The sequence below is a fragment of the Streptomyces sp. Ru71 genome (assembly GCF_002920535.1).
Lineage (GTDB): Bacteria > Actinomycetota > Actinomycetes > Streptomycetales > Streptomycetaceae > Streptomyces.
The window spans coordinates 1-57,671 of record NZ_PQSS01000042.1 but is presented as its reverse complement, the minus strand read 5'-3'; the positions used below and the strand labels follow the sequence as shown (position 1 = coordinate 57,671).

At 72.1% G+C, this 57,671-nt stretch carries 40 protein-coding genes, 9 tRNA genes, 2 pseudogenes and 1 riboswitch (1 of these 52 running past the window's edge); of the genes and pseudogenes, 24 read left to right on the top strand and 27 right to left on the bottom strand.

Going from position 1 to position 57,671, the window contains the following annotated elements; genetic code table 11:
• Positions 1–1,787, top strand: the 3' portion of a protein-coding gene (locus C3489_RS23540) for a sigma-70 family RNA polymerase sigma factor (RefSeq protein ID WP_103784024.1). Its footprint begins 118 nt before the window's first position; 1,787 of the gene's 1,905 nt are visible here — the last part of the coding sequence; the start codon falls outside the window, past its left edge; its stop codon occupies positions 1,785–1,787.
• On the opposite strand, the gene C3489_RS23535 is transcribed toward C3489_RS23540, so the two are convergent.
• Positions 1,774–5,076, bottom strand: a complete 3,303-nt coding sequence (locus tag C3489_RS23535; RefSeq protein ID WP_103784023.1) for a BTAD domain-containing putative transcriptional regulator — start codon at positions 5,074–5,076, stop codon at positions 1,774–1,776. The genes C3489_RS23540 and C3489_RS23535 overlap by 14 nt on opposite strands.
• A gap of 536 nt (positions 5,077–5,612) precedes the next feature.
• Positions 5,613–7,718 carry an asparagine synthase-related protein gene (locus C3489_RS23530; protein ID WP_103784022.1) on the bottom strand — a complete coding sequence of 702 codons (2,106 nt, stop codon included), beginning with the start codon at positions 7,716–7,718 and terminating at the stop codon, positions 5,613–5,615.
• Between the two features lie 703 nt (positions 7,719–8,421).
• Here C3489_RS23530 and C3489_RS23525 point away from each other — a divergent pair.
• The 4 genes from C3489_RS23525 to C3489_RS23510 all read left to right on the top strand — a co-directional run bounded on the left by C3489_RS23525 (position 8,422) and on the right by C3489_RS23510 (position 13,601).
• Positions 8,422–9,843 carry an MFS transporter gene (locus C3489_RS23525; protein ID WP_103784021.1) on the top strand — a complete coding sequence of 474 codons (1,422 nt, stop codon included), beginning with the start codon at positions 8,422–8,424 and terminating at the stop codon, positions 9,841–9,843.
• A gap of 76 nt (positions 9,844–9,919) precedes the next feature.
• Positions 9,920–11,140: an L-2-hydroxyglutarate oxidase gene (lhgO, locus tag C3489_RS23520; RefSeq protein WP_103784034.1), complete on the top strand. Its 1,221-nt coding sequence runs from the start codon at positions 9,920–9,922 to the stop codon at positions 11,138–11,140.
• 194 nt (positions 11,141–11,334) lie between these two features.
• Positions 11,335–12,219, top strand: a complete 885-nt coding sequence (gene trmB / locus C3489_RS23515) for a tRNA (guanosine(46)-N7)-methyltransferase TrmB (protein WP_103784020.1) — start codon at positions 11,335–11,337, stop codon at positions 12,217–12,219.
• Between the two features lie 50 nt (positions 12,220–12,269).
• Complete coding sequence (locus tag C3489_RS23510) at positions 12,270–13,601, top strand: PrsW family intramembrane metalloprotease (RefSeq protein WP_103784019.1); 1,332 nt, start codon at positions 12,270–12,272, stop codon at positions 13,599–13,601.
• A gap of 63 nt (positions 13,602–13,664) precedes the next feature.
• Here the strand turns inward: C3489_RS23510 and C3489_RS23505 are convergent, their stop codons facing one another.
• The 6 genes from C3489_RS23505 to C3489_RS23480 all read right to left on the bottom strand — a co-directional run bounded on the left by C3489_RS23505 (position 13,665) and on the right by C3489_RS23480 (position 19,080).
• On the bottom strand, positions 13,665–14,609 hold the full coding sequence (locus tag C3489_RS23505) for an aldo/keto reductase (RefSeq protein ID WP_103784018.1): 945 nt from the start codon (positions 14,607–14,609) through the stop codon (positions 13,665–13,667).
• Between the two features lie 127 nt (positions 14,610–14,736).
• Complete coding sequence (locus tag C3489_RS23500) at positions 14,737–15,771, bottom strand: M23 family metallopeptidase (RefSeq protein ID WP_103784017.1); 1,035 nt, start codon at positions 15,769–15,771, stop codon at positions 14,737–14,739.
• 11 nt (positions 15,772–15,782) lie between these two features.
• Positions 15,783–15,938, bottom strand: a riboswitch (cyclic di-AMP (ydaO/yuaA leader).
• A 225-nt stretch (positions 15,939–16,163) separates the two neighbouring features.
• Positions 16,164–17,294 (bottom strand): PP2C family protein-serine/threonine phosphatase, encoded by a 1,131-nt coding sequence (locus C3489_RS23495; protein ID WP_374936769.1) that lies wholly within the window; start codon positions 17,292–17,294, stop codon positions 16,164–16,166.
• A 337-nt stretch (positions 17,295–17,631) separates the two neighbouring features.
• A tRNA-Met gene (locus tag C3489_RS23490) sits at positions 17,632–17,705 on the bottom strand.
• 82 nt (positions 17,706–17,787) lie between these two features.
• The gene (gene ribA / locus C3489_RS23485; RefSeq protein ID WP_103784015.1) at positions 17,788–18,432 is read right to left on the bottom strand and encodes a GTP cyclohydrolase II; all 645 of its coding nucleotides are present in this window, start codon (positions 18,430–18,432) and stop codon (positions 17,788–17,790) included.
• Positions 18,433–18,576: 144 nt separating this feature from the next.
• Positions 18,577–19,080: a MarR family winged helix-turn-helix transcriptional regulator gene (locus C3489_RS23480; RefSeq protein ID WP_103784014.1), complete on the bottom strand. Its 504-nt coding sequence runs from the start codon at positions 19,078–19,080 to the stop codon at positions 18,577–18,579.
• Between the two features lie 122 nt (positions 19,081–19,202).
• Here C3489_RS23480 and C3489_RS23475 point away from each other — a divergent pair, with 122 nt between their 5' ends.
• Positions 19,203–20,333, top strand: coding sequence for a dihydrofolate reductase family protein (locus tag C3489_RS23475; protein WP_103784013.1), 1,131 nt, complete (start codon positions 19,203–19,205; stop codon positions 20,331–20,333).
• A 61-nt stretch (positions 20,334–20,394) separates the two neighbouring features.
• Here the strand turns inward: C3489_RS23475 and C3489_RS23470 are convergent.
• The 4 genes from C3489_RS23470 to C3489_RS23450 all read right to left on the bottom strand — a co-directional run bounded on the left by C3489_RS23470 (position 20,395) and on the right by C3489_RS23450 (position 25,525).
• Positions 20,395–20,467 (bottom strand) — tRNA-Lys (locus C3489_RS23470).
• A 99-nt stretch (positions 20,468–20,566) separates the two neighbouring features.
• The gene (locus C3489_RS23465; protein WP_103784012.1) at positions 20,567–22,102 is read right to left on the bottom strand and encodes an amino acid permease; all 1,536 of its coding nucleotides are present in this window, start codon (positions 22,100–22,102) and stop codon (positions 20,567–20,569) included.
• Positions 22,103–22,225: 123 nt separating this feature from the next.
• On the bottom strand, positions 22,226–24,343 hold the full coding sequence (locus C3489_RS23460; protein ID WP_103784011.1) for a DEAD/DEAH box helicase: 2,118 nt from the start codon (positions 24,341–24,343) through the stop codon (positions 22,226–22,228).
• An 831-nt stretch (positions 24,344–25,174) separates the two neighbouring features.
• Positions 25,175–25,525: a metallopeptidase family protein gene (locus tag C3489_RS23450; RefSeq protein WP_103784010.1), complete on the bottom strand. Its 351-nt coding sequence runs from the start codon at positions 25,523–25,525 to the stop codon at positions 25,175–25,177.
• A gap of 83 nt (positions 25,526–25,608) precedes the next feature.
• On the opposite strand from C3489_RS23450, the gene C3489_RS23445 reads away from it, so the two are divergent.
• The 7 genes from C3489_RS23445 to C3489_RS23415 all read left to right on the top strand — a co-directional run bounded on the left by C3489_RS23445 (position 25,609) and on the right by C3489_RS23415 (position 32,259).
• Positions 25,609–27,195: a metallophosphoesterase gene (locus C3489_RS23445; protein WP_103784009.1), complete on the top strand. Its 1,587-nt coding sequence runs from the start codon at positions 25,609–25,611 to the stop codon at positions 27,193–27,195.
• Between the two features lie 81 nt (positions 27,196–27,276).
• Positions 27,277–27,349: transfer RNA gene (locus C3489_RS23440), tRNA-Glu, on the top strand.
• A 60-nt stretch (positions 27,350–27,409) separates the two neighbouring features.
• Positions 27,410–27,487, top strand: a tRNA-Asp gene (locus C3489_RS23435).
• A gap of 22 nt (positions 27,488–27,509) precedes the next feature.
• Positions 27,510–27,583, top strand: a tRNA-Phe gene (locus C3489_RS23430).
• Positions 27,584–27,680: 97 nt separating this feature from the next.
• Positions 27,681–31,625 (top strand): ATP-dependent RNA helicase HrpA, encoded by a 3,945-nt coding sequence (gene hrpA, locus C3489_RS23425; protein ID WP_103784008.1) that lies wholly within the window; start codon positions 27,681–27,683, stop codon positions 31,623–31,625.
• A gap of 92 nt (positions 31,626–31,717) precedes the next feature.
• A tRNA-Asp gene (locus C3489_RS23420) sits at positions 31,718–31,792 on the top strand.
• A 278-nt stretch (positions 31,793–32,070) separates the two neighbouring features.
• Positions 32,071–32,259 carry a DUF6274 family protein gene (locus C3489_RS23415; protein WP_103784007.1) on the top strand — a complete coding sequence of 63 codons (189 nt, stop codon included), beginning with the start codon at positions 32,071–32,073 and terminating at the stop codon, positions 32,257–32,259.
• Positions 32,260–32,695: 436 nt separating this feature from the next.
• On the opposite strand, the gene bldC is transcribed toward C3489_RS23415, so the two are convergent.
• The gene (bldC, locus tag C3489_RS23410) at positions 32,696–32,902 is read right to left on the bottom strand and encodes a developmental transcriptional regulator BldC (RefSeq protein WP_003949541.1); all 207 of its coding nucleotides are present in this window, start codon (positions 32,900–32,902) and stop codon (positions 32,696–32,698) included.
• Between the two features lie 555 nt (positions 32,903–33,457).
• Entirely contained in the window at positions 33,458–34,300 is an 843-nt protein-coding gene (locus tag C3489_RS23405; RefSeq protein WP_103784006.1) for a hypothetical protein, read from the bottom strand.
• A 245-nt stretch (positions 34,301–34,545) separates the two neighbouring features.
• Here C3489_RS23405 and C3489_RS23400 point away from each other — a divergent pair, with 245 nt between their 5' ends.
• Together C3489_RS23400 and C3489_RS23395 are read left to right on the top strand one after the other, a co-directional pair.
• Positions 34,546–35,652 (top strand): Glu/Leu/Phe/Val dehydrogenase dimerization domain-containing protein, encoded by a 1,107-nt coding sequence (locus C3489_RS23400; protein ID WP_103784005.1) that lies wholly within the window; start codon positions 34,546–34,548, stop codon positions 35,650–35,652.
• Positions 35,653–35,966: 314 nt separating this feature from the next.
• The gene (locus C3489_RS23395; protein WP_103784004.1) at positions 35,967–36,224 is read left to right on the top strand and encodes a DUF3073 domain-containing protein; all 258 of its coding nucleotides are present in this window, start codon (positions 35,967–35,969) and stop codon (positions 36,222–36,224) included.
• A gap of 135 nt (positions 36,225–36,359) precedes the next feature.
• Here the strand turns inward: C3489_RS23395 and purM are convergent, their stop codons facing one another.
• The 5 genes from purM to C3489_RS23370 form a co-directional block, all read right to left on the bottom strand.
• Positions 36,360–37,424: a phosphoribosylformylglycinamidine cyclo-ligase gene (purM, locus tag C3489_RS23390; RefSeq protein WP_103784003.1), complete on the bottom strand. Its 1,065-nt coding sequence runs from the start codon at positions 37,422–37,424 to the stop codon at positions 36,360–36,362.
• A 44-nt stretch (positions 37,425–37,468) separates the two neighbouring features.
• Positions 37,469–38,998, bottom strand: a complete 1,530-nt coding sequence (gene purF, locus C3489_RS23385) for an amidophosphoribosyltransferase (RefSeq protein ID WP_103784002.1) — start codon at positions 38,996–38,998, stop codon at positions 37,469–37,471.
• Between the two features lie 61 nt (positions 38,999–39,059).
• Positions 39,060–39,500: an META domain-containing protein gene (locus C3489_RS23380; protein ID WP_258054918.1), complete on the bottom strand. Its 441-nt coding sequence runs from the start codon at positions 39,498–39,500 to the stop codon at positions 39,060–39,062.
• 92 nt (positions 39,501–39,592) lie between these two features.
• Positions 39,593–40,390 (bottom strand): maleylpyruvate isomerase family mycothiol-dependent enzyme, encoded by a 798-nt coding sequence (locus C3489_RS23375; protein ID WP_103784000.1) that lies wholly within the window; start codon positions 40,388–40,390, stop codon positions 39,593–39,595.
• 10 nt (positions 40,391–40,400) lie between these two features.
• Complete coding sequence (locus C3489_RS23370) at positions 40,401–41,042, bottom strand: TetR/AcrR family transcriptional regulator (protein ID WP_181139809.1); 642 nt, start codon at positions 41,040–41,042, stop codon at positions 40,401–40,403.
• Positions 41,043–41,137: 95 nt separating this feature from the next.
• Here C3489_RS23370 and C3489_RS23365 point away from each other — a divergent pair, with 95 nt between their 5' ends.
• Complete coding sequence (locus tag C3489_RS23365) at positions 41,138–42,607, top strand: MFS transporter (protein ID WP_103783999.1); 1,470 nt, start codon at positions 41,138–41,140, stop codon at positions 42,605–42,607.
• A gap of 63 nt (positions 42,608–42,670) precedes the next feature.
• On the opposite strand, the gene purL is transcribed toward C3489_RS23365, so the two are convergent.
• From purL to purS, 3 genes are read right to left on the bottom strand one after another with little or no spacing between them, the layout of a single operon-like run.
• Positions 42,671–44,929, bottom strand: coding sequence for a phosphoribosylformylglycinamidine synthase subunit PurL (gene purL / locus C3489_RS23360; protein WP_103783998.1), 2,259 nt, complete (start codon positions 44,927–44,929; stop codon positions 42,671–42,673).
• Positions 44,926–45,606 (bottom strand): phosphoribosylformylglycinamidine synthase subunit PurQ, encoded by a 681-nt coding sequence (gene purQ / locus C3489_RS23355; protein WP_103783997.1) that lies wholly within the window; start codon positions 45,604–45,606, stop codon positions 44,926–44,928. Before purQ ends, purL begins: the two co-directional genes overlap by 4 nt.
• Entirely contained in the window at positions 45,603–45,866 is a 264-nt protein-coding gene (gene purS / locus C3489_RS23350; protein WP_103783996.1) for a phosphoribosylformylglycinamidine synthase subunit PurS, read from the bottom strand. The genes purQ and purS overlap by 4 nt, the downstream gene beginning before the upstream one ends.
• Positions 45,867–46,176: 310 nt before the next feature.
• Here purS and C3489_RS23345 point away from each other — a divergent pair, with 310 nt between their 5' ends.
• The 8 genes from C3489_RS23345 to C3489_RS23310 all read left to right on the top strand — a co-directional run bounded on the left by C3489_RS23345 (position 46,177) and on the right by C3489_RS23310 (position 50,737).
• Positions 46,177–46,494 carry an Lsr2 family protein gene (locus tag C3489_RS23345; RefSeq protein ID WP_103784031.1) on the top strand — a complete coding sequence of 106 codons (318 nt, stop codon included), beginning with the start codon at positions 46,177–46,179 and terminating at the stop codon, positions 46,492–46,494.
• 166 nt (positions 46,495–46,660) lie between these two features.
• Positions 46,661–46,732: transfer RNA gene (locus C3489_RS23340), tRNA-Gly, on the top strand.
• 80 nt (positions 46,733–46,812) lie between these two features.
• Positions 46,813–46,885, top strand: a tRNA-Gly gene (locus tag C3489_RS23335).
• Positions 46,886–47,020: 135 nt separating this feature from the next.
• Positions 47,021–47,971: an ABC transporter ATP-binding protein gene (locus tag C3489_RS23330; protein ID WP_103783995.1), complete on the top strand. Its 951-nt coding sequence runs from the start codon at positions 47,021–47,023 to the stop codon at positions 47,969–47,971.
• Positions 47,968–48,744, top strand: a complete 777-nt coding sequence (locus tag C3489_RS23325; protein WP_103783994.1) for an ABC transporter permease — start codon at positions 47,968–47,970, stop codon at positions 48,742–48,744. The genes C3489_RS23330 and C3489_RS23325 overlap by 4 nt, the downstream gene beginning before the upstream one ends.
• Before the next feature lie 32 nt (positions 48,745–48,776).
• A complete protein-coding gene (locus C3489_RS23320; protein WP_103784030.1) occupies positions 48,777–50,036 on the top strand; it encodes a sensor histidine kinase in 1,260 nt (419 codons plus the stop codon).
• Positions 50,033–50,641, top strand: a complete 609-nt coding sequence (locus C3489_RS23315) for a response regulator transcription factor (RefSeq protein ID WP_103783993.1) — start codon at positions 50,033–50,035, stop codon at positions 50,639–50,641. Before C3489_RS23320 ends, C3489_RS23315 begins: the two co-directional genes overlap by 4 nt.
• A 23-nt stretch (positions 50,642–50,664) precedes the next feature.
• Positions 50,665–50,737, top strand: a tRNA-Gly gene (locus tag C3489_RS23310).
• A gap of 130 nt (positions 50,738–50,867) precedes the next feature.
• Here C3489_RS23310 and C3489_RS23305 read toward each other — a convergent pair.
• The 5 genes and pseudogenes from C3489_RS23305 to C3489_RS23285 all read right to left on the bottom strand — a co-directional run.
• Positions 50,868–51,767: a phosphoribosylaminoimidazolesuccinocarboxamide synthase gene (locus tag C3489_RS23305; RefSeq protein ID WP_103783992.1), complete on the bottom strand. Its 900-nt coding sequence runs from the start codon at positions 51,765–51,767 to the stop codon at positions 50,868–50,870.
• 68 nt (positions 51,768–51,835) lie between these two features.
• Complete coding sequence (locus C3489_RS23300) at positions 51,836–53,335, bottom strand: N,N-dimethylformamidase beta subunit family domain-containing protein (protein WP_103783991.1); 1,500 nt, start codon at positions 53,333–53,335, stop codon at positions 51,836–51,838.
• Between the two features lie 190 nt (positions 53,336–53,525).
• Positions 53,526–55,350 (bottom strand): annotated as a pseudogene (locus C3489_RS23295) (hypothetical protein).
• 316 nt (positions 55,351–55,666) lie between these two features.
• Positions 55,667–56,920: a phosphoribosylamine--glycine ligase gene (gene purD, locus C3489_RS23290; RefSeq protein WP_103783990.1), complete on the bottom strand. Its 1,254-nt coding sequence runs from the start codon at positions 56,918–56,920 to the stop codon at positions 55,667–55,669.
• A 115-nt stretch (positions 56,921–57,035) separates the two neighbouring features.
• A pseudogene (locus tag C3489_RS23285) lies at positions 57,036–57,671 on the bottom strand (DNA polymerase III subunit gamma and tau); the annotation flags it as partial.

The following is a 57,671-nucleotide window of genomic DNA, read 5'->3' as shown; positions in this document are numbered from 1 at the left end:
CCACTCCCGCCGGGGGCGGTGTCCCCGCACAGCGGGAGTGGCGCGAGGGCAGTGTGCTGCCGCCGCCGCGCCCGCGGCCGCCGGCCGACGCCGACCTCATCGCCCGGATGCGCTCGGGCGACGACTCCGCCTACGAGGAGCTGTACCGCCGGCACGCCGACGCCGTGCGCCGCTACGCCCGCACCTGCTGCCGCGACGCCCACACCGCCGACGACCTCACCGCGGAGGTCTTCGCCCGCATGCTGCAGGCGGTACGCGGCGGCTCCGGGCCCGAGTACGCCGTGCGCGCCTATCTGCTCACCTCCGTGCGCCGGGTTGCCGCGCACTGGATCCAGTCGGCCAAGCGGGAACAGCTCGTCGACGACTTCGCCGTCTTCGCCCAGCAGGCCGCCCGCTCCTCGGAGGTCGCCGACGACGACACACTGGACCTCGGCGCCGACGTGCGGGCCATGCACGTGGCCGAGCAGTCCATGGCCATGCAGGCGTTCCGCTCGCTGCCCGAACGCTGGCAGGCCGTGCTGTGGCACACCGAGGTCGAGGACGAGTCGCCGAGCGAGGTCGCCGTCCTGTTCGGCCTGGACGCCAACGGCACCCGCGTCCTGGCCAGCCGGGCCCGGGAGGGACTCAAACAGGCCTACCTCCAGGCCCACGTCTCCACCGCCCTGGCCGACGACGAGGAGTGCTCCCGCTACGCCGACCAGCTCGGCGGCTACGCCCGCCGCAAACTGCGCACGCGGGCCGAACGGGGCCTGCGCAAGCACCTGGAGGAGTGCGCCAAGTGCCGGCTGGCGGCCAGCCAGATCGAGGAAGTCGCCAGCAGCATCCCCGCCGTGGTGCCGGTCGCCGTCATCGGCTGGTTCGGCGCCGCCGGGTACGCCAAGGCGCTCGGACTGATCGCCGGGGGCGCGGGAGCCGGTGCGGCGGGCGCCGCCGGCGCGGCAGCCGCGGCGGGCGGCGGCTCCTCCGGCTCGGCCGGCGCCGCGGCGGCCTCGGAGGGGCTGGGAGCGCCGGTGAAGGCCGGCATCGCAGCCGGGGTAGTGGCGGTCGCCGCCGCGGCGGTGGCGCTCGCGCTCGTCGGCGACGACAGCCCCGCCAGGAAGCCCGAGGCGGCCCCGCCCGTCTCCACGCCGGTCGTACGGCCGCAGCCGCCCACCCCGACCCCCACCCCGCCTCCGCCGCCCGAGCCCGCCGCGCCGCCGGCCGAGCCGGTGATCGCCGAACCGACCCGCACCCAGCCCCCCGCCCCGACTCCGACGCCCACCCCGAGCCCCACCGTCAAGCCCAAGCCCACGCCGAAACCCGTCCCGACGCCCACTCCCACCCCGACGCCGACCCCTCCGCCGCCGCCTCCCCCGGCCGTCTACCAGTGGAACGAGCTGTCGTACGACATCGCCGACGACGGCACCGAACCCGAGATGCGGATCGCCGAGAGCGGCTGGGTGTGGCAGCGCTACGGCCTGTCGATCGGCGGCAAGCAGTACGAGCGCGGGGTGAGCGTGCACGGCGACTCCTCCGTCACCATCGACCTCAACCGCCCCTGCACCGCCTACGACGCCCTCGTCGGCGTCGACGACATGACCCTCAAGCTCGGCAAGGTGTACTTCTCCGTCTACGCCGACGGGGAGCGGCTGTGGCGCTCCGGGCGGATCAAGGGCGGCGACAGTGCCGTACCCGTCCATGTCGACCTCACAGGCCACAAGGTCGTGCGGCTGGTGGTCGAACCGCACAGCCACTTCGACGACCTGGCCGTCGCCGACTGGGCCGAGTCCAGGTTCACCTGCGGCTAGAGCGCTCCCGCGCCGGGTGCTCCCGCACGGCGGCGTCCAGTTCCTCCACGGCGTCGACGGCGGTGAAGGCCGCGCCGCGCTCCCGCTCGGCGGCCACCTCACCGGCGGGCAGGGCGGCACAGGCGGCGGCCTCGATCCGCTCCGCCGTCGAGCTCTCCGGCTGCGGGCGCGGCCGGCCGCCGCGCCACTGGTCGGAGGCGGCCAGCAGCCGCAGCGCACGCGGCAGGTCGCCCAGCCGCTCCAGCAGATCGGCGGCCATGTCGGCCAGCGAGGAGGTCACCACCTCCGAGCAGCGCATCGCCACGGCCTCCCGCAGCGCCTCCACCATCAACGGCAGCCCGTGCTCGGGACCGGACTCACCGGCCTCGACCAGGGCGCCCACCGCCTGCAGCACCGCCATGAACTGCGGCGGCGGAGTGCCGTTGCCGATCTCCGCGCGGGCCGCCTCCCACAGCTCCCGCGCGCGGGACACCTCCGCGTCGTCCAGGGCGAGCTGCGCCCGCAGCAGCAGCACGAACGCCCGCGAGTCGACGACCGCGTACCGCTCGGCCTCCGCGCTCGCCTCGTCCAGCGCGCGCAGCGTCGCCGCCCGGTCGCCGGAGCGGTAGGCGATCTCGGCGAGCCGCGCCAGCAGGAACGGCGACTCGGCCAGCGCCCCGACCTCACGGGCCAGGCCCAGCGCCTCCTCGTACACCGCCCTCGCCTGCGCGAACCGTCCCCGCGCCATGGCCGCCTCGCCGACCGCGCTGCACACCTGGGCCCGCATCCAGCGGTCACCGCAGCGCCGGCTGAGCACCCGCAGCTCGGCGAGGTCGTCGTCCACGCCGAGCAGGCCGCCGGAGGAGTCGACGACCATGTGCGTGCGGAACATGAGGGCGACCGCGACCTCCCAGTCACCGCCGTACCTCCGGCTGTTGGCGACCGCCAGGTCCATGGCGAGGCGGACATCGCCCCGGCTGCCGAGGTGGAACAGGGTGATCGGCCAGACCAGCCCCGGCAGCCGAGCCGCGTGCGGGCCGCCGCCCTCGAAGCCGGCCCGTACGCGGGCGAGATAGCGCTCGAACCGCTCGTCGCCCAGCAGCAGCTGTCCCGCGTCGGACTCCACGGTGAGGAACAGATGCCACATCCGCAGGTCCATCCGCAGCGAGTGCAGCGGATGGGAGGCCTGACCCCCCGGCTCGGCGAGAAAGGCACCGACCGGATCCGCCTGCGCCGCCGCCTCCCGCAGCGCGGTGGCGTCCGGCGGGCCGTCCCCGGACAGGGCGTCCAGCGCCACCCCCACGCACAGCACACGGCGGACCCATCCGGTGGCCTCCTGGCGGTAGTTGCGCAACCACCAGAACCAGCCCATGGCCAGTACGAGCGCCCCCGCCTCCGCCTCGTCGCCCTCGGCGAGGGCACGGTCCAGGGCCGCGCGGATGTTGTCCAGCTCGCCCTCCAGGCGGGCGATCCAGGGCAGTTGGTCGGCCGACCGGAGCCGGGGATCGGCCTCCCGCACCAGCGCGCGCACCCAGTCGCGGTGCCGCCGCTCGGCCTCGGCACGCAGCCCGGGGACCTCGGCGGCGCGCTCGACGGCGTACTCGTGGATGGTCTCCAGCATGCGGTAGCGCATGCCGGCCGCGCCCTCCCGCTCGTCCGGGGTGGCGACGACGAGGGACTTGTCGACGAGCGCCCCGATCAGCTCGGTGACCGGCCCGGAGCACACGGCCTCGGCCGCCGGAAGATCCCAGCCGCCCGCGAACACGGACAATTCGCGCAGCACCGTGCGCTCCTGCTCGTCGAGCAGGTCCCAGGACCAGTCGACGACCGCGCGCAGGGTCTGCTGGCGGGGCAGGACCGTGCGGCTGCCGGAGGTGAGCAGGCGGAAGCGGTCGTCGAGCCGGTCGGCGATCTGCCGGGGGGTCAGCATGCGCAGCCGTGCGGCCGCCAGCTCGATGGCCAGCGGCAGCCCGTCCAGGCGCCGGCAGATCTCCGCGACCGCGTCCGTGTCCCGCAGCACGTCACCGGCGTCGGGACGGACGGCGGTGGCGCGCTCGGTGAACAGCCGGTGCGCCTGGTCGGGGAGCAGCGGCTCGACCGGGCGCACCGACTCGCCTGGGACGCCCAGGGGTTCACGGCTGGTGGCGAGGATCGTGAGTCCCGGGCAGCGGGTCAGCAGCGTCTCGGCGAGGGCGGCGGCCGCGCCGATGACGTGTTCGCAGTTGTCAAGGATCAGCAGCTCGCTGCGCGGTGCGCAGTGCTCGACGAGCAGGGCGACGGGGTCGTCCTGCCAGGTCGCCGACTCGTTGGTCATCAGCACCGTCTCGCGCAGACCGAGGGCGCTGACCACCGCGTCCGGCACCGCCTCCGGCCGGTCGAGCGGGGCCAGCTCGACCAGCCACGCCTGTGGAACGCCTGCGGCGGCCTCCTCGGCGAGACGGGTCTTCCCAGAGCCGCCCGGTCCGGTGAGCGTGACCAGTCGGGCCCTGTGCAATTCCGAACGGATGGCGGCGAGTTCGGGTTCCCGCCCGACGAAACTCGTCAGCCGGGGTCGCAGGTTGCCTGTCCGGATCCGCGGAGCCGCCGGCGCGGGCGTGGGCGGATTCAACAACTCCGCATGCAGCGCGCTCAGTTCCGGTCCCGGGTCGGTGCCCAGCCCCTCCGCGAGGGTCCGTCGGGCGTCCTCGTACGCGGCGAGGGCGTCGGCCGCTCGGCCCGTGTCGCGCAGGGCGCGGATGAGGAGGGCGTGCAGTGGTTCGTCGTACGGGTGCGCCGCGGTCAGCTCTCTCAGCTCCGGTACGGCCTCGGCGGCCCGGCCGAGCGCCAGGCGGGCCTCGGCCCGGGCGCGGGTCGCCTCGCGGCGCAGTGCCTCGGGGCGGCCGGCGGCGGTGCGGTCGGGAAGGTCGGCGAGAGCGGGGCCGCGCCACAGGTCGAGGGCGTCGTCGAGGAGGCCGGCGGCGGTGCCGGCGTCGCCTCGTTCGAGGGCGCGGGTGCCGTCGGCGACGAGGCGCTCGAAGACGTGGAGGTCGATGTCGTCCTCACTCGCCGCGAGGAGGTAGCCGCCGGGGGCGGACACGACCGCGTCCTTCCCCAGGGCCCGGCGCAGGCGGCCGACCAGGGCCTGCAGGGCGGCGGGGGCGTCCTGCGGCGGGGTGTCCGCCCAGACCTCGTCGATGAGCGTGCGGGGGTCTGCGACGCGGGCGGGGTGCAGGACCAGGGCGGCGACGAGGGCACGCAGCCGGGGTCCGAGGGTGACCGGCTTGCCGTGTTCGTCTTCCACCTGGGTGACGCCAAGAATTCTGTACCGCACCGAGTCATTGTGTCGGCCCCCACCTGCGCCCGCCCGGGGGTTACGCACCCAACGTTTCCAGGCACGCGGTGCTGCAGCGGGCCGGGCGTGGGTTGCGCAGCTCGGCGCGACGAGGTGCCTCCCCCAAGCTCTTCGAGCAGGGGGGACCCCCAGCGCCCACCCGTGCCGCCCTGGGGGCACCTCCCAGGCCCTTAAGGCACTGGGGGAGGCACGACTGCCCGCAGCTACGTGGGGATGGTGGACGCACGCCACGACGGCGCGGCAGTCGCCCACGGCGAGAAGGGGACGGGGTGGGGGGTGTCCGCCCGCAGCGGCCGGCACCGCCGACGGTGACCGTGTCGGGGACAGTGGGCCGGACCGAGGACGGAGACCCCCCACCCCGGCCCCGACCCACCCACCGGACACAAGGCGCTACACCAGCCACGACGCGACAGCGACGGGCCGCCGCAGGCATGAAAGGGGCGCGGGGAACTGCGCGACCAGCCACCACGCACCCGCAGACGAAAACCGGCCCGGCGCCGCAGGCACCCGCGCCGTCACCCCCGTCCGCTCCCGATCCCCCGTACCGGCGCCACCTCCACCCGAGGCCGCACAATCCCCCCCGGCACCGCGCGCGCACGCGCCGGCGTGCCCGTCCAGCACGTCCCCCGCCGCGCCAGCAGCCGCCCCAGCCACAGTTCGAGGGAGATCAGTTCGGCCAGCCCGTCCAACGGCAACGGCTCACCCGCGGCCGCCCCCCGCAGGGCCTCGCGCACGACCCGCGCCTCCACCAGCCCCGCCTCCGCCAGCAGCGGCGTCTCGAAGAGCGCCTGCAGCGGATCGGCGGCCACCCGCAGCCCCGTACGCGCCGCGGCCGCGGTCGAGGCATGTGACGGCGCACCCCAGCCCGCCGGAAGGTCGGTGACACCGGCGCCCCTGAGGACCGTACGCAGAATCTCCGCCCGCGCCCCCGGCCGCACCCGCAGCGTCTCCGGCAGCGCCCGGCACGCCCGCACGACCTGGTTGTCGAGGAACGGAGCGTGCAGCCGCTGGCTGCGGATCTCCGCCGCCTGCTCCAGCACCCGCAGATCCGCCGCGTGCCGGGCCAGCGCCGCACGCGCGCGATAGTCACCCGGACGCTGCCCCGGCCCCACCCCGGACCGATGCGTCGCCCCCTGCAGGCGAACCGATACTTCAGCGAGCGCCTCCCCGGTCAGCCACCGCGCCGCAGGCCCGGGTCTGGCCCAGGTGAGCGCCGCCAGGGACGCCCCCACGGCCCCCTGCGGCTCGTCGACGCGCCGCTCCAGCAGACGCGCGGCGAGCACCTCCAGCCCGGTCCGGTACGGCGTACGCGCCAGACGCCGGGCCGCGGCGTACACGCGCGCGGGGACCAGCACGGACCCGTCGGCCTTGGCAAGCGCGGCCACCGGCCGCACCAGATGCCGCCGCTTGCGGTCCATCAGCAGGTCGGCCAGGCGCGCGGGATGGGCGTCGAGCACCTGCCGGGCGCCGTACCCGATGAAGTGGTCGGCGCTGCCCGAGGCGAGCCGGGCCCGGTGCCGCGCGGCGGTCACCAGGGACGGCCCCGGCTCATCGGTGAGCGGCCCGTCCAGAACGGCGTACGGCAGGACCTCCTCCCCGCCGGCCACGACGACGTGGTGCAGACGGGGATTGGCGGCGAGCACACCGGCCCGCTCCAGCTCGGCCTCGCGCCCGGCGACGGCCAGGTCGTTGAAGGTGACCGCCAGCAGCCGCTCCCCCGCGCCCGTGCCGTGTCCGAGGAGCGTGCCCGGCCTCCCGGGCAGCCCGGCGGCCAGCAGCGCGAGCGTGCCGGAGGCGGGGCCGCCGGAGAGGTCGGCGCCGATGCCGGGCACCGGCATGCCGCGGGCGGCGCGGCGTTCGGCGGGCCCCATGCCGGGCACCGGGCCGGGATCGAGGTCGGGCACGTGCCGGGGCGCGGCCATACGCGCGCGTACCGCCTCGATCAGCGCGTCCCGTACGCCGTCGACCGCGCTGTCCGGGTCGGCCGGCGGCGCGGCGACCGCGAGGGAGGCGACGGGCTCGTACCCGGCGATCTCCCGGGCCCCGGCGCGCAGGATCAGCGCGTGCCCCGGCGGAATGCGGTGCACGCCCGCGTACGGCGTGGAGTCGTGCAGCGCGGCCGGTACGTCGGGGGCGGCCAGCAGGGCGGCGAGGTGGCCGAAGTCGAGGTTGGCCTCGATGAGGTCGGCGAGCGGCAGCGCGGCGGTGGCGTAGGCGGTGCCGCCTGCCCAGGGGGTGTAGAAGACGGGGCGCGCGCCGGCGAGGTCGCCGCAGACGGTGACGCGGCGGCCGACCTTGACGACGGCGGTGTAGCTGCCCGGCCACGCGGTGAGATGGCGCAGGGCGCCGCCGCGTGCGGCCAGCAGCCCGACCCGCAGTTGTTCGTCGCTCGCCCCGCACAGGCCGAGGACGGCGATGCGGGTCTGCTCGTCGGCCTTGACGACGCGCACCTCGTCGGGCCGCCAGTCGCCGACGGCCCACAGCGGGTCGGGGTCGCCCCACAGCAGCTGGGAGCCCACCGGGTGCACGGTCTCGCCGTCGAACCCGGTCGCACCGGCCGTGCCCGCGTCGGTCACGGCGGCCCCCGCGGCGGTGCTGCTCCATCCCACCAACCACCGCATCGACGCCTCCACAGGCTGTGGACAACCAGTGCACCGTACGAACGGTTCACCATGCTGCCACGAAGGACACGCCGTGGAGGGCCGACAGAGCCACGCGCACTCCCCGAAGTGCGCCCCCCACGTGCCCCCTGCGACGGGTCCGCGCCACCGTCGACTCCCGCGCGCGGTACGGCAACCGCGGCGCGAATGCGCCCCCTGCGCGCTCCCACGCAATACCGCGCGCGCCCCCAACTGCCGTGGTGAGAGGGGGAATCAAACAAGAAGAGCGGGGTCGAGTTTCGGCCAAATCGCCGCTGCGGCACGGCCGTTGGATCATCCCCGTGCACGCTCCGTGCAGGCTCTGCGCACGACCGGCGTGCGCGCAGTCCGGGAGGCCTGTGACGCCTCCCGGACCGTTCCGCCGCCCGCGGGGATGTAGACGGCGGTGTCCCCCAGCCCACTGGATCCAGTACAGCGGGCCGACCCACGCACCACCCATGGAATCGCTCCCGCGGTGGCCGGAGTAGAGCGCACGGACGGGCGCACGGCCACACGTCGGGAGCGCGCCGCGACACAGCGTGCACGGCCCCGTACTCCCGTGCGGGCCACAATCCCGCCAACCGGAACAAAGCCCCTTAACGCTTGGAATCCGAGGAACTACGCTGGGTTTACGAATGCCGCGTGGTTATGCCAGCGCGACAGCCGTCTGTGTCGAGGGGTGGCCATGTCCAGGGAGCAACGCGGGCCGAACGAAAAGCTCGGCGCCGTTCTCGCCCTCGCGGGAATCAGCAACGCGGGACTCGCCCGCCGGGTCAACGACCTCGGCGCCCAGCGCGGGTTGACCCTTCGCTACGACAAGACCTCGGTGGCGCGCTGGGTGTCGAAGGGCATGGTGCCGCAGGGTGCCGCGCCCCACCTCATCGCGGCCGCCATCGGCCAGAAGCTCGGCCGGCCGGTGCCGCTGCACGAGATCGGCCTGGCCGACGCCGACCCCGCCCCGGAAGTCGGCCTCGCCTTCCCCCGGGACGTCGGACAGGCGGTGCGCTCGGCCACCGAGCTGTACCGGCTCGACCTCGCCGGGCGCCGCGCCGGCACCGGCGGCATCTGGCAGTCGCTGGCCGGATCGTTCGCCGTGAGCGCCTACGCGACCCCCGCCTCACGCTGGCTGATAACCCCGGCCGACAGCTCGGTGGCGCGCGAGGCGAACCCCGCGGAGAGCGCCGGAGCACCGATCAAAGTCGGCCACAGCGATGTGCAGAAGCTGCGGGAGGCCGCCGAGGACGCCCGGCGGTGGGACTCCAAGTACGGGGGCGGGGACTGGCGTTCGTCGATGGTGCCGGAGTGCTTAAGGGTGGAGGCGGCACCGCTGCTGCTCGGCTCCTACTCCGACGAGGTCGGCCGCGCCCTGTTCGGCGCGACCGCCGAACTCACGCGGCTCGCCGGATGGATGGCCTTCGACACCGGCCAGCAGGAGGCCGCCCAGCGCTACTACATCCAGGCGCTGCGCCTGGCCCGCGCCGCCGCGGACGTCCCTCTCGGCGGCTACGTACTGGCCTCCATGTCGCTGCAGGCGACCTACCGCGGCTTCGGCGACGAGGGCGTCGACCTCGCGCAGGCCGCACTCGAACGCAACCGTGGGCTGGCCACGGCCCGCACCATGAGCTTCTTCCGCCTCGTCGAGGCACGCGCGCACGCGCGTGCCGGTGACGCGCAGGCCGCCGGAGCCGCACTGAAGGCGGCCGAGAGCTGGCTGGAGCGCGCCCGGCCCGGCGACAACGACCCGTCCTGGCTCGGCTTCTACTCCTACGACCGGTTCGCCGCCGACGCCGCCGAGTGCTACCGCGATCTGAAGGCGCCCCGGCAGGTGCGCCGCTTCACCGAGCAGGCGCTGTCGCAGCCGACGGAGGAGTTCGTCCGCTCGCACGGCCTGCGGCTGGTGGTCGCCGCCGTCGCCGAGCTGGAGTCCGGGAACCTCGACGCGGCCTGCGAGCAGGGCGTGCGCGCGGTGGAGGTCGCCGGGCGGATCTCCTCGGCGCGCACCACGGAGTACGTCAAAGACCTGCTGCACCGGCTGGAGCCGTACGGGGACGAGCCGCGGGTGGTCGAGCTGCGCGAGCGGGCCCGGCCGCTGCTGACGACGGCCTGAGCGGGCCGGGCACAGCGCCGCGGGTTCGCGCGTTTGAAGGCGTTGTCAGTGGCGCAGTGCACTATCGATGCGGGAGGTGGTGCAGGTGCGGCAGGGGGTCGCGTACGACTGTGACGTGCTGGTGGTGGGCGGTGGGATCGTCGGCCTGTCCACGGCGTATGCGATCACGCGCGCCGCGCCGGGCACGCGGGTGACCGTACTGGAGAAGGAGCCGGGCCCGGCCCGGCACCAGACCGGGCGCAACAGCGGCGTCATCCACAGCGGGATCTACTACAAGCCGGGCTCGCTCAAGGCGCGGTTCGCGGTGCGGGGCGCGGCGGAGATGGTGAAGTTCTGCGCCGAGTACGGCATCGCGCACGCCGTGACCGGCAAGCTGATCGTCGCCACCGGCCGCGACGAGCTGCCGCGGCTGCACGCGCTGGTGCAGCGCGGCCGGGAGAACGGCATCCCGGTGCGGGAGCTGGGCGCCGCGCAGATCGCGGAGTACGAGCCGGAGGTGCGCGGCCTCGCCGCGATCCACGTCGGCACGACGGGGATATGCGACTTCGTCGGCGTCGCCCGGCAGCTCGCACGGGCCTCCGGGGCGGAGATCCGCTACGGCGCGGAGGTCGTCCAGGTCGACCGGCGGCCCTCGCTCGGGGTCGCGGTGCGCACGGCGAGCGGCGACGTCGTACGGGCCCGGGTGCTGGTGAACTGCGCCGGGCTGTACTGCGACGAGGTGGCCCGGCTGACCGGGGACGACCCCGAGGTGCGGATCGTGCCGTTCCGGGGGGAGTACTACGAGCTGGCGCGGCCGGAGCTGGTGCGGGGCCTGGTGTATCCGGTGCCGGACCCGGCGTTCCCCTTCCTCGGGGTGCATCTCACCCGGGGCATCGACGGCGGCGTCCACGTCGGCCCCAACGCGGTGCCCGCCCTGGCCCGGGAGGGCTACGGCTGGGGGGTCGTGCGGCCCCGGGAGCTGGCGGGCACGCTCGCCTGGCCCGGGTCATGGCGGATAGCCCGCCGGCACTGGCGCTACGGGGCCGGGGAGCTGCGGCGGTCGGTGTCCAAGGGGGCGTTCGTGGACGCGGTGCGGCGGCTGCTGCCGGCGGTGCAGGAGCGGGATCTGGTGCGGGCGGAGCCGGGGGTGCGGGCGCAGGCGGTCCTGCGGGACGGGACGCTGGTGGACGACTTCCTGATCCGGGAGGGGGCGCGGGCGGTGCACGTCCTGAACGCCCCCTCGCCGGCGGCGACCGCGTCGCTCCCGATCGGCCGGGAGGTGGCCCGCAGGGCACTGTCAGCACTCGGCTCGGCCTGAGCGGTCCGGTGCCCGGTGCTGCAGGAGGCCGGGGGTGGGTCACGCAGCTAGGCGCGACGAGGTGCCTCCCAAAAGGGGCGCGGGGAACTGCGCGACCAGCCACGACGCGACCCGCAGACGCAAGACGCCCCGCACCCACCCCCACCGACAGCGCACCCCCACCCCGCAGCGCGCCTCCGTACAATCGATGCACTGTGTCTGACTCCCTCAACGCCCCCGAAGCCCCCCAGCCCGCCCCCTCCTCCGGTGAGCCGGTCCCGCATGTGCCCGGTGTGTCCGTGCGGCACAGCCGGGCCAAGGGGGAGCCGCGGTTTCCGGACGGGCCGAAGGCCGACCCCGCCGGTTCGCACTTCGAGCGCCGCATCCGCAGCTTCCAGCCGCGCCGCAGCCGGGTGACGGCCGGCCAGGCGGACGCCCTGCAGCGGCTGTGGCCCAAGTGGGGACTCGACATCGACGGGCAGCGCGTCATCGACCTCACGGAGCTGTTCGGCAACGACAACCCCGTCGTGCTGGAGATCGGGTTCGGCATGGGCGAGGCCACCGCGCAGATGGCCGCCGCCGACCCCGGCACCAACATCCTCGCCGTCGACGTGCACACCCCCGGCCAGGGCAACCTGCTCAACCTCGCCGACCACAACGGCCTGTCCAACGTCCGCGTCGGCAACGGCGACGCGATCATCCTGCTGCGCGAGATGCTCGCCCCGGACTCCCTCGACGGCCTGCGCGTCTACTTCCCCGACCCGTGGCCCAAGAAGCGGCACCACAAGCGCCGGCTGATCCAGCCGGAGTTCCTCACGCTCGCCGCGACCCGGCTGAAGCCCGGCGCGATCGTGCACTGCGCCACCGACTGGGAGCCGTACGCCGAAGTGATGCTGGAGGTGCTCAGCGCGCACCCCGACTTCGAGAACACCCAGCCGGACGGCGGTTTCGCGCCGCGCCCCGATTTCCGGCCGCTGACCCGTTTCGAGGGGCAGGGCCTGGACAAGGGGCACCTCGTGAACGATCTGCTCTTCCGCCGCGTACCGCACCGAGACCGAGCACAGCAGCGCACCCTCGAAGAACACCAAGATCCGCACTGACGCCGCCGTCGACATCGCGGGCGGCGCCCTCCCTCGTTAGGGTCAATGCCGTGGCCACGAGTCCCCCGTACCCGACGTACCCCAGCGGCCCCACCAGCGGTGCGATCCGCCATCCGCACTGGTGGCAGCGCAGGTGGGTGCGGTACGGCGCGCTCATCACGCTGCTCGCCCTGTCCGGCATGGTCATCCTCGCCCTGGTGCGCGAGCAGACCGGCACCGAGGGCTTCCTGGTCGGCCTGGGGCTCGCCGTGTTCCCCGTGCCGCTGCTCATAGCCGCCTTCCGCTGGCTGGACCGGGTCGAGCCCGGCCCCTGGCGGAACCTGGTGTTCGCCTTCTCCTGGGGCGCCTGTGCGGCGGCGCTGATAGCGATCGTCGCCAACAGCTTCGCGACGAAGTGGATAGCGACGACGACCGCCGACCCGTCCGGCGCGGACACCCTCGGGGCGACCGTGATAGCGCCGATCGTCGAGGAGTCGGCGAAGGCGGCCGCCGTCCTGCTGGTGTTCCTCTTCCGCAGACGTGACTTCACCGGGATCGTCGACGGGGTGGTGATAGCCGGGATCACCGCCACCGGCTTCGCGTTCACCGAGAACATCCTCTACCTCGGCACCGCCTTCGGCACCGACCAGCTCACCGGCGACCGCGGCATCGCCTCCGTCACCGCGGCGACCTTCTTCGTCCGCGTGATCATGTCGCCGTTCGCGCACCCGCTGTTCACCGTCCTGACCGGCATCGGCTTCGGCATCGCCGCGCTCGCCGGGGACCGCCAGCGCCTGCGCAGGGTCTTCCTGCCGCTGTGCGGGCTGCTGCTCGCGATGGGCATGCACGCCTTCTGGAACGGCTCCGCGTCCTTCGGCCCGTTCGGTTTCTTCGCGGTCTACGGCGCCTTCATGGTGCCCGCGTTCGGGCTGCTGACCTGGCTGGTGGTCTGGACCCGACAGCGTGAGCTGCGCACGGTGCGGGAGGAGCTGCCCGCGTACGTGGCCGCGGGCTGGCTGGCGCCCGCCGAGCCGTTCGCGCTGGGCTCGATGCGGGCACGGCGGCTGGCCCGCGAGTACGCCGGCCACCACCTGGGCAAGGCGGCCGCGAAGGAGGTCGCCCGGTACGAGGCGTACGCGACGTCCCTGGCGTTCCTGCGGCACCGGGGCCGCAGTGGCCGCGCCGGCGCCGACTTCGTCGTACGGGAGAGGGAGCTTCTCAACGAGCTGTGGCGGCGCCGGGAGCTGGCCCGCCCGGCCCTGGAGTACGGGGCGCGTGCGGCGGCGCCCCCGGTCCCGGTGATGCTTCCGTGGCCCGCGCACCCGTGGCACGCCCCGGCGACGGCGATGCCCCACCACACCCCTCATCCGGCCTATCCGGCGTACAACCCCTACCGGACGTAGCCGTCCCGCGAAAACCGGCGGGACGGCCGCCACCGGCAGCCGGCCGGACCGCTGCCGGACCGGTCAGGCAGACGCCTGCGTCAGCCGGTCCAGTTCCCGCTCCGTCAGGGTCAGGTCCGCCACGGCCAGCAGGTCCGGCAGCTGGTCCGGAGTACGCGCCGAGGCGATGGGGGCGATCACGGTGGGCTGGGCGGCGAGCCAGGCCAGGGCGACGGCGGCGACGGGCGCGTCGTGGGCCTGGGCGATCTCGTCCAGCGCGGTGAGGACCGCCCGGCCGCGCTCGGAGCGAAGGTGCTGGGCGGCGCCGCCGGCCCGCGGGCTGTCCACCGTCGTACCGGGGCGGTACTTGCCGGTGAGGAAGCCGGAGGCCAGCGCGTAGTACGGGACCGCGGCGAGGCCGGCCCGGGCGGCGAGGTCCTGGAGCTCGCCCTCGTAGGTGTCGCGGGAGACCAGGTTGTAGTGCGGCTGGAGCGCCACGTACCGGGCGAGGCCCTCGCGGTCGGAGAACTCCAGGGACGCGCGCAGGCGCTCGGCGGAGATGTTGGAGGCGGCGATGTGGCGGACCTTGCCGGCCTTCACCAGCTCGTCGAGCGCGCCGATGATCTCCTCGACCGGCACCTCGGGCTTGTCGAAGTGGGTGTAGTAGAGGTCGATGTGGTCGGTGCCCAGACGGCGCAGGGAGGCGTCGGCGGCGGCCTTGATGTTCTCGGCGCTCAGGCCCTGGTACTCGGGGTGCTGGCTGACCTTGGTGGCGATGACGACGTCGTCGCGGTTGCCCCGGGCCCTGAGCCAGTTGCCGATGATCGTCTCGGACTCCCCGCCCTGGTTGCCCTCCACCCAGGCGGAGTAGGAGTCGGCGGTGTCGACGAAGTTGCCGCCGGCGGCGGTGTAGGCGTCGAGGACGGCGAAGGAGGTCGTCTCGTCGGCGGTCCAGCCGAAGACGTTGCCGCCGAGGGCGAGCGGGAAGACCTCGATGCCGGACGTGCCGAGCTTGCGCAGTGCAGTCATGCTCCGTGTCAACGACCGGAGGGGATCGACCCATTCCGCACGCAAACCAACACCGTGCAAACACCGACCGGCAGCCCTGACGTCGGGGGGTTGCCGTCAGGACCGCCGGGGATCTGGGAGCGCGGTGTCAGGGGGTGAGGCCCTTGTCGCGCAGCCACGCCATCGGGTCGATGCCGGAGGCCTGGCCGTCGGGGTGGACCTCCAGGTGCAGGTGCGGCCCGGTGACGTTGCCCGTGGCGCCGACGCGGCCGATGACGTCACCGGTGGCGACCTTCTGCCCGACGCTGACGCTGATCGACGACTGGTGGCAGAACCACAGCTCGGTGCCGTCGTCGAGGGTGAGGATCGTGCGGTAGCCGTAGGAGCCGGCCCAGCCCGCCTCGGTGATCGTGCCGCTGTGCACGGCCTTGATCAGTGTGCCGGTGGGGGCGGCGAAGTCGAGGCCGGTGTGGTAGCCGGAGGACCACATGGAGCCGGCCTGCATGAAGGTGGAGGTGATCGTGTACGAGGAGGTCGGCAGCGTGTACTGCTTGGCGAGGGCGGCCAGGCGCTCGGCCTCGGCCTTCTGCTTCGCCTCCTCCTCCGCCTTCTCCTTGGCGGCGGCGGCCTTGGCGGCGGCCTCCTTCTCGGCCTGCGCTGCGGCGTCGGCGGCCTGCTTGGCGAGGGCGGCCTCGGTGGCGGCCTGCGCCTTGGCGTCGACCTGGACCTGCTGCGACTCGGCCTGGGCCATGATGCGGTTGCGCAGTGCCTCCCCGGCGTCGCCGGTGCCCTGCTCGGTGTCGGCGGAGCCGACGGCGATGTCGCTGAGCGGGGTGGCGGAGCCCTGGGGCTCGGTCTCCTCGTGGTCGGGGAGCAGGGAGCCGACCGAGGGCAGGTCCGGCATGGAGATGGACACCGGCGGCTTGCCGGTCTGCGCGCTGGCCATGCCGCCCGCGCCGACGGCGGCGATGACGCCGACGCCGAGGACGGTGGAGCTGCGGGCGAGTCCGCCGCGCTGCTTGGCGACGCGGTGCCGGCCGCGGACGGGGCGGACGGAGTCCTCGGTGGGGTTCCACTCCTCCCACGGGCCCTCGTCGGTGCGGTGGCCGCCGTAGACGAAGGTCTCGGGGCCCTGCTGACTCGGCACGAACGGGGCTGTCGGGGCAGGCCGGTTGGACGCCACGCGGGCGTACTCCTTTCCTTCCGTTCGCCTACCGGGTTAGCTGACGGGTTCGGAGCAGGAAGGTCTCCTACGCGCGTATACCGCTCGTCACTCGACGGCGGCTTCCGCGTGATTCACCCCAAGGTGGTGGTTCCCCGGTTCCCTACGGGATTCGGCGCGTGAGCACGGAGCCGCCTCTTGTGACGGCTGGGACGACCGCGCTGCGTTATCGAACGTTAATAGACTTGGCGGCCGGATTCCAAGCCGTTCCACTTGATCATTAACATTTCCGGCCCGGACTTACATGGCACGACCGGTGCAAAGCGGGCGAGTTGACCGCCCCTCAGCCGTCACGTCCAAAACCCGGTTTTGGTGATGGTGTGTCAATTGTTATGCACAGGGCGGTCGTCCCCTCACACACGGTGACCTTCACGGCGTACGGCGAGCAGCGCCATGTCGTCCGCCATGCCGCCCCCGGAGTGCCTGCGGACGTCCTCGGCGACCTCGGCGAGCAGGGCGGCGGGGGTGTCGACAACCCGGCCGGCCAGCCGCGCCTCGACGTCGTAGAAACGCCCGTGGCGGTCGCGGCTCTCGGACAGGCCGTCGGTGTACAGCAGCAGCGTGGCCCCGGCGGGGAAGGCGGCCTCGTCGGCGCGGCCGGGCCACGGGCCCAGCTCGCCCATGCCGAGCGGCAGCGCGTGCTCGGCGGGCAGCAGCATGCGCAGGGTGCCGTCGGCGTGCAGCAGGACGGGCGGCGGGTGACCGCGGTTGAGGACGCGGGCGACGCCGTCGCCGTGCGGGAGTTCGGCGAGGACGGCGGTGGTGAACCCCTCGAACGCGTCGAGCCCGTCGCGCCGGGCGCCCTCCCGGGCCAGCGCGCGCTCCAGCCGCTGGGCGAGGGCCTCCAGGTCGGCCTCCTGCTCGGCGGCCTCCCGGAACGCCCCGATCACCACGGCGACGGCGGCCACCGCGCCCATGCCCTTGCCGCGCACGTCGCCGACGATCAGCCGCACGCCGTACGGGCTGTCCTGGACGGCGTACAGGTCGCCGCCGATGAAGGCGTCGGCGCGGGCGGCCTCGTAGCAGGCGGCGATCCGGAAGGCGCCGATCCGCTCGGCGGGTTCGGGCAGGACGGCGCGCTGGGCGGCCTCGGCGATCTCCCGCGCGGAGGCGAGCTGCTCGCTGTGACGGCGCACGAGGGCGTTGATGAGGACGGCGAGGACGGCGACCGTGGCGACGGTGGCCAGCTCGGTCACGGCGTCGGTGTCCCCGACGATGCCTAGGGCGACGTGCAGCGCGAGGACGACGGCGACGGTCGCGAGCCCGGTGAGCACGGTGCCGCGGCGGCTGTAGAGCGGGGCGGCGACCAGGGGCGCGGCGGTGAAGAAGGGCGCCGCGGTGAAGTCGGACGGGGTGCCGTAGTCGTACAGGGCACCGGCGGTGATCAGCAGCACCGGCAGGATCCGTACGAAGGCCCGCGCGAGGGAGATCCGCCGCCCCTCCTCGGGCCGCGGCACGGTCTCGCCCCCGAAGCCGAGTCCCAGACCGGGACTGGGCAGGGAGCGCGGCACCGGCTCCGGCACCGGGCCGGGGCGCGGCACGGGGGCATCGGCGACGCGCTCGCCGGCGCCCGAGCACGCCCCCGCGGCATGGCCGGGGACGGAGACGCCGGGTCCGGGGTACGGTCCGTCGTCCGTCCCGTCTGAAGGCCGCACCGCTCGTCTCCCACCGTCCCTGTGTGCCGTCGTCCCGCCCGTCCAGGTTTTCCGGTGCGGGGGTGGGCGGCGAGCGGTGAGGGCCGACCGGATGAACCCGGGCCGGCAACGGAGGACAACAAACCGAGGGCCGGGAACCTCATGGTTCCCGGCCCTCGGCCTTCAGTAGCGGGGACAGGATTTGAACCTGCGACCTCTGGGTTATGAGCCCAGCGAGCTACCGAGCTGCTCCACCCCGCGTCGTTGTGACTCCAGTGTACGGCATCCGCGGGGCGGCCCACGACCACGTTTCCGCACGGGGCCGTCGCACCCCCTCGCGCGCTCAGCCCACGCCGCGTTCCGCGAGGTCGGCGAGCGGCAGCGTGTGCTGGGTCTGCAGGACCTTGGCGCGCAGGTAGCGGACGTTGTGCGGGGTGGGGAAGACGCCGGTCGGGACCCGGTCGCGGACGTCGATCCCGAGGGCGCGCAGCTGGCCGGCCTTGTCGGGGTTGTTGGACAGCAGATCCAGCGCGCCGATCCCGAGGGCGGTGAGCATCTGCGCGGCGGCCGTGTAGTCGCGGGCGTCCTCGGGCAGGCCGAGGGCGGCGTTGGCCGCGTAGGTGTCCAGGCCCCGGTCCTGGAGGGCGTAGGCGTCGAGCTTGTTGTACAGCCCGATGCCGCGCCCCTCCTGGCGCAGATACAGCAGGACGCCGCCCCGGTCGGCGATGCGTTCGACGGCTTCGCGCAGCTGGGGGCCGCAGTCGCAGCGGGCGGAGCCGAAGACGTCGCCGGTCAGGCACTCGGAGTGGAGGCGGACGAGCGGCACCTCGCCCGGGTCGCCGAGGACGACGGCCACGTGCTCCTGGCCGTCGGCGAGGCCGTGGAAGGTGACCAGTTCGGCGTCGGCGCGGTAGCCGTCGGCGAAGTGCAGCGGAACCCGGACGCGGGCGCGCGGCGTGGCGGCGGGGACAACGGGGGTGTCGGCCATGCGGTTTTCTCCGGGTTCCGTTCCTCACGTCTGCTTCAGATTTGAAGCAGTAACCCCGGACCCTACTCCTGCTTGAAATTTGAAGCAATGCGGCACACGGACCCCCGCCGGAGATGAGCAGGCCCGGAAGCGATGTGACGCGCCTCACGAACAGGGCGGCGTGGAGCGCCTGCGCCAGGGAACGTCCTCGGCGGCCGCCCCCTGCAGCGCCCGCGCGATGGCGGCGCTGATCTCCTCCAGCTGCCCCACCTGCTCGGGGCCGAGGTGGTCGAACAGCGCGGTCCGTACGGTCTCGACATGGCCGGGAGCCGCGCGCTCCACGTGGGCCAGTCCGTCGTCCGTCAGCACGGCGATGCTGCCGCGCCTGTCCGAGGGACAGCTCTCGCGGACCACGAGCCCGTCCTTCTCCAGCCGGGTCACCGCATACGTCAGCCGGCTGCGGGTGATCTTCAGCGCCTCGGCGAGATCGGTCATCCGCAGCCGCCGCCGCGGCGCCTCGGACAGGGTGGCCAGGACGGAGTAGTACAGATGCGGCATGCCGGCGTCCTGCTGGAGCTGCCGGTCCAGCGCGTCCTCCAGGAGATGCGTGGCGGCGAGATAGGCACGCCACGCACGCTGCTCCTCGGGGGTGAGCCAGCGGGTCGTCATGCCTCCAGTGTAGGTTTGTTTCAAACTTGAACCAAGCTGGGCCGCGGACCCGCGCCCGCACGAGCCGTGCCCGCACAATGGGCCCAGCCAGCCCGCCCACTCACCCGCCGGGGAGCGCGTCGATGCCCCACCCGTACGTCCTGCTGTCCGCGGCCGTCTCCCTCGACGGCTACCTGGACGACACCGGCCCCGAGCGCCTGCTGCTGTCCAGCCCCACCGACTTCGACCGGGTCGATGAAGTACGGGCGTCCGCCGACGCGATCCTCATCGGCGCCGGCACCCTGCGCGCCGACAACCCGCGGCTGCTGGTGAACTCACCGCGCCGGCGGGCGGCACGGGTGGCGGCCGGGAAGCCGGAATACCCCCTGAAGGTCATGGTCTCCGCCTCCGGTGACCTCGACCCGGCGGCGAACTTCTGGCACACGGGCGGCGAGAAGATCCTCTACACGACCCTCCAGGGCGCCGAGCGGGCAAGCCGGGCCGGCCTCACCGCGGACATCGTCCCCCTCGGCCACCGGCTCGACTGGCCCGCCCTCCTCGACCACCTGCACGACAGCCGGGGCGTACGGAGCCTGATGGTCGAAGGCGGCGGCACGATCCACACCCAGCTGCTCCAGCGGCAACTGGCCGACGAACTCCAGCTGGTCCTGTCCCCCCTCCTCGTCGGCGACCCGAAGGCCCCCCGCCTCTTCGGCCCCGGCCCCTACCAGCGAGGCCGGCTGCGCCTGCTGGAGACACGGCAGCTGGGCGACGTCGTCCTGATGCGCTACGTGCCCACCGCCCCCGGCGCCGGCCCGCACACCGCCCCGGCCGACCGCCACTGGCTGGACCTCGCCTGCGAACTGGCCACCCGGTGCCCGCCCTCCGACACCGCCTTCAGCGTCGGCGCGGTGGTCGTCGCCGCCGACGGCACGGAACTGGCCCGCGGCCACTCCCGCGAGGCCGGCGACCCGACGGTCCACGCCGAGGAAGCGGCCCTCGCCAAGATCCCCGCCGACGACCCCCGCCTGCCCACCGCCACCGTCTACAGCAGCCTGGAGCCCTGCGCCCGCCGCGCCTCCCGCCCCCACCCCTGCGCCCGGCTGATCCTGCGGGCGGGCGTACGCCGGGTGGTGACGGCCTGGCGGGAACCGGACACGTTCGTCACGCAGGCCGACGGAAGCGGGGTGCTGGCGGCCGGCGGCGCCGACGTCGTGGTCCTGCCGGAGTACGAAACGGCCGCGAAGGAACCCAACCGGCATCTGCTCGGCTGACGGCACCCGGTCAAGGCGAGAGCCCCGCCCGGGAAGCGATCCCGGCCGGGGCTCTGGTGCGTAGGCCCTGTGGGACTCGAACCCACAACCAATGGATTAAAAGTCCACTGCTCTGCCAATTGAGCTAAGGGCCCAGGCGATGTTGCCTCCCCGAGCATAGCCGGACGAGGCCGCGTCGCCGATCGGGTATCGGTGACCCGGCCGCGTCGGAGTGCCGGACCCTGCCGCAAGTGTCAGGGATCGACCATTTCGACGGCCCCCGCACGCGCCGCCTCACGCGCCCGGGTGCGGGCGTGATGGGGGTCGAGGAACCAGTGGCGGGCCGAGGCCAGCCACCAGGCCGCCGCGAAGCCGAGGACGACGAGGACGGCGACCGGGGCGTAGTTGAAGGTCTCCCAGGTGACCGGCGACACCTGCGGCAGCATGAACAGCACCGTGATCACACCGACCCAGGTCACCGAGACCACCCCGACCGCCCGCGACCAGCGGCCCAGATGCCACGGCCCCCGCTCGAAGTCGTCGCCCCGCCCCAGCCGCAGCAGCGTCGGGATCACATAGGCGATGTACAGACCGATCACCGCGATCGACGTCACCGCCGCGTACGCCGTGACATTGATCAGATACGGCAGGCCCAGCGCCAGCGCCCCGCCCGTCGCCAGCCACACCGCGGCGACCGGCGTACGGGTGCGCGGGCTGACGGTGTGCCAGACGCGCGAGTACGGCAGGGCGCCGTCGCGCGAGAACGCGTAGATCATGCGGCTGTTGGCGGTCACCGACGCCATCCCGCAGAACAGCTGCGCGCCGATCACCACGAGCAACAGCAGCTTGCCCGCCGTCGCACCGAGCGCGTCGAGCAGGATCTGCGCGGGCGGGGCGCCGGTCGCGGACGTGCGCGCACCGTCGTACGACTGGATCGCGAAGGTGAAACCCAGCAGCAGGACGAAGCCCGCCAGCCACGACGTCCAGATCGACCGGACGATGCCCCGCGGTCCCGCCGTCGACGCGTCGCGCGTCTCCTCCGTCATGTGCGCGGAGGCGTCGTAGCCGGTGAAGGTGTACTGGGCCATCAGCAGCCCGAGCAGCACGACGTACACGCCGCTGCCCCAGCCGGTGTGGTTGACGAACCGTCCGAAGACGAACGACGCCGACTGGTGGTGGTCGGGCACGAACGCCAGCGCGCCGACGATCACCGCCACGCCGAGCACGTGCCACCACACGCTGACGCTGTTGAGGACGGCGACGATGCGCACCCCGAACGTGTTCAGCAGACCGTGCAGCAGCAGGATCGCCGCGAAGAGCAGGACCGTACAGCCCGGGGTGACCGCGAAGCCGAACTGCAGGTTCAGGTAGGCGCCCAGGAAGGACGCGGCGCCGAAGTCGATGCCGGCGGTCACCGCGACCTGCCCGAGGACGTTGAACCAGCCCGTGAACCACGCCCACGCGGCCGCCGACCGCGGCGGCGCCAGACGGTGCGCCCAGAAGTACAGGCCCGCCGAGGTCGGGTACGCCGAGCAGATCTCGGCCATCGACAGGCCGACGAACAGCGTCATCAGGCCGACGGCCACCCAGCCCCAGGTGATCACGGCGGGCCCGCCGGTGTTCATGCCGAACAGGTACAGCGTCAGGCAGCCCGACAGCACCGAGATGATCGTGAAGGAGACCGCGTAGTTGGCGAACCCCGACATACGGCGGGCGAGCGTCTGCGTGTAACCGAGCTGGGCCAGGCGTTCCTCGTCCGACACCCCGCCCGGTGAGCCGTTTGTTGTCATGCCCCCAGCGATTCCCCTGACAGTGCTGTGGCATGCGTCACATGGAGAGGTGGGGAGGGAAAGGAAAGGGAAAGGCCCGCACGACCGAAGTCGTGCGGGCCTCGCGCTCAGTTCTGCGCCGGATCAGCCGTTGCGCTTCCAGCGCGGCTTGTCCTCGCGGCGGCCGAAGGAGCCACCACGGTGGTCGTCACGGCGACCGTAGGGGCGCTCGTGGCCGCCGGTGCGGAAGCCCGGGCGGTCGTCGCGGCGGTCACGGTTGAACGGGCGGTCACCGGCACGGTGCCCACCACGCTCGTCCCGGCGGAACCCGCCACGGTCGTCGCGGCGCTCGAAGGAACGGCCACCACGGTCGCGGTCGAACGGACGACGCTCGTCCCGGCGGTCGTCGCGACGGTCGTCGCGGCGGAAGCCACCACGGTCGCCCCGCTCGCCCCGCTCGCCGTCGCGGCGCTCGAAGGAACGCCCGCCACGGTCACGGTCGAACGGACGACGCTCGTCCCGGCGGTCGTCGCGGCGGAAACCGCCACGGTCGCCGCGCTCACCGCGCTCGCCGTCCCGGCGGTCGAAGCCGCGCTCACGGTCCCGGCGGTCGGAGGGACGACGGTCCTCACGGTCGAAGGAACGCCGCTCGTCACGGTCGTACGACCGACGCTCGTCCCGGCGGTCGTCCCGACGGAACCCACCGCGGTCGCCCCGGTCACCACGGTCGTCGCGGCGCTCCCGGCGCTCGTACGACGACGAAGCCGCCGGACGCTCCTCACGCTCGGCCCGGTCCACGTCCTGCGCACCCGGCTGCTCCGGCACCGACACCTCGGCCACCGCCTGCGCCGCGGCCTCCACAGCCGCCTCCGGGTCCTCGCCCCGCTCCCGGGCCACCCGGGCCACCAGCCGGTCCGCCTCCTCGCGCAGCTCCGCCGCACGCCGCTGGGCGCGCTCCAGCTCACGGGTGAGCTGAGCCACCTCACGCTCGGCCTGCGAAGCCGCCTTGCCCGCGGACTCGGCCTGGACCTCCGTCATCGAACGGGCGCCGGTGATCTCGGCGACCTCCGGGTCGAAGGAGGCACCGCCCTGGATGATGTGACGCGCGGCATCCACACCGGCGTCCTCCATCAGGCGGAAGATCTGACGCCGCTGGTGCGGCAGGGACAGCGAGACGACCGTGCCCGTACGGCCCGCACGCGCGGTACGGCCCGCGCGGTGCAGGTAGTCCTTGTGATCGCCGGCCGGGTCCACGTTCAGCACCAGGTCGATGCCGTCGACGTGGATACCGCGAGCGGCGACGTCCGTGGCGACCAGGACGTTGACATACCCGTCCTTGAAGTCGGCCAGCGTCCGGGTGCGGGCACCCTGCGTCATACCGCCGTGCAGCGCGTCCGCCTTCACACCGGAGTCGCGCAGCTGCTCGGCCACACGGTCCGCGCCCAGCTGGGTGCGCACGAAGATGATGGTGCGGCCCTTGCGGGAAGCGATCGCCGCGGTGACCGGCGCCTTGTCCTTCGGCTTCACGATCAGGATGTGGTGCGACATGGTCGTCACCGCGCCCTGGGCCGCGTCCACCTCGTGCAGGACCGGCTCGGTCAGGTAGCGGTCGACCAGGGTCTTGATCTCGTTCTCCATCGTGGCGGAGAACAGCATCCGCTGACCGCCCGCCGGCACCTGGTCCAGCAGCTCGGTCACCTCGGGCAGGAAGCCCAGGTCCGACATCTGGTCGGCCTCGTCGAGGACGGCGATCTCCACGTCCTCCAGCGAGCAGGCGCCGCGGTTGATGATGTCGCGCAGCCGGCCCGGAGTGGCGACCAGGATGTCGACGCCCTTCTCCAGGGCGTAGATCTGGTTGCCCATCGACGTACCGCCGCAGACGACCTTCATCCGCAGGCCCACGACGTCGCCGTACGGCTGCAGCGCGTCCGCCACCTGCATGGCCAGCTCACGGGTCGGGGTGAGGATGATCGCGCGCGGGCGCTTCTTCTCGGTGCGGCCGCCGGCCAGACGGGCCAGGGTCGGCAGACCGAACGACAGGGTCTTGCCGGAGCCGGTGCGGCCACGGCCCAGGATGTCCTTGCCGGCCAGGGCGTCCGGGATGGTCGCGGCCTGGATCGGGAAGGGGGTGGTCACGCCGTTCTGCGCGAGCTTGCGCACGACGCCCTCGGGCAGACCGAGGCCGGCGAAGGTGATCTCAGGGGCGTCCTCGGAGCTGTTCTCCTCGGACACGACGACGTGATCAGTACTGGCAATGGACATGCGAATGCGAAACCTTCCGGAGTCTCGTCGGCACGCGCCCGTCAACTCCGTGATTCGCACACGACCGCCTCGATGCGGTCCGCCACGGCAAGGGAGAGTACGCGCCACACGGCGCGCTTCTGCGTTGGCGCCGGGCAAATGGGATCAAACGATCTACCACCATACGCACCTCACACCCCTGAAGGCAAACCGCGCCAATGAGCCGCTGCTCACACCGGCTCCCCGGCCTCCGGCGCCGGCTCCCGCTGCATCAACTGTGGAGCCGTCTCCTCATGCGCCGACGACGACGGCTGCGGAGTCGGCGGCTCCGAGGACGCCGGCGGCTGCGACGGCTCCGGCGACGGCTCCGCCGGCGGCGTCGAGTGCACGGCGGACGGCTGCGCACTGGGCGACGACGGCTCGGACGGCTGCTCGGGCCGCGGCGCCACCGACGGCCCACCGCTCACCCGCGGCACGGACGACACACCGGGCACCGACACCGAAGGACTCGCCTGCGCGCTCGCACCCGCCCCGCCCTTGGCATCACCATGCCCATGAGCGTCCCGCCCGCCCCCACCCTCCCCACCGACCCCCGGCACCGCCATACCCCCGTCGGGCCCCTCACCGCCCCGCGACCCCGCCGAATGCGACGGCCTCGCCCCGCCGCCGTCCTCGTCCCCCACGCTCATACAGCCGGCGGCCGCGGCCACGGCCATCACCGCGGCGGCCAAGCGGACGGGTACGTACAAGCGGCGCACGGAAGCCACCTCCGGGATGAGGGAGAGTCAACCTGCCCAACTCCCGCCGCCCACAAGAGGACACGCCCCGCCACGGCCCGGCGCGCGCACCCGCCTATCCGTACCCCAGCGCGTGCAACCGGGCGTCGTCGATCCCGAAATGATGCGCGACCTCGTGCACCACCGTGATCTCGACCTCCTCGACGACCTCCTCACGACTCCCGCAGAACCGCAGCGTCGGCCCCCGGAACACGGTGATCCGATCCGGCAGCACCCCCGCGTACCACTCCCCACGCTCCGTCAACGGCGTGCCCTCGTACAGCCCGAGCAGCTCGGGATCACCCGCCGGCGGCTCGTCCTCCACGAACACCGCGACGTTGTCCATCAGCCGCGTCAGCTCCGGCGGAATCCGGTCCAACGCCTCGGCGACCAGTTCCTCGAACTCCTCGCGCGTCATCTCCAGCACACCGCCATTGTCCGCCACGACACCCGCGTACGGCCGTCACAAGCCGCCGCATATCCACCCCCGCACCTGGGCATACGGGACCAATGGCCCGCGTCCCCGTCGCAACCCGGCACGCCCGCACAGCATGGAAGGCCCGGAAGATCCGGAAGGCACCCCGCACGACCGCCGACCCCGCCCCCACCCTCACCGACGAGCCCTCCCCCTGGCTCCGCGCCTGCGGCCTCATCACCGTCGTCCTCATCGGCGCCTGGCTCGGCCTGCTCGTCGTCGGCGACGTCCGGACACCCGTCGGCCCCATGGACACGACCATGACGCTGCGCCCCTCCCTCACCGGCGGCACGAAGATCAACGTCTCCCCGCTCGGCGCCCTCCACCTCGACAGCCACCACGCCCCCGTCCGCCTCGACGTCAACGTCGACCAACTCGACCCCGACCGCGCCCAGGCCCTCGTCGACCACCCCGAACGCATCTCCGGCCTCCAGGACGAAGTCACCCGCGACGTCGAACACGGCACCCTCGACCTCGCCCTGCGCTCCGGCGTCGCCGTCGTCACCGGCGCCACCGCCCTCGGCCTCGCCGTCTACCGCCGCCCCCGCCGCGCCCTCACCGCCGGCGGCCTCGCCCTCACCCTCCTGGCCGCCTCCGGAGTGACCGCGTACGCCACCTGGAACCCCAAGTCCGTCCTCGAACCCAAGTTCTCCGGCCTGCTCTCCTCGGCCCCCTCCCTGGTGGGCAACGCCCGCAGCATCGTCACGGAGTTCGACGTCTACCAGAAGGAACTCGCCCGCCTGGTCACCAACGTCACCAAGCTCTACGACGTCACCTCCACGCTCCCCGCCTTCCAGCCGGACCCCACCACGATCCGCGTCCTGCACGTCTCCGACATCCACCTCAACCCGGCGAGCTGGAAGATCATCGGCTCGCTCGTCGAGCAGTACAAGGCCGACGTGATCGTCGACTCCGGCGACACCATGGACCACGGCACCGCCGCCGAGAACGGCTTCCTCGACCCCATCCCCGACCTGGGCGCCCCCTACATCTGGGTCCGCGGCAACCACGACTCCGCGACCACCCAGCGCTACCTCGAACACCTGAAGAACGTCCACGTCCTGGACGACGGCCGCGCCGTCACGGTCGCCGGACTGCGCTTCGCCGGCATCGGCGACCCCCAGTACACCCCCGACCGCTCCGTCCAGCCCGGCGGAGACGCGGCCGAGGAACTGGCCGGCGCCCGCCTCGCCTCCGCGCTGCGCGACCAGAAGGCCCAGGGCACGCCGGTCGACATCGCCATCGCCCACGAACCGGTCGCCGCCCGCCAGACGGACGGCGAGGTCCCGCTGGCCCTGGCCGGCCACATCCACCACGAAGCGACCGAGATCCTCCGCTACGGCACCCGGCTGCGCGTCGAGGGCTCCACGGGCGGCAGCGGCCTGCGCGCGGTGGAGGGCAAGCACCCCGACCCGATCGAGGCCTCGATCCTCTACCTGGACCGCGACACTCACCGCCTGCAGGCCTGGGACGAGATCGAACTGGGCGGCCTGGGCCTGACGACAGCGGAGGTGAGCCGCCACCTCCCGAAGGACAACCAGCCAGGCGCGACACCCACCCCGCAGTCTCCCTCACCCACGACCCCGCCGTCCCGGTCGGGCCCGTCGCCCACCCGCCCCTGAAACCGTTTTGGCGATACCCCCCGCCATCCCATATGCTTCTCACGTCCCCGACGCGCTGAGAAGCGCCCAGGCGGGCCGATAGCCCTCATCGTCTAGCGGCCTAGGACGCCGCCCTTTCAAGGCGGTAGCACGGGTTCGAATCCCGTTGGGGGCACGCAGTATCGTGTGCGACACTGTCCTAGGCGTCAGCCGAAGACAAGCGCAGACACCACTTGGTCCTGTGGAGCAGTTTGGAGTGCTCGCCACCCTGTCAAGGTGGAGGCCGCGGGTTCAAATCCCGTCAGGACCGCCAAGGCTTTACAAAAGGCCTTGACGGCTGGGTAGCTCAGTTGGTACGAGCGATCGCCTGAAAAGCGATAGGTCGCCGGTTCGACCCCGGCCCCAGCCACAGCAAAGGCCCCGATCCCCGGATCGGGGCCTTGTTGTTCTCCCCGCCCCAAATCCAGTCGCCAGGATTTTCCGTGAGGTGAGATCCTGGATCGCGTATGTCTACGCACCCTGCCCCCGCCCTCGGCGCTCTCGCGCCCCGTCTGTCCGAGCTGTCCCTGCGTGATGCGCACCGGCTCGGGCGCAGGCTCGAAGGTGCGCGCAAGATCCGGAAGCCGGAGGCGCGTGCCGCTGTTGTCGCGGAGATCGAGGCCGAGGTCGGCAAGGCCGAGGAGCGGATGGCCGCCCGGCGTGGGCGGGTGCCCGCCGTGTCGTATCCCGAGCAGCTTCCGGTCAGCCAGAAGAAGGACGAGATCGCGGCGGCGATCCGTGATCACCAGGTGGTCATCGTCGCTGGTGAGACCGGGTCCGGTAAGACCACGCAGATCCCGAAGATCTGTCTGGAGCTGGGCCGGGGTGTGCGCGGCATGATCGGGCACACGCAGCCGCGCCGGATCGCCGCTCGTACGGTCGCGGAGCGGGTGGCGGAGGAGCTGCGCACGCCGCTCGGGGAGGCCGTCGGCTGGAAGGTGCGGTTCACCGACCAGGTGAATCCGGACGCGACCTTCATCAAGCTGATGACGGACGGCATTCTGCTCGCCGAGATCCAGACGGACCGCGAGCTGCGCGCCTACGACACGATCATCATCGACGAGGCGCACGAGCGGTCTCTGAACATCGACTTCCTGCTGGGGTATCTGGCGCAGCTGCTGCCGAAGCGGCCGGATCTGAAGGTCGTCATCACGTCGGCGACGATCGATCCGGAGCGGTTTTCGCGGCACTTCGGTGATGCGCCGATCGTCGAGGTCAGTGGCCGGACGTATCCGGTGGAGGTCCGTTACCGGCCTCTGCTGGAGGAGGACGGCGATGACGCGGACCGGGATCAGATCACCGCGATCACGGATGCGGTCGAGGAGCTGATGGCGGAGGGGCCGGGGGACATCCTGGTGTTCCTCTCCGGTGAGCGGGAGATCCGGGACACGGCGGACGCGCTGGTGAAGAAGCAGTACCGGTTCACGGAGGTGCTGCCGCTGTATGCCCGGCTGTCGCATGCGGAGCAGCATCGGGTCTTCCAGCCGCACAGTGGGCGCAGGATCGTTCTGGCGACCAATGTCGCCGAGACGTCCCTGACCGTGCCCGGTATCAAGTATGTGATCGATCCTGGCTTCGCCCGGATCAGCCGGTACAGCCATCGCACGAAGGTGCAGCGGCTGCCGATCGAGCCGATCTCGCAGGCGAGCGCGAATCAGCGCAAGGGCCGTTGTGGCCGTACGTCGGACGGTATCTGTATCCGGCTGTACAGCGAGGAGGACTTCGAGGCCCGCCCGGAGTTCACGGACGCGGAGATCCTGCGGACGAACCTGGCCTCGGTCATCCTGCAGATGACGGCCGCGGGGCTCGGTGACATCGAGAAGTTCCCGTTCATCGATCCGCCGGATCACCGCAACATCCGCGACGGTGTCCAGCTGCTGCAGGAGCTGCATGCTCTGGATCCGGCGCAGAAGGATCCGCGCAAGCGGCTGACGGACACGGGGCGCAAGCTCGCCCAGCTGCCGGTGGATCCGCGTCTGGCCCGGATGGTGCTGGAGGCGGACAGGAACGGCTGTGTCCGCGAGGTGATGGTCATAGCGGCGGCGCTGTCCATTCAGGATCCGCGTGAGCGTCCCGCCGACAAGCAGGCGCAGGCGGACCAGCAGCACGCCCGGTTCAAGGACGAGACGAGTGATTTCCTCGCGTATCTGAATCTGTGGCGGTACATCCGTGAGCAGCAGAAGGAGCGGGGGTCCAGTTCGTTCCGGCGGATGTGCAAGCAGGAGTATCTGAACTTCCTGCGGATTCGCGAGTGGCAGGACATCTACACGCAGCTGCGCACGGTCGCGAAGCAGATGGGGATCCGGGTCAACGAGGACGATGCGCCGGCCGATCGCATCCATGTCTCGCTGCTGGCCGGTCTGCTGTCCCACATCGGGATGAAGGACGTCAAGGACGGCAACAAGAACGAGTATCTGGGTGCTCGTAGCGCCAAGTTCGCGATCTTCCCGGGTTCGGCGCTGTTCAGGAAGCAGCCGCGTTTCCTGATGTCGGCGGAGCTGGTGGAGACGTCGCGTCTGTGGGCGCGGGTCAACGCGAAGATCGAGCCGGAGTGGGTGGAGCCGCTCGCCGGGCATCTGATCAAGCGGACGTACAGCGAGCCGCACTGGGAGAAGGATCAGGCGGCGGTGATGGCGTACGAGAAGGTGACGCTGTACGGCGTGCCGATCGTCGCCCAGCGCAAGGTGAACTACGGCCGGATCGATCCCGAGGTCAGCCGCGAGTTGTTCATCCGCAACGCGCTGGTGGAGGGTGACTGGCGTACGCATCACAAGTTCTTCTCGGACAACCGCAGGCTGCTCAGCGAGGTCGAGGAGCTGGAGCATCGGGCGCGGCGTCGCGACATCGTGGTGGATGACGAGACGCTGTTCGACTTCTATGACCAGCGGGTGCCCGAGCATGTGGTGTCGGGTGCGCATTTCGACTCGTGGTGGAAGCGCAAGCGGCATGAGCAGCCGGATTTCCTGGACTTCGAGCGGGAGATGCTGATCCGGGAGTCGGCGGAGGCGGTCACGAAGGCCGACTATCCCGATGCGTGGCGGCAGGGTCCGCTGAAGTTCCGGGTGACGTACCAGTTCGAGCCGGGTGCGGACGCGGACGGTGTGACGGTCCACATCCCGCTGCAGGTGCTCAATCAGGTCGTCGACGAGGGCTTCGACTGGCAGATCCCGGGTCTGCGGGAGGAGCTGGTCACGGAGCTGATCCGGTCGCTGCCGAAGCCGATCCGCCGTAACTATGTGCCGGCGCCGAACTATGCGAAGGCGTTCCTGGAGCGGGCGACGCCGTTGCAGGAGCCGCTGACCGTGACGATGGCGCGTGAGCTGAAGCGGATGGTCGGTGTCCCGTTCGAGGCGGAGGACTTCGACTGGGCGAAGGTCCCCGACCATCTGAAGATCACTTTCCGGATCGTCGACGAGCGGCGGCGGAAGCTGGCCGAGGACAAGGACCTGGAGGCGCTGAAGCTCAGGCTGAAGCCGAAGGCCCGCAAGGCGCTCTCGCAGGCCGCGGCGGCGACGGCGGAGCGTCAGGGCGGGGAGTCCCTGGAGCGCAAGGGGCTGACCGACTGGACGATCGGCACGCTCAGCCGGGTCTTCGAGACCCGTCGCGCGGGGCAGCCGGTGAAGGCGTATCCGGCGCTGGTGGACGACGGTGACACGGTCTCCGTGCGCCTGTTCGACACGGAGGCGGAGCAGGCGGAGGCGATGTGGAAGGGCACGCGGCGGCTGATCCTGCGCAACATCCCGGTCAACCCGGCGAAGTTCGCATCCGAGAAGCTCACGAACCCTCAGAAGCTCGCGCTGTCGGCGAATCCGCACGGGTCGATCCAGGCGCTGTTCGACGACTGTGCGATGGCGGCGGCGGACAAGCTGATCGGGGACTTCGGCGGGCCGGCGTGGGACGAGGAGTCGTTCCGGAAGCTGTACGACAAGGTGCGCGCGGAGATCGTGGACGCGACGGTGCGCACGGTGGGCCAGGTCCAGCAGGTGCTGGCGGCGTGGCAGGCCTGTGAGCGCCGGCTGAAGGCGGTGAGCAGTCCGGCGCTGCTGGCGAATCTGCAGGATGTGCGCAAGCAGCTGGATGCGTTGGTGCGGCCGGGTTTTGTGACGGCGACGGGGCTGCGGCGGCTGCCGGACCTGATGCGCTATCTGATCGCGGCGGACCGTCGGCTGCAGCAGATGCCGACGAACGTGCAGCGGGACACCACGCGTATGGAGAAGGTCCACGAGATGCAGGACGAGTACGCGTGGCTGCTGGAGCAGATGCCGCGGGGCCGGCCGGTGCCGCAGCAGGTGCTGGACATCCGCTGGATGATCGAGGAGCTTCGGGTGAGCTATTTCGCCCATGCGCTGGGCACGGCGTATCCGATCTCGGACAAGCGGATCGTGAAGGCGATCGACGCCGCTGCGCCGTGACGGGACGGGCACGGAGGGTGAGTTCGACCAGGGGGCTCACCCTCCTGTACAGTCCTTCTCGCAGCGCAAGCACGGCAAGCGCCGCGAAACCTGGTCCTGTGGAGCAGTTTGGAGTGCTCGCCACCCTGTCAAGGTGGAGGCCGCGGGTTCAAATCCCGTCAGGACCGCAGTGAGGAAGGGCCCGTCCGGCAGCGGACGGGCCCTTTTCGTGTGCGTATCGGTGTGGAAGCCGGGTCCTGGGCCCTCGCCCGTTCAGCGCGCCTCTCACGGCCCGCGCGGGCCGTGAAACGCCGTCAGGAGGGGCTTGCCCGGTGTGTGGGCCTGTTGGCCTCCGTACGCGCTTCCGTGCCCCTGTGGGGCGTCCCCGTGGCCTTGACGGCGTCACATTCCGCCAGTACCCCAGAAGCACGGGCCCGTTCCCCTCGGGGGCTGACGGAGGTGGCGTATGGCGGCATCGGCCAGGCACGAGACGCGGGCACTGCTCCGGGCGCATCTGTCGGCCGCTTCGTCCTACCGGCATCTGACCCGGCACTGTCCGATCTGTCATCACCTGCTGCGGCTGGCTCTGGCCGCGCCGCCCTCCACTCCTCAGCCGGCGCCGGGGGAGCGGGTGGAGGAGGAGCGTCCGGCCTGAGTGGGTGCGTCGTGGTGCCCAACACCCGTGGGTGCGTGGGACGCTGGAATGTGTGCTTCCTCTAGCGCACGGGATGCTCGGCCAACAAGGATCGTCGCCTGTGACGGGAGTCACCAGACGAGTTTCCTGAGCCGTGGTTCTTACCCGGTTCCTACACCCCGTCAATTTAATATGTGCAATTGCACCTGTGTCAGGGCGTCTCCGCAGGCCTCCACCAGACTCCGACAAGGACGCGCACAGCGCCGCCCCAGGTCGCACCTCGCGGGCACAAAAAAGATCGCGCTGGACCCGGCGGAGTCCAGCGCGATCGACGACGCACCCTTGTGTTCCGTGTGGGCGTGGGGCCTGTTGGGGCAGTCCCCGCGTCGCTTGGAGCTGTGGTTCCGGGCGCTGAGGCAGGTTGGGGGACCTGCTGTTTCGCCCGTTATTCAGTTGGTCAGGCCTCGCTGCGCTGCTGCGGGATGCCCGCGAGCAGAGCGCGGACCTCGGCCTCGCGGTAGCGGCGGTGCCCGCCGAGCGTGCGGATCGACGTGAGCTTGCCGGCCTTCGCCCAGCGCGTGACCGTCTTCGGGTCGACGCGGAACATGGTGGCGACCTCAGCCGGGGTCAGCAGCGGCTCGGCATCAGGGGTGCGAGCGGTCATGAGCGGCCTCCTCGGGAGAACCGAACCTTCTCGGTTCTTTCCTCTAAATTCTGCACCTTGACCCGCGTTGCCCGAAATGGCGGACGCGAGTCGAGTCGGTTATAGGACGAACGGCTTGTCCTCGGCACTACAACTACACCATCTGTCCAGCCGCGTCGGCCAAACCGATGGAATTGCCCTCCCAGGTGTTCATCAGCGACGGAAGCCGATGGACCATGCCATAGCGGACAGTCACGCCACTGTGACGATCAGTCACAGGGCGATCAGGAGTCACCAGACCCCCCAAAGCGTGCAATGCTGAGATTCCGCCCATAGTGGAACACAGTTGGACGGACAGAGCCCTCCCCGGACTCCTTGTCCTATTTTGGCACGAGGGCGGGTAACGGGCGCAAGGGGCGTGTACGTGCGGTCTGTCACGCTTGACGCAAACGCCCGGATCGGGACCTACGTCCCGTCAACTCGCGTAGTGCGGAGTACGTCGGGCGCGTAGACCGTACGCCGTGACACGCGCCACGTCCGTGACGCACGTCACTCGGGTCGGTGTCTGTCGAGACGTCAGTTCGCCGACCGCAGGTCCCGGACCGAGCGCCAGCGCTCCACCAGCCGCCCGTACGCGGCGCCGGCCGCCACCCCGTCCCCGCGCCGCAGCGCCGCGATGCCCTCGGCCACGTCCGCCGCGGAGTGGTCGTCCTCCAGCGCCCCGGCGGGCAGGGCGTGCACCAGGCCGCCGTAGTCCAGCTCCACCAGGGAGCGCGGGTGGAACTCCTCCAGCCAGCGGCCCACGTCCACCACGCCGTCGACCAGCGGCCCTTCGTCCACGGTGTCCTTCAGCGTGCGCAGCGCCCTGGCCACCCGGCGCCGGGCCTGCACCATCGGGGTGCGGTAGCGCAGTACGGGGGCGAGGTCGGCGGAGCCCTTGTCGTACTCGCGTTCCTCGTCGGAGACGAGCACGAACCAGTTCAGCGGCACCTGCCAGGTGGCGGTGCGGATCCACGGCCGGGCGTCGGGGTTGCGTTCGCGCCAGCGCTCGTAGTCCTGGGCGGCCTGGCGGCGCACCACCTCGGGCAGTACGGCGTCCAGGACGGCCTTGGGCAGCTCCTCGTCGAGGCCGGTGAGCGCCTGCCAGCCGCGCAGCCGGGTCCGCCAGGGGCACACGCACACCACGCCGTCCACCTCCAGCACGAAGGCGTCGTCGCTCTCGTGCACCGGCACGGCGATCGGCGGGGTGGGCAGCAGATCGGACAGTGAGCGGCGCAGTTCGTCCTGGTAGGAGGGGTGTTCGGGGCGGCGGGCGTAGCGTGCCCAGTGGCCGCGCTCCGGCTCGGGGAAGGCGGCCAGCGGCTCGTACACGCGCAAGTACGCCGCGTACGGGACGATCAGCGAGGACACCTTGGGCACGCCTGCTCCCTCCCCCGCGGGCCGGACGGGAAACCTTGCGGGCCCGCGCTCACACCCTGCGGGAAATCCATGCAAATCGTCGCACGGCCGCGCACGCGCGTACGCGGGTGTACTCCCTGAGAAGGTGATCTGCGGCCCTGCGCGGTCCGTGACGGGGCCCAGGCTCTACGCTCATGCTCATGGGGCCCCGCCACCCGCACGGAGCCCTGATGTCACTCGCCGCAACTTACTCAGGAGTCACCACCGTGACCGACGTAACCGGCGCACCTGTTGGTGTACTGCACACCCTGTTCCACTCGGACCAGGGCGGCCATGAGCAGGTCGTGCTCTGCCAGGACCGCGCCAGCGGCCTGAAGGCCGTCATCGCCATCCACTCCACCGCGCTGGGCCCCGCGCTCGGCGGCACGCGCTTCTACCCGTACGCCACCGAGGAGGAGGCCGTCGCCGACGCCCTCAACCTGGCGCGCGGCATGTCGTACAAGAACGCCATGGCCGGGCTGGACCACGGCGGCGGCAAAGCCGTGATCATCGGGGACCCGGAGCGGGACAAGACCGAGGAGCTGCTGCTCGCCTACGGCCGCATGGTGGCCTCGCTGGGCGGCCGGTACGTCACCGCCTGCGACGTCGGCACGTACGTGGCCGACATGGACGTCGTCGCGCGCGAGTGCCGGTGGACCACCGGCCGCTCGCCCGAGAACGGCGGCGCGGGCGACTCCTCCGTGCTCACCGCCTTCGGCGTCTACCAGGGCATGCGGGCCTCCGCGCAGCACCTGTGGGGCGACCCGTCGCTGCGTGGCCGCAAGGTCGGCATCGCCGGCGTCGGCAAGGTCGGCCACCACCTGGTGGAGCACCTGCGCGCGGAGGGCGCCGAGGTCGTGATCACGGACGTGCGTGAGGACGCCGTGCGCCGCATCCTCGACCGGCACCCGCAGGGTGTGAGCGCGGTCGCCGACACCGAGGCGCTGATCCGTGTCGAGGGCCTGGACATCTACGCCCCGTGCGCGCTCGGCGGCGCGCTGAACGATCTGTCCGTGCCGGTGCTGACCGCGAAGGTCGTGTGCGGCGCGGCGAACAACCAGCTGGCCCATCCGGGTGTGGAGAAGGACCTCGCGGACCGCGGGATCCTGTACGCGCCGGACTACGTGGTGAACGCCGGCGGGGTCATCCAGGTGGCCGACGAGCTGCACGGCTTCGACTTCGAGCGGTGCAAGGCGAAGGCGTCGAAGATCTTCGACACCACGCTGGCCATATTCGCACGTGCGAAGGAGGACGGTATTCCGCCGGCCGCCGCGGCCGACCGGATCGCCGAGCAGCGGATGGCGGAGGCGGCCGCCGCCAAGTGCGGACGCTGACGTTCCGCATCGCCCGCCGCACGCACTGCACACGTGTTCGCGCGGTACCTGCCGGTGGATACTTCGAGAGAACTCTCACTTCCACCGGCGGGTCGTCCTCGGATAAGTGGTTAAAATCGCCATTGACCAGCGAGGACAGGGCGCCTCGAAGGTCCTGTGCACACGCGCGTGCTGCGGGCGACGTACCGTATGGGCGCGGGCTCAGGTACCGTGGAAGCCCTACGGACCGGCCTCTCTGCGGAGAGTCCGTGCCGGATCATGAACGCGTGTCAGACTCTGGGGCCGTCGAGCCCCGTCGTTGAGGGGGTCGAGCCATGGGGCGCGGCCGGGCCAAGGCCAAGCAGACGAAGGTCGCCCGCCAGCTGAAGTACAACAGCGGTGGGACGGACCTCGCACGCCTGGCCGAGGAGCTGGGCGCATCGACGTCGAACCAGTCGCCGAACGGTGACCGCTTCGAGGACGATGAGCACGACGACGACGATCTGTACTCCCGGTACGCCGACCTCTACGACGAGGACGACGACGAGGAGGACGAGGACAGCCAGTCCTCGCAACACCGTCGCGGCGCGTAACGCTGCGCGGCATTTCGCCGCTTGACCCGGTCCGGGGCGCTTGAGCACCGGACCGGGTTTCGTGCTGCCGTCACACGGTCCGCCCCTGGTGGGTCCCCCGTGCTCCGTGAGCCGAGGGACCCCAGTCAGGGCAGGTCACGCGTAGTCGCCGACCAGTTCCGCGCCGGTGGTGTGCTCGCCGCGCTCGGTGATCTCGCCGGCCACCCACGCCTCGACGTCACGGTCGGCCAGGGTGGCCAGGGCCACGTCCACGGACTCCTGCGGGACGATCGCCATCATGCCGACGCCCATGTTCAGCGTCTTCTCCAGCTCCAGCCGCTCGACCTGGCCGGTGCGGCCGACGAGGTCGAAGATCGCATCGGGCGTCCAGGTGGAGCGGTCGACCACGGCGTGCAGCGTGTCCGGGATCACCCGGGCGAGGTTCGCGGCCAGGCCGCCGCCGGTGATGTGGCTGAAGGCGTGCACCTCGGCGGTGCGCATCAGGGCCAGGCAGTCCAGCGAGTAGATCTTGGTGGGCTCCAGCAGCTCCTCGCCGAGGGTGCGGCCGAGCTCCTCGATCCGGGCGTCCAGGGACAGGCCGGCCTGGTTCAGCAGGACGTGCCGGACCAGCGAGTACCCGTTCGAGTGAAGCCCGGAGGACGCCATGGCGATGACGGCGTCACCCGTGCGGATGCGGTCGGCGCCGAGCAGCCGGTCGGCCTCCACGACGCCCGTACCGGCGCCGGCGACGTCGAAGTCGTCCGCGCCCAGCAGGCCCGGGTGTTCGGCCGTCTCGCCGCCCACCAGGGCGCAGCCGGCCAGTACGCAGCCCTCCGCGATGCCCTTGACGATGGCGGCGACCCGCTCGGGGTGGACCTTGCCGACGCAGATGTAGTCGGTCATGAACAGCGGCTCGGCACCGCACACCACGATGTCGTCCATGACCATGGCGACCAGGTCGTGGCCGATGGTGTCGTAGACACCCATCTGGCGGGCGATGTCGACCTTCGTGCCCACGCCGTCGGTGGCGGAGGCCAGCAGGGGCCGCTCGTAGCGCTTGAGGGCGGAGGCGTCGAAGAGGCCGGCGAAACCGCCGAGGCCGCCGAGGACCTCGGGGCGCTGCGTCTTCTTCACCCACTCCTTCATCAGCTCGACCGCGCGGTCGCCCGCTTCGATGTCGACGCCCGCGGCTGCGTAGCTGGCACCAGTCGTCTCAGACATGGAGAGGAGAACTTTCGTGTCGTACGGCAGGACTTGCGGGCCGTCTACGGGCGGCGGATCGCGTCGGCGGCGGCCGTGGCGGCCGGGCCGGCGGCCAGCTCGGTCTCCAGCAGCTGCTTGCCGAGCAGCTCCGGGTCGGGCAGTTCCATCGGGTACTCGCCGTCGAAGCAGGCACGGCACAGGTTCGGCTTGGCGATGGTGGTCGCCTCGATCATGCCGTCGAGGGAGATGTACGCCAGCGAATCGGCGCCCAGCGAGGTGCCGATCTCGTCGATGGTCATGCCGTTGGCGATGAGCTCCGCACGGGTGGCGAAGTCGATGCCGAAGAAGCAGGGCCACTTCACGGGCGGCGAGGAGATCCGGATGTGGACCTCGGCGGCGCCCGCCTCGCGCAGCATGCGCACCAGGGCGCGCTGGGTGTTGCCGCGGACGATCGAGTCGTCGACGACCACCAGGCGCTTGCCCTTGATCACTTCCTTGAGCGGGTTCAGCTTCAGGCGGATGCCGAGCTGGCGGATGGTCTGCGAGGGCTGGATGAAGGTCCGGCCGACGTAGGCGTTCTTGACCAGGCCGGCGCCGAACGGGATGCCGGAGGCCTCCGCGTAGCCGATGGCGGCCGGAGTGCCGGACTCCGGCGTCGCTATCACCAGGTCGGCCTCGACGGGCGCCTCCTTGGCGAGGCGGCGGCCCATCTCGACCCGGGAGAGGTAGACGTTGCGGCCGGCGATGTCGGTGTCCGGGCGGGCCAGGTACACATACTCGAAGACACAGCCCTTGGGCTTCGCTTCTGCGAATCGCGAGGTGCGCAGACCGTTCTCGTCGATGGCGACGAACTCGCCCGGCTCTATCTCCCGCACGAAGCTGGCGCCGCAGATGTCCAGGGCGGCGGTCTCGGAGGCGACCACCCAGCCGCGCTCCAGACGGCCCAGCACCAGCGGGCGGATGCCCTGCGGGTCCCGGCCGGCGTAGAGGGTGTGCTCGTCCATGAAGACGAGGCTGAAGGCGCCCCGCACCTTCGGGAGGACGACGTGCGCGGCCTCCTCGATGGTCAGCGGCTTGCCGTCCTCGTCGACCTGGGCGGCCAGCAGGGCCGTCAGCAGGTCGGTGTCGTTGGTGGCCGCGACCCGGGTGGAGCGGCTGTTGTTGTCGTTGGGTAGCTCGGCGACCATCTCCGCGAGCTGCGCGGTGTTCACCAGGTTGCCGTTGTGACCGAGCGCGATCGAGCCGTGCGCGGTGGCGCGGAACGTCGGCTGGGCGTTCTCCCACACGGAGGCGCCGGTGGTCGAGTAGCGGGCGTGTCCGACCGCGATATGACCCTGGAGCGAACCGAGCGAGGTCTCGTCGAAGACCTGGGAGACCAGGCCCATGTCCTTGAAGACGAGGATCTGGGAGCCGTTGCTTACCGCGATTCCCGCGGATTCCTGACCCCGGTGCTGGAGGGCGTAGAGCCCGAAGTACGTGAGCTTTGCGACCTCTTCACCGGGAGCCCAGACGCCGAAGACGCCGCAAGCGTCCTGGGGGCCTTTTTCGCCGGGAAGCAGATCGTGATTGAGTCGACCGTCACCACGTGGCACGTCCCCGAGTGTAGGCGAGATCGACCACTGGTCCGAATTGGGGATGCAGCGCCCTTACCGATCACTTCTGCTCGACGGCTTGGATGATCGTTCCGTTTGTGCAGGTCAGCGTGAGAGTGCCGTGCTCCAGGCGGTACTTGAGGGTGCTGTTGAAGACGCCGAGCAGGGTCCGCTCGGTGCGCATGAGTGAGGCGTCGCACATCATTCGGGTCGTGGTCGGGGACCCGAGGGTGATATTGCCGTCGCGTACGGTGGCCGCGGCGCTGAAGTGGTTGCAGCCCAGCCGGCCGCCGGCCTTCCCGGTCTTCGGATCGAACCTCAGATGCGCGGTGCTGCCGGGGTGTTCGGTACTGCCGTGGCTGCTGATGCTTTCGATGCGCCAGTGGGTGCCGGTGACGGGGGGTTCGGGGCTGACCGAGCCGCTGCCGGAGCCCGCGCCCGCGTGTTCGCTGCCGCAGGCCGCCACCAGCGGGACGAGCACGGCGGCGGCCACGAGGGTCATGCGCTGTGAGTGCCTGTCCATGTCGGTGGGACGAGGCACCTGAGCGACCGGTTCCGTCGTCAGGCCAGGCACCTCAGCGACCGGTTCCGTCGTCAGGCCAGCAGGGGCAGCAGACCGCTCAGGTCGGCCCGCTCCCCGCTCGCGCTGACCTTCGCGCCGGCGACGGCGTCCTTCCACTCCAGCCGCCCGGTCGCCAGCCGGATCCAGGTGAGGGGGTCGGTCTCGACGACGTTGGGCGGGGTGCCGCGGGTGTGCCGGGGCCCCTCGACGCACTGCACCACGGCATACGGCGGGATACGCACCTCGGTGGCGCCGCCGGGTGCCCTGGCGGCGAGGGCGTCGGCGAGCAGTCGGGTGCACGCGGCGAGCGCCTGCCGGTCGTAGGGGACCTCCAGGCCGGGCACGGCGGCGTTCAGGTCGTCGGTGTGGACGATCAGCTCGACGGTACGGGTGACCAGGTAGTCGTCCACCGTGAGCGCGCCCCCACTGGCGGCCAGCAGCCGGGTGCCGGGATGGGCGGCGAGGTCGGCGGTGAAGCGCTCCTCGCAGGCGGCGAGGTAGGCGTCCAGGTCGGGGTGGTCGTCGGCGAGCTTGCGGGCGTACCCGGCGATGTCGGGCGCCTCGGCGGCGATGGCGAACGGCCAGTCGAGCAGCGCCCCGTCCGGGCGGGCGGGTTCGGGCAGGCTCACCAGCCGGGAGAACGCGCGCAGGGTCATGCCGAGGTGGGCGACCAGGTCCCGCACGGTCCACTCGCGGAGCCGGGTGGGCAGCGCCAGCTGCTCGGGGGTGAGCGTGCGCACCGCCTCGCGTACGTGTCCGAACTGGGCGTGGACGGCGGTGCGGATCTTGGTCGGGTCGTAGGTCCGGGTGCGCTTCTTCGCCGTGGGCATGGCGGCGAGCCTACGGCCTGACGGCGTAGCCGCTCAGGCCGTTTTCGACCAGGCCGAACGCCCGCGCGGCGCGCTCGGGTGCGTCGGCGGCCACCCGGTCGGGGCTCTCCCCCGCGGCCATGCGGCGGTGGTGCTCCTCGATCAGGGCGCTGCGGGCGGCGGTGAGGGCGGAGGCGGCGACGAGTGCGAGGGTGGCGTCGCCGGTCTCCTCGGCGAGCAGCTCGGCGAGCATGCGGGTGCCCTTGCGGGCGGAGAGGTAGGCGCGCTCCATCAGGGCCGGTGTCTCGCTGATGATCCGGCGCACCTGGCGGGAGAACGGCTCGGCGTTGAGCCCGACGGACGGGTCGCGGGAGGCGGTCATCTCAAGGAACTGCCGGCGTACGGCGTCCACCGCCGATTCGCCCGGCTCGCGGTCCCGTACGGCCCGGTAGGCGTCGGAGAAGTGCTCCTCGATGGGGCCGAAGACCAGGTCCTCCTTGGTGCCGAAGTAGTTGAAGACGGTCATCTTGGACACGTCGGCGGCGTCGGCGATCTCCTGTACGGAGACGTGGTCGAACCCCTTCTCGGCGAACAGCTCGACCGCGACGCGGTAGATCCGCCTGGCCGTCTCCAGCTTCTTGCGTTCGCGCAGCCCCATCGCCTGTTCCACCATGCCCGCAGTGTACCGCGCCGAAGTTTTGCCCCGGATGAAAGATTGGCCTGGATGAAAGATTGACTCGGTACACGTATCCAGGGCATGGTGCTGCCATGACCGAAACCCAGCGCAAGATCGGCTTCCTCGTCTGTCTCACCACGATCGTGCTGGCCGTCCTCGACATGCAGATCGTCTCCGCGGCCACCGTCCCGATCGTGCGCGATCTCGACCCCGAGCACGGCATCGACCGCATCCCCTGGCTGGTCAGCGCCTACGCGCTGGCTTCGGCCGCGATGCTTCCGCTGTACGGCCGGCTGTGCGACGCGCTCGGCGCCAAGCGGGTGTTCCTCGGCGCGCTCGGCAGCTTCCTGCTCGGCTCGGCGCTGTGCGGGGCCGCCCAGTCGATCGGCCAGCTCATCGCCGCCCGGGCCTTGCAGGGCCTGGGCGCGGGCGGGCTGATGAGCGTCACGATGGTCGTGATCGCCCAGCTGAAGGGGCCGGGCGAGAAGGGCGGCCGCAAGAGCGGGGTCGGCGGACTCGTCGCCGGCGGCGGCATGGCCGTCGGCCCCTGGATCGGCGGAGTGCTCGCCGACCACGCGAGCTGGCGCTGGGCGTTCTACGTCAATCTGCCGCTGGGCCTCGCCGCCCTCGCCGCCGCGGCCTTCGTCCTGCGGCTCCCGGAGGAACACCGGCGCCACTCCATCGACTTCACCGGCGCCGCCCTCGCCGCCGCCTTCTCCACCACGCTGCTGCTGGTCACCGAGTGGGGAGGCAAGCAGTACGCCTGGTCCTCACCGGTGATCCTGTCCCTCGCCGTGGCCTGCGCGGCGGCACTCGGCCTGTTCCTGTGGCGCCAGTCCACCGCTGCCGAACCGATCCTGCCGCCCTCGCTCTTCCGGGTCCGGGAGCTGCGCCTGGGCTTCGCGATCCAGGGACTGATGGGCGCGGCCATGGCCGGCGCGATGTACTACGTCATGGTCTATCTGCAGGTCGTACGCGGTATCGCCAGCTCCTCGGCCGGGCTGTACCTGCTGCCCATGGCCACCGGTATGACGGTCGTCGGCATCGTCTCCGGCAGGCTCTCGGACCGCGGCTGGTCCGAGCGCACCTTCGTCATCGGCGGCTCGGCCACCGCCACGGCCGCCTTCCTGCTCCTGGCCACCACGGGAACCCACACCTCGCTGTGGCTGCTGCGGGGCGAACTGCTGCTCATCGGCCTCGGCTTCGGCCAGCTGCTGGGCCAGCTGATCCAGCTGGTGCAGGACACCGCGCCCCGCCACCAGCTCGGCGTGGCCACCACGGCCATCCGCTTCTTCCAGACCCTCGGCACCGCCACCGGCGCCGCCCTCTTCGGCACCCTGCTGGCCAGGCTGTACGACGGCCCCGGCGACACCGGCGCGCTGGGCGCACTCACCGGTGCCGCCCGGGCGGCCGGTCTGGAGTCCTACACCTCGGCCATGGACACGGTGTTCCTGTGCGGGGCCGGGGTGATGGCCCTGTGCCTGCTGCTGGCGCTGCGGCTGCCCACCGCCCGGCCCACGGCCGGCCCCTCGGCGCCCGCACGGGAAGCGGTGACCGTGTGACGGAAACCCGAAGGCCCCGCCCGTTCGAAAACGGGCGGGGCCTTCGTCGTCGTACGGCCGGCGTTACTTCAGCAGTGCCGGGATCGTCTCCTCGTGCGCCGTGCGCAGCTCCGCCAGGGACAGCTCGAACTCGCCCTGGAGCTCGATGGTGTCGCCGTCCACGACGCCGATGCGGGTGGCCGGCAGGCCACGGGCACCGCACATGTCGTTGAAGCGGACCTCCTCCGAACGCGGCACCGCGACGACGGCGCGGCCGGCCGACTCGGAGAAGAGGAAGGTGAACGCGTCCAGACCGTCCGGGACGATCAGCCGGGCGCCCTTGTCCCCGAGCAGCGCCGACTCGACCACGGCCTGGATCAGACCGCCGTCGGACAGGTCGTGCGCGGAGTCGATCATGCCGTCGCGGGAGGCTGCGATCAGGATCTCGGCCAGCAGGCGCTCGCGCTCCAGGTCGACCTTCGGGGGCAGGCCGCCGAGGTGGTCGTGGATCACCTGGGACCAGGCCGAACCGCCGAACTCCTCACGCGTGTCGCCGAGCAGGTAGAGGAGCTGGCCCTCTTCCTGGAAGGCGACCGGCGTGCGGCGGGCGACGTCGTCGATCACGCCGAGGACCGCCACGACCGGGGTCGGGTGGATGGCGGCCTCGCCGGTCTGGTTGTACAGCGAGACGTTGCCGCCGGTCACCGGCGTGCCCAGCTGCTGGCAGCCGTCCGCCAGACCGCGCACGGCCTCCGCGAACTGCCACATGACGGCCGGGTCCTCGGGCGAGCCGAAGTTCAGGCAGTCGGACACCGCGAGCGGCTTGGCACCGGTGGTGGCGACGTTGCGGTACGCCTCCGCCAGGGCCAGCTGCGCGCCCGTGTACGGGTCGAGCTTGGCGTAGCGGCCGTTGCCGTCGGTGGCGATGGCCACACCGAGGCCGGTCTCCTCGTCGATGCGGATCATGCCCGAGTCCTCGGGCTGGGCGAGGACGGTGTTGCCCTGCACGAAGTGGTCGTACTGCGAGGTGATCCACTTCTTGGAGGCCTGGTTCGGGGAGGCCACCAGCTTCAGGACCTGGTCCTTCAGCTCGTCCGAGGTCGCCGGGCGGGGCAGCTTGTTCGCGTCGTCGGCCTGCAGCTCGTCCTGCCAGGACGGGCGGGCGTAGGGGCGCTCGTAGGTCGGGCCCTCGTGGGCGACCGTGCGCGGGTCGACGTCGACGATCTTCTCGCCGTGCCAGAAGATCTCCAGGCGGTCGCCGTCGGTCACCTCACCGATGACGGTGGCGATGACGTCCCACTTCTCGCAGATCTCCAGGAAGCGCTCGACCTTGTCCGGCTCGACGACCGCGCACATGCGTTCCTGCGACTCGCTCATGAGGATCTCCTCGGGCGAGAGAGTCGAGTCACGCAGGGGGACGTCGTCCAGGGTGACGCGCATGCCGCCGGAGCCGTTGGAGGCCAGCTCGGAGGTGGCGCAGGACAGGCCCGCCGCGCCGAGGTCCTGGATGCCGACGACCAGCTTCTCCTTGAACGCCTCCAGGGTGCACTCGATGAGGAGCTTCTCCTGGAAGGGGTCGCCGACCTGGACGGCCGGGCGCTTGGAGGGCTTGGCGTCGTCGAAGGTCTCGGAGGCGAGGATCGACGCGCCGCCGATGCCGTCGCCGCCGGTGCGGGCGCCGTACAGGATGACCTGGTTGCCGGCGCCGGACGCCTTCGCGAGGTGGATGTCCTCGTGCCGCATCACGCCGATGGCACCGGCGTTGACCAGCGGGTTGCCCTGGTAGCAGGCGTCGAAGACGACCTCGCCGCCGATGTTGGGCAGGCCGAGGCAGTTGCCGTAGCCGCCGATGCCGGCGACGACGCCGGGCAGCACGCGCTTGGTGTCGGGGTGGTCGGCTGCGCCGAAGCGCAGCGGGTCGACCACGGCGACCGGGCGGGCGCCCATGGCGATGATGTCGCGGACGATGCCGCCCACGCCGGTGGCGGCGCCCTGGTAGGGCTCCACGTACGACGGGTGGTTGTGCGACTCGACCTTGAAGGTGACCGCGTAGCCCTGGCCGACGTCGACGACACCGGCGTTCTCGCCGATGCCGACCAGCATCGCGTCGTTCTCGGGGGCCTTCTCGCCGAACTGGCGGAGGTGGACCTTGGAGGACTTGTACGAGCAGTGCTCGGACCACATGACCGAGTACATGGCGAGCTCGGCACCGGTGGGCCGGCGGCCGAGGATCTCGACCACGCGCTCGTACTCGTCCTTCTTCAGGCCGAGTTCGGCCCAGGGCAGCTCGACGTCGGGGGTCGCGGCCGCGTGCTCGACCGTGTCCAGAGGCGTCCGGCTCATGCGTTGACCAGCTTCTTGAGGATCGAGGTGAAGAAGGGGAGACCGTCGGTGCGGCCGGTGCCGATGAGCGGCTCCGTGGCGTGCTCCGGGTGCGGCATCAGGCCCACGACGTTGCCGGCCTCGTTGGTGATGCCGGCGATGTCGTTGAGCGAGCCGTTCGGGTTGACGTCCAGGTAGCGGAACGCGACCCGGCCCTCGGCCTCCAGCTTGTCCAGCGTGTACCGGTCGGCCACGTAGCGGCCGTCCATGTTCTTCAGCGGGATGTGGATCTCCTGGCCCTGCTCGTAGTCCACGGTCCAGGCCGTGTCCGCGTTCTCCACCCGCAGCTTCTGGTCGCGGCAGATGAAGTGCAGGTGGTCGTTGCCAAGCATGCCGCCGGGCAGCAGGTGGGCCTCGGTGAGGATCTGGAAGCCGTTGCAGATGCCGAGGACCGGAAGGCCGGCCTTCGCCTGCTCGATGACGGTCTCCATCACCGGCGAGAAGCGGGAGATGGCACCGGCGCGCAGATAGTCGCCGTAGGAGAAACCGCCGGGCAGCACCACGGCGTCGACCTGCTTGAGGTCCTTGTCCTTGTGCCACAGGGCGACCGGTTCGGCGCCCGCGAGGCGGATCGCGCGCTGCGTGTCCCGGTCGTCGAGAGATCCCGGGAAAGTGACGACGCCGATACGAGCGGTCACTTCGCGGCCTCCGCGACTTCCTCGACCTTGACGGTGAAGTCCTCGATCACGGTGTTGGCGAGGAAGGACTCCGCAAGATCGTGAATGCGGGCGAGGGCGGCCTCGTCGACCGGGCCCTCAACTTCCAGTTCGAATCGCTTTCCCTGACGGACGTCCGAGATCCCTTCGAAACCCAGTCGCGGCAGTGCGCGCTGCACCGCCTGGCCCTGGGGGTCGAGGATCTCCGGCTTGAGCATGACGTCGACTACGACGCGTGCCACTGGCACTCCCGGTGTGTGGTGCTGAGCAGGTTCCTTCAGACTACCCGCACAAAATTTCTACGCGAGTAGAGTTGTAGGAAACTACGTGACCGCCATCACGATGCGGTATCGGCCGGGTACGCTCGCCAAAAATTCTGGGAAAGATCCCCGACCGGCTCGCGGCACCTATTGCGCCGGGACACGCGGAGCGATTTAGTCGGGCTTCACTTTCCATTGGCGCGCACTGTACAAATGAAATGCCGATAACCGATACTCGGCACCGTCATCGCAGATGAGCTGTATCAAGGTGCCGCAGAAGGGACCGATATTCGTGGCGCAGAAGGTCGTGGTCACGCTCTTTGACGACATGGACGGCTCGGAAGCGGCGGAAACGGTCGTCTTCGGGCTCGACGGCAAGTCGTACGAGATCGACCTGAACGAAACCAACGCCAAGAAACTGCGCAAGGCGCTCGCGCCCTACGTGGAGGCCGGCCGCAAGCGCTCGCGGTCCGGCAAGGCGTACCAGCAGACCGAGGTCGCCCCCGACCCGGCGGCCGTGCGGGCCTGGGCCCAGGCCAACAAGATGGACGTCCCGGCCCGCGGCCGGATCCCGAAGAAGGTGTACGAGGCGTTCGCCGCCGCCCGCTGAGCCGGGCTCTTCGCCCCGCCGACGTCCGCCGCCGCGCCCGCGCACCGCGCCCGACGCCCGGTCAGCCGCCCCTGCGGGCCGCCGACTTGCGCTGCACCCCTGTTGTTCGGCTAAAGTCTGAGCACGCCGCCGGGCGAAGCCGAAAGGCCCAGCTCATCACGGCAATGCGGGTGTAGTTCAGTAGTAGAACATCCCCCTTCCAGGGGGAAGGCGCAGTGTGCGATTCCTGTCACCCGCTCTGCATCGCCGTCAGGACCACTCTTGTGGATCAGGTAGGCTGGTGCACGCACCGATCGGTGGGAGCCGGTCGGCGGCAATGCGGACGTAGCTCAGTTGGTAGAGCGCAACCTTGCCAAGGTTGAGGTCGCGAGTTCGAGCCTCGTCGTCCGCTCGGGAATGAGACCCCGGTCCTCTTGGGACCGGGGTCTTTTCGTTGTCCCCGCGCCTGCCGCTTTCTGACATTTGTCATGTGCGCAGATGACAGCGCGCACTGCCGGACGCCCGCGGGTGCCGGGACGCTGACGTCATGGACACGAACGAACACGTGATTGAGGTCACCGACCTCCGGCGTGTGTACGGGGGCGGGTTCGAGGCGGTCGGCGGGATCACGTTCCACGTGAAACGTGGCGAGGTCTTCGCGCTGCTCGGCACGAACGGCGCGGGCAAGACGTCCACCGTGGAACTGCTGGAGGGCCTCGCCCGGCCCTCCGGCGGCCGGGTGCGCGTCCTCGGCCACGACCCGTACACCGAGCGCGCCGCCGTACGGCCGCGCACCGGGGTGATGCTGCAGGAGGGCGGCTTCCCGTCCGAGCTGACGGTGGCCGAGACCGCGCGGATGTGGGCGGGCTGCGTGAGCGGCACCCGGCCGGTGGACGAGGCGCTGGGGCTGGTGGGACTGTCCGGCAAGGCCGGGGTGCGGGTGAAGCAGCTCTCCGGAGGTGAGCGGCGGCGCCTCGACCTGGCACTCGCCCTGCTCGGCGATCCCGAGGTGCTGTTCCTGGACGAGCCGACGACGGGACTGGACGCCGAGGGGCGCCGGGACACCTGGGCGCTGGTGCGGGCGCTGCGCGACAGGGGCACGACCGTGCTGCTGACCACGCATTACCTCCAGGAGGCGGAGGATCTCGCCGACCGGCTGGCGATCCTGCACGAGGGGCGCATCGCGGCCGCCGGCACGCCCGCCGAGGTGACGGCCGCGCAGCCGTCGCGGATCACCTTCGAACTGCCCGACGGATACGTCCTCGGTGATCTGCCGGCGCTGCCCGGGCTCGGGGTGTGCGGGCACGAGGTGGACGGCCGCCTGGTCCGGCTGCGCACACGGGAGCTTCAGCGCACGGCCACGGAGCTGCTGGTGTGGGCCGAGGGGGCGCGGGTGGAGCTGCGCCGGCTGGATGTGCGGTCGGCCTCGCTGGAGGAGGCGTTCCTGGGGATCGCCCGGGAGTCCGCGGGCGCGCGGAGCGAGGAGTTCGCGGCATGAGCGCCACGGTGACCTCCCCGGCGGGCCGGATGGCGGCTCTGGCCAGGGCCGAGCTGACGCTGCTCGGGCGCAGCAAGAGCGTGATCGTCACGGCGGTGTTCGTGCCGCTGGTGATGCCGTTCACCGTGCGCTCGACGGTGAAGGACATGGATCTCAAGGGCTCGGGCCTGGACATGGGTCTGGTGGTGCTGCCCGCGGCGATCGGCTTCTCGCTGCTGTTCGCGGTCTACAGCGCCCTGGTCGGCGTGCTCGCCGCCCGGCGTGAGGAGCTGGTGCTCAAGCGGCTGCGTACGGGCGAGCCGCGGGACGGGGAGATCCTCGCCGGGGCCTCGCTGCCGGCTGTGCTGACGGGTCTGGTGCAGGCGGTGGTGCTGGTGGCCGGCTGTACGGCGGTCCTCCATGTGCACGCGCCGAAGGCGCCGCAGCTGGCGGTGCTCGGGCTGGCGGCGGGGCTGGTGCTGTGCGCGGCGCTGGCCGCGCTCACCGCGAGCTTCTCGCGGAGCGTGGAGAGTGCGCAGGTCACCGCGTTGCCGCTGATCCTGGTGTCCATGGCCGGCTCCGGGATGATGGTCCCGCTGGAGTTGTTCCCGGACCGGGTGGCCTCGGTGTGCGAACTGCTGCCGCTGAGCGCGGTGATGACACTGATCCGCGGCGGCTGGAGTGGCGCGCTGTCGGCGGGGGACGCCGTGGAGGCCCTGGTGACCGCCCTGGTCTGGATCGTCGTCGCGGTGTTTGCTGTACGGCGGTGGTTCCGCTGGGAGCCGCGGCGCTGACCACGCCGGACGAAGGGGCAGGGGAGGAAGCGGTGTTGGGCCGGATACGGGGGTGGCAGCGGCGCCACTGGCGGGAGCGGAGCAAGGCGGAGCGGGTCGAGCTGCAGTCCGTGGTGACCTGGCACGTGACCACGTGGGCCCTGTACTTCGCGTGGCTGGTGTTCCCCATGGCGGGTGACCTCGGTCGAAGCGGCATGGCCCGCGTGCTCGGTGGGGCCCTGATGGTCGTCGGCGCGCTGCAGTGCGTCGCGGCCAACGTCCTGACCCGGCCGGCGCTCGATCACTATCTGGGCCGCCGCACGGTCGGGGGACGGCTGCTGACGGTGCCCTGGCTGCTGCTCGGGCTCGCCCTGGGCATCGTCGTGGGCCTGCGGGCGACGGGCGCGGCCGACCCGATCACCTGCCGGATGGCGCTGGGCTCGGTCCTCATGGCGTTCGGGCTGGTGTACGCGATGGTGGTGCCGCGGGGGGCCTTCCTGCTGCGCGGTGCCGTCCTGGCAGTGGTCTGTATGGCGGGGTTCGCCGCTTCGGGAGGCGGTGCCGTCGATGTCGTGCTGGCCGGTGGCCTGGTCGCCTTCGCCTCGGCGTTCTCGCTGTTCGCCGCCCGCTGCGGGGCCTGGACGCTCGCCGTGCTGTGGGAGGCCGAGCGGGCGCGGGAGATCGAGGCGCGGCTCGCTGTCGCCGAGGAGCGGCTGCGGTTCGGGCGGGATCTGCACGATGTGATGGGGCGCAACCTGGCGGTGATCGCGTTGAAGAGCGAGCTGGCGGTGCAGCTGGCGCGGCGGGGCCGGGTGGAGGCCGTGGAGCAGATGATCGAGGTGCAGCGGATCGCGCAGGAGTCGCAGCGTGAGGTGCGGGAGGTCGTGCGCGGTTACCGGGAGGCCGATCTGGGCGTCGAACTCGCGGGGGCGCAGGGTGTGTTGACGGCGGCCGGGATCAGCTGCGAGGTGGCCGGCGAGGTCGGCGGGCTGCCGGCCGGGGTGCAGTCGGCGCTCGGCTGGGTGGTGCGTGAGGCGACGACGAACGTGCTGCGGCACGGGGACGCCGGGTGGTGCTCGGTGGCCGTCGAGGTGGCGGAGGGGCGTGTGGTGCTGGCGGTGGAGAACGACGGCGCGGGGGCCGTGGCCGGTGTCGGTGGGGGCGGGTCGGGGCTCGCGGGGCTGCGGGAGCGGCTCGCGGAGGTCGGCGGGACGCTGACGGCGGGGCCGGTCGGGGGCGGGGTGTTCCGGCTGGTGGCCGAGGTGCCGCTGGCGTCCTCGGCGGTGGCGGCGGCCGAGGGGGCCGTGGCGTGAGCGTGCGGGTGCTGCTCGCCGACGACGAGCATCTGATCCGGGGTGCGCTGGCCGCGCTGCTCGCGCTGGAGGACGACCTGGTCGTGGTCGCGGAGGCGGCGAGCGGGCCGGAGGCGCTGGCGATGGCGCGGGCGCACGAGCCCGATGTGGCGGTGCTGGATCTGCAGATGCCCGGCGCGGACGGTGTGAAGGTCGCCACATCGTTGCGCAGTGAGCTGCCGGGGTGCCGGGTGCTGATCGTCACCAGTCACGGCCGGCCGGGGCATCTGAAACGGGCGCTCGCGGCCGGGGTGCGCGGCTTCGTGCCGAAGACGGTGAGCGCGCAGCGGCTCGCCGAGATCATCCGTACCGTGCATGCCGGAAACCGCTATGTGGACCCGGAGTTGGCGGCCGACGCGATCTCCGCGGGGGACTCGCCGCTGACCGCCCGGGAGGCCGAGGTGCTCGAACTGGCCGCCGACGGGGCACCCGTCTCGGAGATCGCGGAGCGGGCCGCGCTGTCGCCGGGGACGGTGCGGAACTACCTGTCCTCGGCCGTGACGAAGCTGGGGGCGGAGAACCGGCATGCGGCAGTGCGTCTCGCACGGGAGCGAGGTTGGGTATAGTTGCTCTCGCGCCACGGCGCAGTGCGGACGTAGCTCAGTTGGTAGAGCGCAACCTTGCCAAGGTTGAGGTCGCGAGTTCGAGCCTCGTCGTCCGCTCGGGAATGAGACCCCGGTCCTCTTGGGACCGGGGTCTTTTCGTTGCCCCCGTGGCCCGCATGGCCCCCGTTGTGCCCCGGTCGTGTTTCCCGTGGTGCCCCCGGCTCGCACCGGGGGCGGGGCGGGTCGGTCAGCTCCAGCGCACGCCGGTCAGGCGCTCGTACGCCTCGATGTACTTGGCGCGGGTGGCCTCGACGACCTGCTCGGGCAGCTGCGGCGGCGGCTGCTCGCTCTTGCGGTCCCAGCCGGAGGCGGGCGAGGTCAGCCAGTCGCGCACGAACTGCTTGTCGTACGAGGGCTGGGCGCGGCCCGGCTGCCACTGGTCGGCCGGCCAGAAGCGGGAGGAGTCGGGGGTGAGCACCTCGTCGGCGATGACCAGATCTTCGCCGTCGAAGCCGAACTCGAACTTGGTGTCGGCGAGGATGATCCCCCGGTCGCGGGCGATGTCGCGGCCGCGTCCGTAGACGGCGAGGGTGGCCTGGCGCAGCTGGGCGGCGGTGTCGGCGCCGACCTGGCGGGCGACCTCCTCGTAGGAGACGTTCTCGTCGTGCTCGCCGACCTCGGCCTTGGTGGCCGGGGTGAAGATCGGGGCGGGCAGTTCGGAGCCGTCGACCAGGCCCTCGGGCAGGGCGAGGCCGCAGACGGTGCGGGAGTCGTTGTACTCGGCCAGGCCGGAGCCGGTGAGGTAGCCGCGGGCCACGCACTCGACGGGGACCATCTTCAGCGACTTGCAGACCAGGGTGCGGCCCTGCCAGTCGGCGGGGGCGCCGGCGGGCAGCTCGGTGCTCAGCACATGGTTGGGGACCAGGTCGGCGAGCTGGTCGAACCACCACAGGGAGAGCTGGGTGAGGATGCGGCCCTTGTCGGGGATCTCCGTGGGCAGCACCCAGTCGTAGGCGGACATGCGGTCGCTTGCGACCATCACGAGGTCGCCCGCCTCGTTCTGGTACAGCTCGCGCACCTTGCCGGTGTGCAAGTGCACCAGGCCCGGCACCTGGATCGGCTCGGGCTTTTCTACGAATCCGGACACGGTTCCTCCCCGTGGTTCTGTCCAATGGCTCGATTGTCCCGTATGGGCGGCCTGAGCCGGACAGCGGGTCAGTCGCGTTTGCAGATGCGGTCGAGGAGGTTCGCCGTGGCGCGCTGGATGCGCGCGTCGACGTGGCCGGGGCGGTCCAGGGCGGGGGACCAGGCGAAGGTGCCGGCGGCGAACACCCAGGCGCCGGACGGGGCCCGGTACAGGGAGGTCTCCTGGTGGCGCCGGGTTCCTTCGCCGTCCCGGTAGGGGGAGTGGGCGAGCAGGACGCGCTCGTCGTGTTCGGGCAGCGGGGCGCGCGGGAAGTAGCGGTCGGCCTCGCCGGCGACCAGGCCGGGCAGCGCGTCGCCCTCGTGCGCGCCGGTCGCCTCCCACAGCCAGTGGTCGGCGTTGCGCACGATCAGCGGGTGGGGTTCGGGGACCCGGCCGGCGTACTGGATGCCGACGAGCTGCTGCTCGGGGCGGTCGATCTCCCGCCACAGCACGGGCTTGCCCGGGCCTTTGCGTTTGCGGCAGGTCAGCAGGCGGTCGGGGACGCCGGACGGGGAGGGGGCGAGCTCCACCTGCCAGTAGACGCTGTTGGCGGAGAGGAACACCAGGGAGGTGCCGTGGTCGCGGGCCTGCTCGACGGCCCGGCGCATGGGCACGGACCAGTACTCGTCGTGGCCGGGGAAGACCAGGCCCTGGTAGCGGGCCGGGTCGATTCGGCCGGCGTGCAGATCGCGGGCGTCGGCGTAGGCGAGGTCGTAGCCGTAGCGCTCGGCCCAGCGGATGAAGTCGTAGGCGTGGCCGACGTGCAGCGGCAGGCCCGCGCCGGCGTAGGGGCGGTCGAAGGAGACCGTGGTCGCGGCGTCGGCCTCGCCGAGCAGCCGGCCCTCCTCGTCCCAGGCGTGGTAGAGGCTCGCTCCGGTGCGGCCGTCCTCGGGGTAGAGGTTGTACGCCTGCCAGGTCACGTCGGGCAGGAGCAGCAGCAGGTCGGCGGGGCGGTCGTCGCGCACCGTGAAGGGGATGTGGGAGCGGTAGCGGCCGTCGCCGGTGGTGAGGACCGCGACGTAGGCGCCGACGCTCCAGTGGGTGGGGATCGGCAGCCGCCAGGACAGCCACCAGTGGTGGCAGGAGACGGTGCGGTCGGCGGTGAGCGGGGGCGGCTGGACGATGCCGGAGAGCCGGGGACTGGTGGTGATCTTGGCGGCGCCGTCACCGCCGTAGTGGCCGATGCGGTAGACGTCGACGAAGAACTCCTGGGGCGGGTCGACGGTGACGTGGAAGTCGATCGCCTCGCCGGGGGCGACCGCGCCGGTGGAGACGAAGCCCTTGATCTGGCGGTGCACGTCGTCGGCGGAGCGCAGGTCGTGGCGCTCGGCGCGGGGGGCGGGGACGCGTGCGCCCTTGCGGGTGCTCTGCGGCGGGATCGGGTCGACGTACCAGGGGACGACGTGGCCGGTGTCGTCGAAGTACGTCTCGCTGCCGCGCAGCCAGGGAACGGGGCCCTGGCCGAAGGGGTCCGTCACGGCGTGCGCAAGTGCTCCGGACTCCCAGCGGCGGATCTGCTCCGACCCCATGGTCGCTCCCCTCCCTCACGCCCCGGTACACGCCTGACGTCGTGCTCGTTCACCTGTCTTATGTCGCACGCGCTTGCCATGTGCGTGACCGGTCCCAGCACATCACATAACGCACGCATGCTGTCACTATTCGTTGCGAATTGGCCGAAAGTGGAATCCGGTGCTCCGACTGCGCGGGGGGAAAACGGGGTCAGACCAGCCGCAACGGCTTCTCCGGGCGTATGCCGGTGGCCGAGAGCCACTCGCGCAGGGGCGAGGGGTCGCCGTCCTCTATCAGGCTCAGCACCCTCGGGGCGAGGTCGGTGGCGCGTTCGCCGTTGATCAGCAGGGTGGGGCCGTCGAGCCAGTCCAGGCCGGGGGCGGCGCCGGCGGTGTCGACGGCGGCGCAGCAGACCGTCGCCGTGACGTGGTCGGTGAGGATCTCCCGGGGGGTGCGCGGGGGGCTGCAGCGGGAAGAGGGGGAGCGCCGCGTCGTCCCACAGGGCGGCCGGGGCGTGCTCGGCGGACCCCGCGCCCGTGCCGGGGGCGGCGGCCTCCTCACCGGCCAGCTGGGCACTCAGCCCGGCGGCGAGCGCTGCGCTGCGCGGGGAGGCCGGCTCGTCCGCGTCCGGGGCGATGCCGAGGGCGGGGGGCGGGGTGCCCGGGGCGAGGTCGGGGTCGGGGAGCCGGTCCGGCCCGAGGACGTGGTCGTCGGCCTCTCGCTCGGGCCTGGCGGGGGCCGCCCGGCCCGGGGCGGGGGCGGCGAGGTGGTCGAGGATGCGGGAGAGCGTGGGGCTGCCGGGGTCGGGTACGGCCGTGCCGGGGGCGCGGCGTACGCCCAGGCTGTCCAGGACGCGGTGCAGCCGGGCCGCGTCGGTGCGCCACTTGCGGTCGACGACCTCTTCCGGATACGCCTGCCAGTCCACCGGGGACCAGTCGGGGCCGGCCTCCGCGGGGCCGCCGTGGAAGAGGCGGGCGGCGAGCAGCGAGGCGGCCTCGTCCACCAGGCCGGGCTCCTCCAGCAGGTCGCAGGCGGGACGCTCGCCCAGCCGGGAGGCGAAGCCCTCGGCCAGCCGGTCGCGCCGGGACAGCTCGGTGAGCGCGGCCACCACTCCCGCGTCCAGCCGGGCCGGCCAGCGGCCCATCCGCCACGCGGGCAACGCGACCCGGGTCAGCAGGCGGTCCCAGCCGGCGTACGCCAGGCCGACCTGCTCCTGGGCGACGATCCGCAGCCCGTAGTCGACGGACTGGGCCCGCTCGGCTGCCGCCGCGGCCACGCCGCGCTCCATCTCCGCCGCGTGCGCGCGGCAGCTGCGCAGCAGCAGCCGGGCCACCCAGCCGACGCCCGCGCACACCGACCGCACGAGCCGGCAGCGGCCCGGCGTGGCGGCGACGGCCACCGCCGCGTCCAGTCCGCGGACGAAGCGGCGGGCGGCGGCTATGTCCGGGTGCGCGGCGGGTCCGGTGCCGGCGACAACCGGGGCGAGCAGGGCACGCAGTTCGCCGACCCGCATCCACCACAGGAACGGCGAGCCTATGACCAGGACCGTGGCGGGAGCGCGCCGGTGCAGCCGGCCCGCGCCGGTGAGGTCGTCGCGGTCCGCCGGGCCCGGCGTGGGCGTGGGCGGGCCGTGCGCCGCATGGGTGCGCTCCTCCAGCCAGCTGTCGCAGTCCGGGGTGAGCGCTATGGCCGTCGGTGCGGGGACGTCCAGGCGGTCGGCGAGGTCACGCACCAGCCGGTACAGGTCGGGCGCGGCCTCCTCGGCGATCGCGACCGTGGGGCTGACGGCGGGGCGGGCGCGGGCCACCACCAGGCCGATGCCGGCGGCGGCGAGCAGCACGAGCAGCGCCACCACCGAGACCACCCAGCGGGCGGCGTCCCAGCCCGGCCCCACCAGGTGCCCGGTGGAGCCGCCGGCCAGCAGGATCACCGCGAGGGCCGCCGGAAGCAGGGCCACGGCCGTCGCCCTGCCGCGGATCCGCAGCACGGCCAGGGCCCGGGCCCGTGCGGCCTGCGCCCCCGCCTCCACTCCCATGCCGGTCACGACCGGACCTCACCGCCTGCCTGTCGCCGTCGCTTTCCTGGACTTGCTCACTCCCCCACTGTGGCACCCGCCACTGACATCGCAATGCCGGTGGGCCAAGTGCCGGAACACTTGCGCCGCACCCTAGTTGGGGGCTCGCGCCACGTCAGCAGGAAAGCCGATCGGTCACTCGATGGAATGGCTTTGGTCAGAGGTGGGTGACGGACCGCGAAGATCAGGCCCTGGGTTTGGTATGGAACAGGCCCCGGAACCCGTCGGGGGTCCGGGGCCTGGAAACGGCTGGTGAGAGGGTTGTGGCTCGGGACGGCTAGCGCCCTTCGGCCGCCTTCGCCGCGATGTCCGTACGGTGCTGGGAGCCGTCGAGGCGGATGCGGCCGACGGCCGTGTACGCCCGCTCGCGGGCCTCGGTGAGGTCGGCACCGGTGGCGGTCACCGACAGCACGCGGCCGCCCGCGCTGACCACCTGCTCGCCCTCGCGCCGGGTGCCGGCGTGCAGGACGTAGGCGTGCGGGGCGTCCTGCGCGGCCACCTCGTCCAGGCCGGTGATCGGGTCGCCGGTGCGCGGGGTGCCGGGGTAGTTGTGCGAGGCGACGACCACGGTGACCGCGGCGTCGTCGCTCCAGCGCAGCGGCTCCAGGTCGGCGAGGTTGCCGGTGGCGGCGGCCATGAGGATCCCGGCCAGCGGCGTCCGCAGCCGGGCCAGGACCACCTGGGTCTCCGGGTCGCCGAACCGGGCGTTGAACTCGATGACCCGCACACCGCGACTCGTGATGGCCAGACCCGCGTACAGCAGCCCCGAGAACGGGGTGCCGCGGCGGCGCATCTCGTCGACGGTCGGCTGCAGGACCGTCTCCAGCACCTCGTCCACCAGCTTGGGGTCGGCCCACGGCAGCGGCGAGTACGCGCCCATGCCGCCGGTGTTCGGGCCCTGGTCGCCGTCCAGCGCGCGCTTGAAGTCCTGGGCGGGCTGGAGCGGGAGGACCGTCTCGCCGTCGGTGATGGCGAAGAGGGAGACCTCGGGGCCGTCCAGGTACTCCTCGATGACGACGCGCTCACAGGCCGCGGCGTGCCGGACGGCGGTCTGCAGGTCGTCGGTGACGACGACGCCCTTGCCGGCGGCCAGCCCGTCGTCCTTGACGACGTAGGGGGCGCCGAAGGCGTCGAGGGCCTCGGCGACCTCCTCGGGGGTGGTGCAGACGTACGACCGTGCCGTGGGCACGCCCGCGCCCGCCATCACGTCCTTGGCGAACGCCTTCGAGCCCTCCAGCTGCGCGGCCGCCCCGGACGGGCCGAAGACCGGGATGCCGGCCGCGCGCACGGCGTCGGCGACGCCCGCGACCAGCGGGGCCTCCGGGCCGACGACCACGAGGTCGGCACCCAGCTCGCCGGCCAGCGCGGCGACGGCCGCGCCGTCCACGGCGTCCACCGGGTGCAGCTCGGCGACCTCGGCGATGCCGGCGTTGCCGGGAGCGCAGTGCAGCGCGGTCACGGCGGGGTCGAGGGACAGGGAGCGGCACAGGGCGTGTTCGCGGGCGCCGCCGCCGATGACGAGGACCTTCACGGGGTCAGCCTAACGGCAGACGGGGCGCCGGCCTTGTGCGGGCTTCCGAGGGGACCCGGACCGCAGCTTCGTGCTTTTCTCCGAGCGCACCGGCCTGAGCTGGGCACTCGGGGTGTCACTCGTTGGTGAACTCCTCGACGACCGTCGCTCCCAGCTCCTTGACGATCAGCTCGTAGCCGGACAGCGCGGACTCGTTCAGGTCGGGGTCGTCGTCCTCGGGGATGTCGTCCTCAAGGGACACCGGGGGCGGTTCCGGCGCGGCCGGCCGCGGGGCGGGGGCCGGGGCCGGCACGGGCGCGGACGCCTGCGCGGGCGACGACGGTGCGGAGGCCTGCGCGCCGGGCTGTGCGGGCGCCGGGCGCTGTACGGCCGTGGCGCCGCCGCCACCGCCGTAGCCGCCGCCTCCGTAGCCGCCACCCGCGTGACCGGAGGAACCGCCGCCGAAGCCGGACGGGCCCGCGGAGTGCGGCGGGGCGGAGCCGCCCGACGGGTCGACGACGGCCTCGATCTTCCAGTGGACGTTGAACTGCTCGGCCAGCGCCTGCCGCAGCACGTCCTCGCTGCCGCTGCCGGCGAAGTTGTCCCGGGCTCCGGCGTTGACGAAGCCGAGCTGGAGGGTGGTGCCGTCGAAGCCGGTGACCTGGGCGTTCTGGCTGAGCAGGATCCAGGTGAAGCGGCGGCGGTTCTTCACCGCCTCCAGGATGTTCGGCCACAGAGCACGCGGGTCGAGCCCGCCGGAAGCCGGGGCGGG

Coding starts and splice junctions, on each gene's coding strand:
- C3489_RS23530 (WP_103784022.1), bottom strand. CDS start 7,718: ATGCGGTGGTTGGTGGGATGGAGCAGCACCGCCGCGGGGGCCGCCGTG.
- C3489_RS23525 (WP_103784021.1), top strand. CDS start 8,422: ATGTCCAGGGAGCAACGCGGGCCGAACGAAAAGCTCGGCGCCGTTCTC.
- C3489_RS23505 (WP_103784018.1), bottom strand. CDS start 14,609: ATGACTGCACTGCGCAAGCTCGGCACGTCCGGCATCGAGGTCTTCCCG.
- ribA (WP_103784015.1), bottom strand. CDS start 18,432: ATGGCCGACACCCCCGTTGTCCCCGCCGCCACGCCGCGCGCCCGCGTC.
- C3489_RS23480 (WP_103784014.1), bottom strand. CDS start 19,080: ATGACGACCCGCTGGCTCACCCCCGAGGAGCAGCGTGCGTGGCGTGCC.
- C3489_RS23475 (WP_103784013.1), top strand. CDS start 19,203: ATGCCCCACCCGTACGTCCTGCTGTCCGCGGCCGTCTCCCTCGACGGC.
- C3489_RS23465 (WP_103784012.1), bottom strand. CDS start 22,102: ATGACAACAAACGGCTCACCGGGCGGGGTGTCGGACGAGGAACGCCTG.
- C3489_RS23460 (WP_103784011.1), bottom strand. CDS start 24,343: ATGTCCATTGCCAGTACTGATCACGTCGTCGTGTCCGAGGAGAACAGC.
- C3489_RS23445 (WP_103784009.1), top strand. CDS start 25,609: ATGGCCCGCGTCCCCGTCGCAACCCGGCACGCCCGCACAGCATGGAAG.
- hrpA (WP_103784008.1), top strand. CDS start 27,681: ATGTCTACGCACCCTGCCCCCGCCCTCGGCGCTCTCGCGCCCCGTCTG.
- C3489_RS23415 (WP_103784007.1), top strand. CDS start 32,071: ATGGCGGCATCGGCCAGGCACGAGACGCGGGCACTGCTCCGGGCGCAT.
- bldC (WP_003949541.1), bottom strand. CDS start 32,902: ATGACCGCTCGCACCCCTGATGCCGAGCCGCTGCTGACCCCGGCTGAG.
- C3489_RS23395 (WP_103784004.1), top strand. CDS start 35,967: ATGGGGCGCGGCCGGGCCAAGGCCAAGCAGACGAAGGTCGCCCGCCAG.
- purM (WP_103784003.1), bottom strand. CDS start 37,424: ATGTCTGAGACGACTGGTGCCAGCTACGCAGCCGCGGGCGTCGACATC.
- C3489_RS23380 (WP_258054918.1), bottom strand. CDS start 39,500: ATGACCCTCGTGGCCGCCGCCGTGCTCGTCCCGCTGGTGGCGGCCTGC.
- C3489_RS23375 (WP_103784000.1), bottom strand. CDS start 40,390: ATGCCCACGGCGAAGAAGCGCACCCGGACCTACGACCCGACCAAGATC.
- C3489_RS23370 (WP_181139809.1), bottom strand. CDS start 41,042: ATGGTGGAACAGGCGATGGGGCTGCGCGAACGCAAGAAGCTGGAGACG.
- C3489_RS23365 (WP_103783999.1), top strand. CDS start 41,138: ATGACCGAAACCCAGCGCAAGATCGGCTTCCTCGTCTGTCTCACCACG.
- purL (WP_103783998.1), bottom strand. CDS start 44,929: ATGAGCCGGACGCCTCTGGACACGGTCGAGCACGCGGCCGCGACCCCC.
- C3489_RS23330 (WP_103783995.1), top strand. CDS start 47,021: ATGGACACGAACGAACACGTGATTGAGGTCACCGACCTCCGGCGTGTG.
- C3489_RS23325 (WP_103783994.1), top strand. CDS start 47,968: ATGAGCGCCACGGTGACCTCCCCGGCGGGCCGGATGGCGGCTCTGGCC.
- C3489_RS23300 (WP_103783991.1), bottom strand. CDS start 53,335: ATGGGGTCGGAGCAGATCCGCCGCTGGGAGTCCGGAGCACTTGCGCAC.